Source organism: Streptomyces sp. iso_384, assembly GCF_056172905.1.
This window is the reverse complement of sequence record NZ_JBWBTT010000027.1, coordinates 57672-114530: the sequence shown is the minus strand read 5'-3', so window position 1 is coordinate 114530 and position 56859 is coordinate 57672. Positions and strand designations below refer to the sequence as shown.

Below are 56859 nucleotides of genomic sequence, written 5' to 3'. Positions count from 1 at the left end.
CAGTCCGATGCCCGGGTAGTACTTGCGCTGGTTGGACAGGATCATTTCTTTCGGTGATGCCAGACCGGCGAGTTCGCGGGCGCGGGCGGCGAAGGCGCGTGAGGTCATGGCCGGGGCTCCTTCTTCCTGGCACCAGGCACGGTAGGCGGCGTAGAGACCGGTCTGTTCGGCCCTCAGTTCAGGGCCGAGGGTGCAGCACTCCTCGAAGAAGCGGCCGGTGTGGTCCTCGGTCTCGGCGTATGCGGTGGTGGCGATGCGGACGCGTTCGGGGCCCGTGAGGTCTTTGTCGCCGGCGAGGTAGCGGCGGGCGCCGTCGATGAGCCAGCCGAGGATTCCGGGACCTTCTTCGGTGACGAGGATGTCGGCGAGGTTGTCGATCTTGCGGTCGTCGGAAACGACGCGGGTGAAGGGGATCAGGCGCATGCGGCGCCAGAACGCGAATCCGCCGGTGCCGACCTCGGGGCGGTGGTTGCCCAGGAGCCAAAGCTTGTGGGTGGGTTGGAAGCTGAAGAAGTCCTGACGCATGCGGCGGGCCTTGATGCGGTCTCCGCCAGTGAGGAGCTTGACTCGGGCCTCGTCGAACTTGTCCCCGTGCTTGACCTCGGAGCAGACGATGACGCGGCGTCCGTGGAGCTCGGCGAGGTCGGTGGGGTGACCTTCGTAGGGGCGTGCCATAAGGAAGCCGGGTGGGGCAGCGTCCGCGTAGTCGCCGAGGAGTTTCATAAGGACGTCGAGGAGGACGGACTTGCCGTTCTTTCCTGAGCCGAAGAGGAAGGGCAGGACTTGTCCTCCGACGTCGCCGGTGACGGAGTAGCCGAGGAGGAGTTGGAGGAACTCGATCATCTCGGTGCCTTCGGCGTCGTCGCCGAAGGTGTCGGTGAGGAAGCGGTTCCAGCGGGGGGTAGGGCTGGGGCGGGGCCCGACAGAGGTGGAGCGGGAGTGGAAGTCCTTGTTCGGGTCCGGGGTCTTCAGCAGGCCGGTGCGCAGGTCGACGATGCCGTCGGGGGTGCACAGGGCGTAAGCGTCGGCGTCCAGCCGAGCGGCGTTAAGGACCATGCCCGGGGCTGATTTGGCCTGGCTAAGCATGGCGTTCATGCCGCTGGTGGACAGGGCACGGCGGCGGTGCTGCTGGAGGGCCTGGGTGGTGTATAGGCCGCGGGGGTCACTGGAGGCGATGCTTTCGGCAAGGTCGCCTGCGGCCCAGACGACGGTGTCGTCCTCGTCCATCTGCCAGCGGGTGGTGTCCCACCTGTACCAGCCCATGCCGGGGACGTGCCGGTAATCGTTGGCGTAGAGCTTGACGAAGAGTTTGGCGTTGCCTCGGTCGGTGAGGGTGTCCGGCAATAGCCCGTGCTGGGTCGCCTGCCCGGGGCTGGGAGCTGTGGGCGGTGCGAGGGCTTGGCTTGGCAGCGGCAGGGGTGGTTGTTCGCGAATCTGTGCGGCGACGAGTTGCGGGTCGAAGTGGAAAAGCATTTTGTCGTTGCCGGGTGATGTCATCGCACGCTCCCGGGGTGCAGGGGGCGCTTGAGCCCGGCGGCCATGCCGCTGCGGATGATCTGCTCAGCTCGGCGCTCCTGGCCGGGGCGGGCAGCCGCAGCGGTCTGCAGGAGAAGGTCTTGGGCTTCCTGCTGGGGAAGTCGGCCTGCGGCGACGAGGCCGCCGAGAGTGTAGGCGGCACGGTTGAGGATGTCGGAGAACCCGGCCCCTTCGGAGACCTGGCCACAGGCTTCGACCGGGGCGAGCACGGAGGCGAGGATGTTGTGGGTGTGGTGGCGGCCGCCGCCGCCCGCAGCGATGACGGCCTGCTGCGCTCGCGGGGGCACAGCACGAGGGGCGGGGGCGTCCAAGGCAGGTAGGTGACCGGTGCGTTCAAGTTCCTGGGCCAGCCAGCCTGGGAGAACACTAGGACGCCGCACAGGGCCAAGCGGTGCGTAGGTCCCGGCGGTCGTGGTGGTGCCGGGCGCGACGATGTAGCCCCCGTTGGCCCTGACGTCCACCTGCCAGGCGAGAGCACGCCCTGGACTGGAGCCGCTGGAGCACTGCCAGCCGCGGTTGTCGCCCGCGCGGTACCAGACGTGTAGGCCTCCGGATGGTGTTCGCACGCGCAGGGTGCTGGCGTCGTCTGCCGGGCTTGGCATGTCGCGCAGGGCCGCAAGTACGGCGATGGTGTGGAAGCCGTTGGAGAGGCCGGCAAGGTTGACTTGGTCGCCGATGGGGATGCCCGGCAGAATCCTGTCGCGACTGGGAGGCTTCGTGGCGTGGGCGTCGATATCGATGACGACCAGCCCTGCGGGGCCGCAGGCAACGCCGGTGCCGAACTGCGGGTTGTTGCCCCACCAGCGGTCGATACGGCGCTGGTCCAGGGTCGCCGCGTGGAAACTGTGACACCAGCGTCCCTCGGACGGGCAGGCGCATCCTGCATGCGAGTGACCGGGCCGACGGCACGCTTCACAGTTTGCTGCGGGAGTCTTGCGGCCCGGGGCCAGGGGGTGCACAGGCCAGCCCTGACGGGCACACCACCTTGCCGTAGCGAGCGGCACATCAGCGACTGAAGGAAGGAAGCCTTCATCCCGTGAGTCGCTGGGGTAAATGCGCAGGTCAGCAGGCATCAACACCCCCTCAAAGCGACCGAAGCGACTGAACAACAAACACACCTTAGCGAACTGTCGCCCGGTACTGGTGCTGCTCGATCAGGAAGGGCGCGTCTCCCGTCTGCGGACTACCGACAATGGTGCTTTCGGAGCGACCGAAAAAACGCAGCGCAGCGACCGGCGGCTTCGGTCGCTGCAGACAAGGTTCCGGAAAGATGCAGTTCAGGGGCATGAAACCGCAGTAACAGCGACTGAAGCGACCGAAGCGCGCTATATATGACGCGCACGCGCACACAGGAGGTCCTGATATATGCGGGAGGTCGGTCGCTTCGGTCGCTGTTCGCCTGCGTCACCCCCTTCTGAACTGTGGTTTCTTCGCTTTCGACTGAGCGACCGAAGTAGGTGTCAGTCGCTCGGCTTCAGTCGCTGACCACCTCAGCGACTGAAGCGACTCAAGCCCGCGCACGCTGCGGATACTGTGCTAATCGCCGGTCGGCCCGGGCGCTTGCAGCGTTTCGCCACCCGGTGGAACGCCGGCTTCGGAAGATAGGCCCTCTACTACCGGGCCAAGGCCCACAAAGACCTCAGCCAGAACGACGCCGCCCGCACCGGGATGCAGCAGGTCGCCGACGCCGAGGGCCGACTCGCCGTCAAGGCCCGCCGGGCGCTGGCCAACCTGGCCCGCCTCGCCGGCGACTTCCCCACCGCCCTGGCCGCCGTCCCCACCCTGGGCTGGAAAGGCCGCCACCACCGCGTCCTGGGCGACATCCACTGGTCCCACGCCGGCACCGCGGCCGCCATCAACGCCTTCGAAGCCGGCCGCGACGAAGCAGAACAGCACGGTGCCACAGGCGAGCACGCCATGATGCAGGTCCGCCTCGCCCTCGCCCTCGCCTTCCACCACGCCGTCCGCGGCGAGGAGCAGAACCTGGCCGCCACCATCGGCCGGCTCCGGGCGCTCACCGCCACCGGTGACTTCGCCTACTTCACCGACATCGCCCACTTCATGGGCGGCCTGCCCCTCCCGGAGCCCTCGACCATCCGCTGGGCCAAGAGCGAGGACCACGTCCGCTCCGCCTGGCGCCGCCTGGTACAGGCCCGGCACGAACACCTACCCGCCGGAAACTGAACCCCGGGACGTACCACGGCCCCGACCGGATGGCATCCGGTCGGGGCCGTGGTACGTCCCGGGCACCGGGCCGGGGGAAATCAGCGGGCGTCGGGGTGCTGCCCCACGAGCTGAGTCTCGCCGGGATTCTCCGTCAGGCCCACTTCGCCGGGCGTCCGATGACGTGTCCGGTCGCCGGGTCGACGACCTGGTCGGGCAGCTGGGCGCCGGAGAACTTGGCACGGCCGATCGGGAAGGACGCTGGCATCAGCGTCTTCAGTTCGTTGGAGTACCTCTTGGGCGGGAACGCCGCCATGATGTGCGTCCCCGGCGCGAGACTTTTGGCCTTGCGGACAGCGGGGGCGAGGTTGCTGTCCGCACTGATGATGACGGCCGAGGTCGCCGACTTCGTCGCCACGTCCGCGACGAGGGAGACCGCGATGTTGACGTCGGTCTCCTTCTCCTCGTAGTGCGTCCAGCTGCTGCCGCACTGCCGGCACGTCTTCTGCTTCGCCTGATAGCGGCCCTTGATGATCTCCACCGTGTCGCCGCTGTGCGCAGGAAGAGCCTGAAGGTAGGCGTCCTGCCGACTCAAGGCTCCGGGGTCGTTCATGACGGACGCGGTGAAGTACTTGACCTTCACCAGCTGGTCACGAGGACGCAGCGTCCGGGCGAGTTTCTCCAGGTCAAGCCAGAGAAACCGGCGACCGTACCTGGAGTGGAGCCCGTGGTACAGATTGAAACCGTCGACGTAGACGATCAGCTCAGACACGCTGGGTGCCCCTCCCGAGAGCCAGAGGCAATGCCCCAGGGCCCTGGTACTGCCAGCCTCGAACAGCCGGGGTTCACTCGCCTGCGCGCACAACCTGCCTATGAATACAAAAACGGCCCCTTGCGGGGCCGTCGAACCGGGGCCTTGCAGACCCGGCGGGGTATGCGTAGACCATACAACCTGCAACGCCTTGCGTCAATGCAAGACAGCCACCGGCGGCACCGAAAAACAGGACTGCCGCACGGACCGAGGGCACCCGTTCCGCCCTTTGACCAGGTGCGATGCTCAAGGCGCTGTCGTTTCCGAGGGCGGCGTTCTGAGCACGTACCCGACGGCCGGACTCGCCAACCAGCCCTGTTCCAGGACGGCGGCGGCCTGATTCCCCGCCGGTGGCAGCGGCCCTCGAGGGTGCACCGCCACACGCCGAAGTCAGTCCCACCGCCGGGGTGCGGACGGCTGGACGGTCGTGCTGCCGTCAGTGCACTTCGCCCGCCGGCCTCGAACTGTCTGTCGGACGGACTACGCACTGGCGCGCCTATCTGTCCCGTACGGGCCACCTGAGAGCGAACCGGGCAAGCATGTGACTGAGTTTGATCGCTTCTGGGGGGTGTGAGGGATCGGCAACGCCGTTCGTCCAATTAACGGACGGTAGCGTTGGAGGGCCGGTTGAGTGAGCACGGCGCAGCGCGGCGATGGCCAGCACGGCGCACGCTGTGACTGAGCGCGATACCTGACCTGGATGGCCAACTCCGATGCTCAACATTGCGGCAGGTGCATAGCGGGAAACGGCCGGCGCGGCCCCGTGCTGAGTGGGCGTGAAGCTTCACACCACCCCTCGAACGGCCCCGCCGGGCAGGGGCAAGAGCTACGCGGCGTTCGACGCCTGGTGGCGGGAGTCCGGGAAGCAGCCGACACGGGCCTTGCACTCCCGAAGCTGCCTGGTAGGTATACGCCCACCAGGCGCTACTCGGACTGCACCGGATTCCTCTCGTCGTTAGTCACACGGCTGCCCCTCGGTAGTAGAGGTAGGGGCCCGGAGGTGCGACAGGGCGATACGACGGTGTGCGAGATCGACGTCGATGATCTTGACAGTGAGGGCGTCGCCGACCTCGACGACGTCTCTGGACGATGCATCCAGCTCGCTGGTGTGCACGAGCCCCTGGAAGCCGTCCTCTCGGTCCTCGATGCGGACGAAAACACCGAACGGCACGATCTTGGTGACCGGCCCGATGACGACCTCGCCGATCCTCTGCGCTACCTGCTGCCAGGGGTCTTCCTGCACTGCTCGGAGCGACAGCGGTACCCGTTCCCGAACCATGTCGACGCCGAGGACCTCGGCTGTGACCTCCTGGCCGACGTTGACGACGTCGGACGGGTGGTCGAAGGGGCGCCAGGACAACTCCGGGATGTTGATCATCGCGGTGAAGCCGCCGATGTCCACGAAGGTGACGCCGAAGCTGGCGATGGTCGTCACTGTGCCGGTGACGACCTGGCCGCGCCGTAGGGTCTTCAGGAACGCCCAGTCCCGGTCGCTGGGCGTCGGCTCGGTCTGCCAGCGAGCGCGCAGAACGCCGTCGCTGTCGGGCAGCACAGCGGTGAACAGCGGGAGATCCTCACCGGCATACATGGAAACGACGCCGGCAGCACGCGCGCCGGCGAGCTGGGAGGTCACTGCCTCGAACTGGGTCTCGTCCACGACCGTGCTCGTGATCTGCCCGTCCTCGTCCTCCCAGACGATCTCCACGAGGTCTTCGTCGGGCAGAGCGGCCACGGCTTTGTCGACGTCCGTGAGCAAGTCCGGCCAGACCGTCAACTGAGAGCGCGGGGCCAGTTGGGAGCGCACGGTCTCGATGTTGTCGCTGGTCAGGTGGTGCCAACGGGAGGCGTTGGCGGCGAAGACCTCCTCCAGGAACACCGCGCGGTGGGTAATGACGGTCCAGTGCAGGCGAGCCCAGAAGTCGGCGTCGGCCGGGCGCTGCACGTACGCGGCGTCGTTCGGGGCGAAGTCGTATGGCGAGGCGTCTATTTGTTCCGGGAACAGGCCGAGCGCGCGGGTGCAGGCCAGCGCGGTTTCGCAGGGCACGTTGCTGCCGATGTAGAGGTACTGGTCCCGGCCCACGTGCACCGTAAGCGCTCCCTCCGCCTCCAGGCGGCACCAGGCGCCGCTATCGCGGAGCATGGACCGGACGAGTTCGAGGCCGACAGCGATCGGCACCAGAGCGCCGTCATGAAACCCGGCTGGGCCAGCCGGGAACAGGTCGGCCAGGCCGTAGCCGTCCACCGGTGGCTCCAGGCCGAAGTGGACGAAGCCGCCGATCTGCGGCTCACGGATCTCCAGCTGGTCAGCGCCTGCCGCCTCCGCGAAGGCGGCGACTGCCGCCAGGTAGGCATCCTCGACCGGCCCGTGGTCACTGACCGTGTCCTCGGCACCGGTGTAGCGACCGTGCTCGTCGCGGTGGGCGAGGTCGTACTTGGTGATCCGGTAGACAAACGGCGGCACGCTGCTCCCTGGGCGGTCTGAAGGGGTCCCAGCGTAGGTTCCGCTGCCGAGTCTGCGGTCAAAATTCTAGGAGAACGTCCCAGGTGACCCCGGCTGGGCACCCTCTGCTCGCCAAGTGGAATGCGCCCCCGTGACAAGTCCAGTGCTCATCGGACACGTCTGATACTCAGTCACACGATGTGACGGAACAGCAGTGCCGCCCCCGTGGCAGTGGTGAGGGCCCCAGCGGCCAGGAAGCCGCCGCGTGCTTTCCAGGAGAGGACCGACCAGCGGGACTGGGCGGAGAGCAGGGACCCGGTGCTGAGCCAGGAGCCCGCGGAGAGGAGGCACTGGGCCGAGCCGACGGAACCGATCGACAGAACGGAGCCGACCGAGCCGACCGAGAGGACGGAGCCCACCGAGCCGATCGACAGGACCGATCCCAGGGAACCGACGGACAGCACGGAGTCCTGGGACCAACGGGAGAGGACGGAGCCTGTGGCGGAGACGCGGTTCCGGTGTGCCATGAGGGCGGCAGGCAGGGTCATGAGGGCATCCTGACAGGTGATGGCCGAAGCCGTGGGCGGGCCGAGGCCGAGTTGTCGTGGTTCCCCGTTCCGGCCCCCGAGGGGAAACGTCTTTTACGGAGCCGACCGGCGCGCTGCCGGAAGCACGGGAGTTGGCTAAGTAGCGTCAGCGGTGCGAGGGAACCCTGATGTGCGCTGCGGCCGCGTGCAGGCTGGTGTAGTCGGTCGTAGCCGACGTGGATGATTCGGAAGGTGAGGAACACATGTCCTTTCAGGCGTATCTGGACAACATCGAGGACAAGACGGGCCTGACGCCCCGCCAGTTCATTGAGCTGGCGAAGGAGCGCGGTTTCGAAGGCCCGGATCTGAAAGCGGGACCGGTTCTGGAATGGCTGAAGGCCGACTACGGACTCGGCCGTGGCCATGGGATGGCGCTGGTGCACGTCTTCAAGAACGGTGCCAAGATCTCTGCGAAGCACGTCGGTTCGGGTGGGACGCACCACGACGACTCCGACACCCTGTGGCTCGAAGGCAAGAACAACCGCCCCTGAGCAGGGCCATCCGCCGGCCGATGGTCCGGAGACCCGCGGACGGTCGCCCTCCTGGTGAGGGACGACCGTCCGTCGTGCCCGGGTCAGTCTCCGGTCCTGGCCAGGACACGTTCGGGCTGCGGAGACCGCGACAGCCCGGGGACGACCGGGGCTGCGGCTCCGGAGCGGGCCAGCGCAGCGGCTGGCAGGGACAGCAGTACGGCGCTCATGACCGCGGCGATGAACCACCCGGAGGCGTTGTTCGCGGCGGCGAAGGCGGCTGCCGCCGGCGCGATACCACCGAGGACGGCGCTGGTGACGGCGTTGGGGAGGCCAACGCCCAGGGCGCGGACCTCTGCGGGGAAAATCTCGGTGAGGAGCTTGGGCAGGACTGTGGTGGCGCAGACCAGGTACATGATGCCCGAGCCGTAGGTGAACACCAGGCTGGCGAACGTACCGCTCATGGTGAGGTAGGAGATCGAGCCCGTCACGGTGAAGACGAGGCTCGTGGCCGTGAGGAAACGGGTGGCGCCGAACCGGTCGGCGAGCAGGCCGAGCGGCACGTTGAGCACCATGAAGAAGGCCGTGACGGCGACGACCACCCAGAACATGGTCCCCGGTTCGGAGAGGCGGCTGCCCAGGGCGGGAACGACCGCGGTCCAGGTGCCGCCTACGGCGCCGGTGCCGGCCACGAAGAGGACGGCGACCAGGACGGTGCGCCGGTGTGCGACGAGGACCTGGCGCAGGGAGCCGCGGTCCTGGCGGACTCGGACTTCGCGCCTGAACACCTCTGTCTCGGCGAGCTGGGTACGCAGCACGAGCAGAATGAGCCCGAGCACGCCGCCGATGAGGAAGGGGATACGCCACCCCCACGCGGTCATGGCATCAGGGCCGAGGACCGCGGTGAGCCCGCCGCCCAGGAGGGATGCGGTGAAGGCTCCGGCACAGGTGGTGAGGGAGAACAAGCTGCCGTAGGTGGATTTGCGTCGCTCGGGGGCGACTTCCATCAGATAGGCGGCCGCGGTGGGCCATTCGCCGCCGTGGGAGATGCCTTGTGCCATGCGGGCGAGCAGGAGCAGGAGGGGGGCCAGGAGCCCGATGTGGTCGTAGGTGGGGGTGATGCCGATGAGGAGGGATCCGCCCGCCATGAGGGAGACGGCGAGCATGAGGGCGGGGCGGCGGCCGCAGCGGTCGGCGTAACGGCCGAGGAGCACGCCTCCGAGAGGCCGCATCAGGACGCCGACGCCCAGGACGGCGAAGGCGCCGAGCAGGGAGGTGAGGCCGTTGTCGGAGGGAAAGAACTGAGCTGCGAACAGGGGGGCGAACAGGCCGTAGCCGAGCCAGTCGAAGGATTCGATGAAGTTGCCGACGACGGTGGCGGTGACAGCGCGGCGATGCGCTCTCTTCGGGGCGTGAGCGGGCATGAGGAGCCGTACTCCTTCGGATGGCGGCGGGGAGGCCGTGAGCGGTGGTCCACCGGGCTCCGCGTCGTGGAGGTCTCCGGTGGGCGGGATGGCTGGCGGTGTCAGGGGCGCTGCACCCCGGGCGACCCGCGACGTGGGGCTACGGGGCGTCGGCCTCCCGTGCCGAAGGACGGAAGAGTTCGATGTCGCTGCGTTGCCGGACCCCGGTCGTCCTGAACCGGTGCCCTACGGCCGCTGTTCCCGCACCGACGCGAGCACCTGCCCGTATACGTGCGTATCGGGGCTTGCTTCCTGCCACGTCTCATTCTTGGACCAGTCTGTGCGCAGGCGCTTCTCCTCGTGTGCGGAGCTCGCCGAGCGGCGTTCGGCAAGCGGGGTCCGCACGCGGGGAGTTGGCGGGCCCGTGGCACCCTGCCGACGATGAAGTGCTCGTCGTCGGACTCACGATTGGATGTCGCAGTGCCTCACATCGAGATCACGAACGATCTTCCCGGCATCAGCGGACTGATGGTGCAGCGTCCGGACACTGCCTCCGTGCTGAACCAGGTCGCCGAGACGCTACTGCGCAGTGGCTCCTCGCCGCTGGACCGGGGTGAGCGCGAGCTGATCGCCGCGTACGTCTCCCATCTGAACCGCACCCCGTTCTGCGCCGGATCGCACAGTGCGTTCGCGGCCGCGCAGCTCGACGGCGGACAGCCGCTGGTCGCGTCCGTGCTCGCCGACCCCGGGACGGCCGAGATATCCCCGCTGCTGCGTGCGCTGCTGAGGGTAGCGGCGGAGGTGCAGGAGGCGGCCGCGCCCGTATCGGACAAGGCGGTCGCAGCGGCACGCGCCGAGGGCGCGACGGATGCGCACATCCACGACACGGTGCTCATCGCCGCCGCGTTCGCGATGTTCAACCGGTATGTGAGCGGCCTCGCCACCGAAGTTCCGTCCGACCCCGCCTACTACGCGGCAGGGGCCGACCGCATCGTCAACCACGGTTACGGTCCGGCGCACTGACACGCCGCCCGTTTCTTCCGCTCGCATCTCCAGGAGGGTGACATGGCCTGGTCCACCGCGCACATTCACGACCAGAGGGGCAGGACCGCTCTGATCACCGGCGCCTCCGCTGGCATCGGCCTGGAGACGGCCCGTGAGCTCGCGGCGCGCGGAGCACACGTCGTCCTCGCGTGCCGCGACAGGGCACGGGGGCGGGCCGCGGCCCACCGTGTGGGAGGCAGCAACGAGGTCCTGCGGCTGGACCTGGCATCGCTGGACTCCGTGCGGGAGGCAGCGGCCGAGGTGCACGGCCGGCACGGGCGTCTGGACCTGCTGATCAACAACGCGGGCGTGATGTTTCCTCCGTACGCGCGGACCGAGGACGGCTTCGAAGCGCACTTCGGGGTCAATCACCTCGGCCATTTCGCTCTGACGGGGCTGTTGCTCGACCTGATGACCCAGGCGCCGGGGTCCCGCGTCGTGACCGTTTCGAGCCTCGCGCACCGGGCGGGTCTCGGCCGGTTCGGCGAGCGTGAGGCCCGGGCGGCGGACGGGCGGCGGTCGCTGACGGCGTACGGGCGGTCCAAGCTGGCGAACCTGATGTTCGCGCGGGAGCTGCAGCACCGGCTCGCTTCGGCGCAGGTGCCCACCGTCTCGCTCTCCACGCATCCGGGGCTCTCTCCGACCGGACTCTGGCACGGGGATCCACCGGCGCTGCTGCGGCCGGTGGCGGCCGTGGCACTGAAGGGGCTTGCCCAGCCGGTGGACCGGGCGGCCCTGCCGTCGCTGCGGGCGGCGACGGATCACCGGGTTCCGGGGGGTGCCCATCTCGGCCCCGGCGAGCGGTTCGAGAGCCGGGGGGCTCCCAGGCCGGCCCGATCGAGCCGGGCGGCCGGGGACGTGGCGGCGCAGGCGGAGCTGTGGGACCTGTCCCAGGAGCTGACGGGAGTGTCGTACTCCATCAGGCCCGCGCACGCGGCGGTGGATCCTGCCGCTGCGGTGTGCCCGATGAGGGGGGTGGCGGGGTGAGCACCGCGCAGGAGGAAGGCATCGCCGCCCGTGTGGGTGCGGGCATCGGCGAGGGGCCGTTCCGGTGCGCTTCGGCCTGGGCGTGGATGTGGCGGAGTTTCGACCTGTCGCTGCCGGACGTCTCGGGAGCGGTGGCGCAGACGGATCCGGTCGCTTCGCAGGTGCGGGAGCCGCCGACGCCTTCGGCGCGGGAGCAACGCGCCGCCGTGTCCCGGGAGTATGGGCGCCATGCGGCCCACGGCCCCTGGTGAGGGGACATCCCGAAGTGGGGGCGTGGTGTTGTTCTCGTGTGCTCAATCCGCTTTCAGCACGTTGATGGGGCTTCGGCGGTCCTAGCGTGACACCGCTTCACTCCCCTCGTGAAAGGTGACATGCCATGGCGCAGACAGCGCGGCGTCCCGCTCCCGGTCCTCTTCGGCCTTCCGCGGTGACCGGCCGTCGGCTCGTCGCACCCTCGTTCTTCTTCAACGGCCATACGCCGCGCCGGCGTGCTCTGGTCGTCTCCGTCAGCGCCCTGATCGGGTTCGCCCTGACGGTCGTGTGGTCGGCGGAGTTCGTCGACCGGACCATCGGTGACACCGTGGCGAACGGGCTGCTGGGCCATGAGGCCAAGGGCGCGCCTATCGCCGGTGCACTGGCCGGCGTCGCCTTCGCCCTGGCCACTGGTATCGCCGGCACGTTCACAGCGTGCAACATCGCTGTCTTCAGCGCCCTGGCGCCGTTGACCGGTGGCGGGTCCGTCACGCGTTGGGGCCGGATGTCGGCGGCTGTGCGCCCGTTGGGACACCTCGCGGCCGGGGCGGTCGTGGTGTCCGCCCTGTACGGAGTGCTGGTGGCGCTGGCGGGTACGGGCATGCCGCAGTTCGACGACAGCCGGAGCGGCGGTCTTTCCGGGCGGTTGGTCCAGGCGATGGTGGTGTACGGGGTGATCGGCCTGACGATGACGTATCTCGGTCTGGCGGCGGCGGGGGTGGTGCGCGATCCTCTGGCGAAGGTGTCACGGCGGTATCCGCGGGCACCGATGCTGTTCATGGGGGTCCTGATCGGCGCGTTCCTGATCGGGCGCCCCTTCCCGCTCTTCCGTCAGCTGTTCCGCGACGCCGCCGAGAGCCACAACGTGCTGTACGGGGCAGCGGCCTTCAGCCTGCAGAGCATCGGCAACATCGTCGTCATGGCGGTGCTGTTCCTCGCGGTGACCGGGGTTCTCGGTGACCGGCTGCACCGGTGGATGACGAGGTGGCCGAGCCGCGCGTCGGCCCTGACGGCGGGGGCGTTCATCACGGCGGGGGTTTTCCTGGTCCTGTACTGGGACCTGCGGATCCTGGCCCGTCGTGACCTGATCTGGTATCCGTTGGCTCCTTGGGCGGCATGAGACGCGTGTACGCCCGGACAGGATGCGGCTCGCGTCGGCCGGGCGTACGAACGGGTCAGGCGCTCGCGGTGGAGGCGACGGCGCCGACGACCTCGCCCGCCGCGTCGACGATGTCGATCGCCGTGAGGTAGGGGTCGTCGAGCAGCGGTACGAGGTCGGCGAGGACCTGGGCGAAGCGGGCCCCGTTCTCGTGTGTCATCGTGAGGTTGCCCTCCCACAGCGCGTCCCGAACCCGGCGTGAGGTGAGCATGCCGTCTCCGGCTGCCGCGATGAGGAGCAGCTCGGCGACACGGCTCTCCAGCGCGCTCGGACGCCAGGCTCCGGTGCGGAAGTCGGCCATGAGTTCCTCGACGCCGCGACGGGCTCGCTCGGTGGCGACGGGTTCCGGGAAGAAGTCGGTCTCGGTCTGGGTGGTGATCGTGGACATGGGGATCCCTTCGATGAGGTGGAGGGGGTCACCGGAGGCCGGCGGCGGCGCGGAGTGCGTCCACGCGGTCCGTGCGCTCCCAGGTGAAGTCCGGCAGCTCACGGCCGAAGTGGCCGTACGCCGCGGTCTGGGCGTAGATCGGACGCAGCAGGTCGAGGTCACGGATGATCGCGGCCGGACGCAGGTCGAAGACCTCGCCGATCGCGTTCTCGATCTTCTCCGTGTCGACCGCTGCGGTGCCGAAGGTCTCCACGAAGAGACCGACGGGCTCAGCCTTGCCGATCGCGTACGCGACCTGGACCTCACAGCGCGCGGCGAGACCCGCGGCCACCACGTTCTTGGCGACCCAGCGCATCGCGTACGCCGCCGAGCGGTCGACCTTGGACGGGTCCTTGCCCGAGAACGCACCGCCACCGTGGCGGGCCATGCCACCGTACGTGTCGATGATGATCTTGCGGCCGGTCAGGCCCGCGTCGCCCATCGGGCCGCCGATCTCGAAACGGCCGGTCGGGTTCACCAGCAGGCGGTAGCCCTCGGTGTCCAGCTTGATGCCGTCCTCCACGAGCTGCGCGAGGACGTGCTCGACGACGAACTCACGGATGTCCGGCGCGAGCAGCGAGTCCAGGTCGATGTCGCTCGCGTGCTGCGAGGAGACCACCACCGTGTCCAGCCGCACCGCCTTGTCACCGTCGTACTCGATGGTGACCTGCGTCTTGCCGTCCGGGCGCAGGTAGGGGATGGTCCCGTTCTTGCGCACCTCGGACAGCCGGCGCGAGAGCCGGTGGGCGACGTGGATCGGGAGCGGCATCAGCTCCGGCGTCTCGTCGCAGGCGTAGCCGAACATCAGACCCTGGTCGCCCGCGCCCTGCTTGTCGAGCTCGTCCTCATCGCCCTCGACCCGCTTCTCGTACGCGGTGTCGACGCCCTGCGCGATGTCCGGCGACTGCGCGCCGATCGACACCGAGACGCCACAGGAAGCACCGTCGAAGCCCTTTTTGGAGGAGTCGTAACCGATCTCCAGAACCCTGTTGCGCACGAGGTTGGGGATGTCGGCGTAGGCCTTGGTGGTGACCTCGCCCGCGACATGCACCAGACCGGTGGTGATCAAGGTCTCGACGGCGACGCGCGAGGAGGGGTCCTCACGCAGGAGCGCGTCGAGAATCGTGTCGCTGATCTGGTCAGCGATCTTGTCGGGGTGACCCTCGGTGACAGATTCCGAGGTGAAGAGACGCTTCGTCATGGGCGCATGAGATCCGCAGCCGTTCCCCGCCCGCAAGGCGGAGTTGGCCGAGTTGCGCAAAAGCCCGCCGGCCGGCGGCGGCTCGGCCACGTCAGGCCGCCGGGACCGTGGCCCGCTCGGCCTCCCGGTCGGCGCGGACACCGACCAGCGACCGGTACAGCAGGATCGCGGCCAGGCCGGCCGTCCCGTACAGAAGGCTCATCCCGATGGCGGGGACGAATGCGCCGACGGTGACGCACAGGGCGGCGACGAGCAGGCCCACGCGGGCGTTGAGGGCGTAGGCAGCCATGTACTTGGTGCGGGCCTCCTGATCGATCAGATCGGCCAGCAGTGCCTGGCGCACCGGGACGCTGGCGATCTCTCCGATCGTGAGCACGACGGCCGCGGCGATGAGCACCCAGCCGATCTCGCTGACGGCCCAGACCATGTAGCCGAGGGTGAACAGGGCGATGCCTCCGAAGAGCCGGATCTTCTCGGGAACCCGGGTCAGCAGCGTCCGGGCGGCCAGCACGAGACCGACGACCAGTGCGGCGTTGACCGCGCGCAGGACGCCGAGGATCGCGACGCCGTCGACGTCCAGGCTCCAGTCGCCATAGGCCAGCAGGGTCTGCGAGGGGAACTCCCGGGCGAGGCGTACGGCGATGTAGTAGCCGATCTGCATGCCGAGCGACGCGATCAGGGCGGCTGCGACCAGCTGCCGCAGAAAGATCCGGTCGCGGCCGACGGCGAGGTAGCCGCGCAGCATCGCCCGGGGGCCGGTCGCTTGCTCCTTGCCGGTGTGGGGGGCGGTCTCGGTGATCCAGCGCCATATCACCGCCGTGGTCAGCAGGCACAGGAATGCCGCACCGGCCAGGAGCTGAAGGAAGTGCCCGTCGTAGAGGAACCCGCCGAGCAGCGCGCCCACGGTGAAGGCGAGGTTGATCGACCAGTAGTTGATCGTGTAGACGAGCGGGCGGTTCTCGGGGGTGGAGACGTCGATCATCATCGCGTCGGCCGCCGGGGTGGCCAGCTGCGAGCAGCAGGTGTTGAGCAGGAACAGGGCGAACGTGGCTGTCCCGGACGTCCACCACGGCGAGTTGGCCAGGGCGAGCAGGCCGAAGGTCACGGTGGCTCCGAGTTCACCGGCCACCATCACCGGGCGACGTCCGTGGACGTCGGCGAGATGGCCGCCGATGAAGTTCGCGGCGATACCGGCCACCGCGACACAGACCGTCAGGGCGCCTGCGACGGCCGGCCCGTAGAGCACCGCGAGGTGGATGACGAGCAGCGGCATGAGCATGATCGACAACAGTCGTTGGACGAAGCCGACGCCGATGCGCAGCCGAATGTTCGGGTGCAGGGAACGCAGGTTCATCGCCGGCCTCCTGGAAGGTGCGTCTCGTCGGCCAGATGTCCGCCTCTGCCCCAATGACCCGGGGCCACGTCCCGCACGATGACGGTGACGGCTTCGTGCGGGCAGCCGGAGACCCGGGAGACAACGTCGGTGATGCCGACCACCAGCTCCTTCCTCGCTTCTCGGTCGTTGCCCTGCCACCAGTTGACGGTGATCACCGGCATGTCTGCGGTCCTCTTCTCCAGAGACGTTTCACGCGCGGGCGGGTCGAGAATCTCCGCGCCGCCGACGGGGTGACAAGCCGGAGCGGGTGCGGCGGCGCGACTTGAACAAGTCGCGCCGCCGCACCGGAGCGCGTTGTCCACTTCGTGGGCACGAGTTGGTGAAGTCGCCGCGCCTTTCCAGGCTTTGTTGCCGTCGGTTTCTGGCCCGTGGTGTGATCGCGCCGTCCCGCCCGGCCCAGCCCCGCCCAGGCTCCCTTCGGCGCCTCTCCATGACGAATGACGTGCCGCGCCCGATTCCGGCGGGGTGGGGGCGCCATGGAGCAGCAGGGCCTCCCACCAGTCTCGGAAGGAATGCCGGTGTCCCTCTTCGACATACGCAGGATCGGCGGAAGGATCGGCGCCGAGGTGACGGGGGTCGACCTCTCCACCGAGTTGTCGCCGTCCGTATTCCGCCAGGTGCACGAGGCCTTCCTGACGTACAAGGTCCTGTTCTTCCGTGACCAGGACATCACCGACGAGCACCAGCTCGCCTTCGCCGCCCGGTTCGGCCCGCTGACCGGGAAGCACCCCATGATGCGGACCGTGGACGGCGCTCCGCAGGTCATTCCGGTGGACGGCGAGGACCAGCGCGCCGACCACTGGCACACCGATATCAGCTTCACCACCGCCCCGTCCCTGGGGACGACGCTGCGCAGCGTTGTGCTGCCTCCGTACGGCGGAGACACTCTCGTCGCGAACGCCGCCGCGGGCTACCGGGACCTTCCGGCCGAACTGCGGGAGGTGGCGGACAGGCTCTGGGCCGTGCACACCAATCACGCGGAGCAGCCCAGGCTGGGTACCGAGCGTGGTGACGAGGTCCGTGCCGCGTTCCTGGCCCGCCGGTTCGAGGCGGCCCACCCGGTGGTCCGGATGCACCCGGAATCCGGCGAGCCGAGCCTGTTCCTCGGCGGATTCGCGCAGTGGCTGGTCGGCATGGAGCCTCGTGAATCCCGGCCGATCATCGATGTGCTCCAGGGCTATGTGCGACGTCCTGAGAACACCGCGCGCTGGAGCTGGCGCCCCGGCGACGTGCTGATCTTCGACAATCGCAGCACCCAGCACTACGCGGTCAACGACTACGGGCAGCACCAACGTGTGCTGCACCGGGTGTCGATCACCGGCGATGTGCCTGTGGGCCTCGACGGCAAGAAGAGCTACGCGTTGAGGGAGGGCGAATGAGCGTGCAGTCCCCATCGCACCCCGACCCCGCGTCGTTCGCAGCCCGGCTGCGCGGCCGGGAACGCCTCGTCGGCTACTGGACAGCGCTCGACAACCCGGTCGGTACCGAGCGGATCGCCGGCCTCGGGTACGACTACATCGGGGTGGATGGCCAGCACGGCGTGCTGCATCAGCCGGGCTGGCAGGCCGCGATGCTGGCCGTGGACGCTCACGGGAGCGCTGCGGGAATCATCCGGGTGCCGTCCCCGGACCCGGTCGCGATCGGGATCGCGCTCGACACCGGGGCGCGTGCCGTCGTGGTGCCGATGGTGGAGAGCGCCGAGCAGGCGCTGACCGTCGTGCGGGCCTGCCGGCACCATCCGAAAGGGACGCGCAGCCTCGGTGGTCCGGTCCGCGCGGAGCTACGGCTGGGGTCCGTCCCGGCCGAGATCGACGAGCAGGTGGCCTGCATCGTGATGATCGAGACGGCTGCCGCGCTGGAGGATCTGGAAGCCATCTGCGCAACCGGCGGTCTGGACGCGGTGTATGTCGGGCCGGCCGATCTGTCGGCCGCGCTCGGGGCTCGGTGGTTCGGCGACCCCGCCACATCCGACGACCTGGAAGCCGCGCTGGCCCGGATCACGGATGCCGCCCGTCGGCACAGTATCGCCTGCGGCATCCACGTCCTGGACGGTGCGAGCGCGGCGAAGCGGCTCACCGAGGGCTTCACTTTCGCAACCGTATCGAGCGACATCACGCACCTTCAGCAGACCGCCGCCGCGCACCTGGCCTCGGCGCGGAACCTCGGCGCGCCCTGAGTGGACGCCGGACCAGGAGGGAAGCACCCGTGACGACAGATCTGATTCCCGGGCCGACCGGGGCAGCCGCGGCGCCTGTGGCCGGGGCGCTGGAGGAGTTGGTGGGGCGGACCCCACTGCTCGACGTGCCCCTGCCGGGGCTGGCCCGTTCGGTGCGGCTGCTGGCCAAGCTGGAGGCGGCCAACCCACTCGCCAGTGTGAAGGACCGCGCCGCCCTGTTCATGATGCGGGCCGCCGAGGAGTCGGGGCTGCTGCCCACGGCCGGGGGCACCGTCATCGAGTGTTCGTCGGGCAGCACGGGCATCTCGCTGGCCGCGCTGTGTGCCCGTCGTGGACACCGGTGCATCATCGTGATGCCCGACAACGCCACCGAGGAACGCCGCCTGATCCTGCGGGAGCTGGGGGCCGAGGTGCATCTCGTGCCGCACCAGGACGGGCTCCTGTCTGCCTGGGCGTACGCGGAGAACCTGCAGCGCACCCTGCCCGGCTCGTGGGTGCCGCACCAGGATCGCAACCCCGCCAACGTACGGGCCCACTACGAGACGACGGGCCCGGAGATCTGGGAGGCCACGAGGGGGCGCGTCGACGTCCTGGTGTGCGGGGTCGGCACGGGCGGCACCCTGACGGGCACCGCCCGCTATCTCAAGGAGCGCACGACGCTCCATGTGGTGGCCGTTGAACCGGCCCGCTCCGCCGTGCTCTCCGGGGGTGAGGCGGGACCACACGGCATCCCCGGCATCGGCGCCGGATACATCTCGGAGATCACCGACCTCTCGCTGGTGGACGAGGTCGTCGCCGTCGCGGACCCGGACGCCTCCGCCACGGCCCGCGAGATCACCCGCGCCACCGGCCTGCCGGTCGGCGTCTCCTCCGGGGCGGCGGCCTGGGCGAGTCGCGCCGTGACCGCCGGCCCCAGGTGGGCGGGCGCCACCGTCGTCACCGTCTTCCCCGACAGCGGGGAGCGCTATCTGTCGACGGCCCGCTGATCCGTCGTCGTCTCCTCACACAAAGGCAGGAAGACATGTGCCGGATCTTCGGCTACTTCAACGCGGCGGCGACGCCGCACGACATGCGGACCGTCGCGGCGCTGCAGCGGCACGGGGGTCCTGACGCGACGGGGATGTCGCTGACACCCGGCTGCGGGCTGGGCAGCAACCGGCTCGCCGTCGTAGACCTGGACGGCGGTGAGCAGCCGTACGGTCGGGGCGGCCCGGTGCAGGTGGTGTTCAACGGGGAGATCTACAACCACGAGGAGCTGCGCGGCCGCCTGGAGTCGCTCGGGCACTCGCTTCCCGACCGTTGCGACGGGTCGGTGCTGCCCGCCCTCTACCTGGAGTACGGCGAGGATTTCACCGAGCATCTCGACGGTATGTACGCGCTGGCGCTCCTGGACTCGCGCGGTGATGTCCCCCGGCTGCTGCTGGCGACCGACCACATCGGCATGAAGCCCTTGTACTACCGGTGGGACGCGGGTGCGCGGTCCCTGTGCTTCTCGTCAGAACTCCCGGCGCTGCTGGCGTTCGGCGGCGTCGGCGCCCGGGTGCGGGAGTCGGCGCTGGAGGCCTACCTGGCCACCCGTACGCCGTTCGGGACGCGCACGGTGTACGAGGACGTGGAGGTTCTGGAAGCGGGCACCACCTGGACGTGCGAGCTGGGCGGCCCCCCGCGGCTCCGGCGCAGGCCCGCGGACGCGTGCCCCGGCCCGGCCGAGGACGGGTTCAGCGCGGCGCGGCAGGTGCGGCGGACTCTGCGCTCCGAGGTGGGCCGGCTGCTTGTGGCGGATGTCCCGGTCGCGCTGATCGCCTCCGGGGGCCTCGATTCGAGCCTGGTCACGGCGCTGGCAGCGGAGTACGGCCCGGTGGACACGTTCAACCTCGCCTACCGGGGCACCTGGCCTTTCGACGAGCGGCACTTCGCCCGCGAGGTGGCCGAGCTGGCCGGGGCGACGCACCATCAGGTGGAGATCGATCCGGCCGACTTCCCGGCCTTGCTGGAGGAGACCGTCTGGCATCTGGGCCAACCCAACGCCGATCCCATCGCACTGAGTTCGTACGTGCTGTTCCGGGCGGTGCGGGACGCCGGGTTCACCGTGGCGCTCACCGGTGACGCGGCCGACGAAGTGTTCGGCGGGTATGCCCGGATGCGGCAGGCGGCCGAGAGCGCCGCCGCGGGCTCCGACTGGTCCGCGGCCTATCTGGACTCCCTGTCCGCCGCTCCGGCCTCGTTGCGGGAGGCGCTGTACACCGAGGCCTACCGGGCGTACGTCCGTGACAACCCGGCTCTGCCGGCGGATGCGCGGGAGGATCTGCTGCACGGCCCGGGCAGCGTGCTGGACCGGGTCACCCGGTTCGAACTGGAGAGCCGACTGCCGGCGTACCACCTGCGTCGGGTCGACCATCTGAGCATGGCTTCCTCGGTGGAGGCGCGAATACCGTTCGCCCAGCGTTCGGTGGTGGCACTCGGCCGGGGGCTGCGCGACCACCAGCGGATCCAGGGCGGGCAGGTGAAGCGGACCCTCTACGCCGCTGCTGCCGGGCTGCTGCCAAAGAGCGTGCTCTCCCGTCCCAAGCAGCCATTCACGCTGCCGGTCACCGCGATGCTGCGGCCCGGCACGTCCCTGTGGGAGTACGCCCGGGACATGCTGGCGCCCGCCCGGGTGGCCGCGGCGGGGCAGCTGGACGGCCGGGCGGTGGAGACCCTGCTCGCCGGCCAGGCGGAACGGCCCGACGACACAGCCGCCACAGCGCTGTGGGCTCTGCTCGTGCACGAGGTGTGGAACGAACAGTTCCGGCGCTCCGCACGGCGGTTCTCGGACGCCGGCGCGGCGCCGGGCGGTTCCAGACCGATGGCGGTGGCGGCGTGATCGGGCATCTCGCATACGCGGCGGGCGCGCCGTGCCCCACGTTCGTCCTGGACTCGGGCCGGCTGCCGCGGGAGGAACGGGCGTTGCTGGCCCACCTCACGGAAGCCCGGCGCTATCTGGTCTCCGCCGGGGGCGCCCATGTGCTGAAGATCGCTCTGGTGGAGCAGTCCGAGCATCCGATGTTCGATCTCGACTACCGGTTCGTACAGGCGCTCCCCGGCGCCCCGGACAGGTTCGATGTGCGCGGCTCGTGCGGTCATTCGGTCCTGGCGGCCGTGATCGCCGCGGCCCGTTCGGGGATGCTGCCCCGTCTGGTGCCCGGCGCCCGGGTCCGGGTCCACGTGCGCAACAACGGGGACAGCGTGGTGTGCGAGGTCGAGCAGGTCGAGCGGGACACAGCCGTCTTCACGGTGACGTTCGTCCAGCCCGCGCCGGTCCCGTTCGACACTCTGTTGCCCGGCGGCGGGACGCGGACCGTGCTCGACACCGGTGACGAGCGGGTCGAGGTCTCCCTGGTCACCAGCGCCAACACCTACGCCTTCGTGGACGCGCGGACTCTCGGTGTTCCCGACCAGGCCGCGCTGTTCGGCGCGGGCACGGAACTGCTGGCACGGCTGGAGAAGGTCCGCAGGGCCGGTGCCGACCGGCTCGGCTGGCCGCGCGACGGGGCCTTCCCCAAGGTCGCGGCGATACTGCCCGGCAGCGGCGGCGGACTCGCGGCGCGGGCCGTGACCGTACCGGGCTGGCATCCCTCGATCGCCCTGACCGGGGCGGTCTGCCTGGGCTCGGCCGTGCGGATCCCCGGCACGCTGCCCTGGCAGGCGGCGCGTGAGAACGGCGCGGACGCGGGCCTGATCGAGATCGCCACGCCCGGCGGCCGCACGGCGGTCTCCGCCGTCACCTCGGTGCCCACCGACGGCGACGGCACGCTCCTGTGGGCGGCCGTCGCCCGCAAGCACGTCACCTTCCGGGGCTCTTTCGTACTGGAGCCCCTGAGCCATCTGCAATTCGAGGAGGTCGCGCGGTGTCTGGCGTTGTCGGAGGCGGCATGAGGGTCATGGCGGCGCCCGAGCTGCGCGCCCGGCTGCACGAAGCCGCCGTGAGGAGCGGACCGGCCGGGGAGGCGGACCGGGAGGCGTCGGCGGTGCTGCGCGCGAGCGGCCTGCTCGGTACGGCGGTTCCGGTCCGCCACGGCGGTACGGGCGGTGACGCCGCCGAGATCAACCGGGTCGTCGAGGAGATCGCCTCGGTGAATCCCTCCGCAGCGATCATCGCCTTCCAGCACTTCGCCGTGAGTGCCCGGATCTGCGAATGGGGCAGTGCGGAACAGCGGGAGCGTCTGCTGCCGCTGCTGGCGGACGGCACCTGGCTGGCCGCCTCCGCGTGGAGCGAGACCGGCGCCGGAGCGGCGAAGCGGAATCTGGCGAGCACCGGAGAACGCCTGGGCGACGGGCGCTGGCTGCTGAACGGTTCGAAGACGTTCACCACCGGAGCGGGGCTCGCCGACGTCTATCTGGTGCTGGTGCAGACCTCCGAGCCGGGTCCCGGCACCCAGGAGTACGGATCCGACGGGCAGAGCTTCTTCCTGGTGCCGGCGGCCAACCCCGGTCTCGTCCCGGAACTCGGCCTGGGCCTCGCGGGCATGCGCGGCTCGGCCACCGGGCTGATCGCCCTGCGGGACTGCGTGGTGGCGGACTCGGACCGGCTCGGCCCCGAGGGCGGAGCCGCCTCGATCATCGCGGGGGTACGGGAGTCCGGCGCCAGTCTCGGGACGGTGTCCGCCGGCATCGCCCGGGCCGCCCTCGACCTGGGTGTCCGCCATGCGCGCGACCGCGGCCTGATGGACCTGCCGACGGTGCGTCACCGGCTGGTGGAGCTGGCGACGCGGGTGGAGGCGGTCCGGGCGGTCGTCGGGCGTGCCGGGGCGCGGGTCTCGGCGGATCCGGGCCTGAGCACGCTGCACAGCAAGCTGTACGCGAGCGTGGCGGCCGAGGAGATCTGTCTGGAGGTCGCGCGGATGCTGGGCTCGGCCGGATACCGGGACGGGGCCCCCATCGGCCGGCTGCTCGCCGACGCACGGGGCATCGCCTTCATGGGTCCGACGAACGACCTGTGCCGGGATCTGGTGGCGGCGTCGTGGACCCGGTGAACCCCGTGCCCGACCTGGTGGTGAGCGGCCGGAGGCTGGTGACGCCGCAAGGAGTACGCGCGGGCCATGTCCTCGTCCGCGGCGGGCGGATCACCGCGGTCACGGAGGCCGACACGGCCCCCGCGGCGGTGGAGCGTCTGGACGCGGGGGACCACTATGTGCTGCCGGGTCTCATCGACTCCCATGTCCACTTCCGTACGCCGGGTCTGACGCACAAGGAGGACTGGGAACACGGCGGAAGGGCCGCCGTCCGCGGGGGCGTCACCACGGTGATGGACATGCCGAACACGGTGCCGCCGACCCTCGATCCGGAGGCGGTGCTCTCCAAGGCCCGCATGGTTGCAGGCAGTTCGCTGGTTGATATGCGTTTCCACATCGGGCTCGATCCGGCCCGGCCCGAGCTGCTGGCCACCCTCGACCCGTCCGTGGCGACCAGCGCGAAGGTGTTCATGGCGGGCCATCACACGGCGCCCACCGTCGTACGCGATCCCGCGACGCTGGAGAAGGCGTTCGCCGCGGCCGCCGAGGGCGGGGTGCAGTTGGTCCTGCACGCCGAGGACGACGGTCTGTTCGCCCTGCTGGACGCCTGGTGGGGGGAGCCCGGCAGCTATCTGGACTACGAGCGGCACCGGCCGCGCACCGGCGGCATCGTCGCCGTCGCCAAGGTCGTCGAGCTGGTGCGCCGGTACGGCACCCGGGCGCACATCCTGCACCTGTCGAGCGCCGAGGAGGCGGACCTGGTGTGCGCGGCGCAGGCCGCCGGGCACCCGGTCACCTTCGAGGTGACCGGCCACCATCTGTCGTTCACCGACCGGGACACCCGGCGGATGGGGGCCCGGACCCGGCTGTCGCCGTCCATCCGGGGCCAGGCGGACCAGGACCGGCTGTGGTCGGCGCTCGTGAACGGCCAGCTCTCGACGCTCGGCAGCGACCACGCGCCGCACACCGTCGCGGAGAAGACCCAGGCCGTCGCCGCGTCGCCCCCCGGCCTCCCCGGGGTGCAGGAGCTGGCCGTCTCGGTGTGGACGGGGATGCGCCGGCGGTGGCCGCAGGAGGATCCGGACATCGCCGTGGCCCGCCTGGTGCGCCACCTCTCGGCGACGCCTGCGGAGTTGTTCCGGCTGCCGGGCAAGGGGCGGATCGCGGAGGGCGCTGACGCCGATCTGGTCGTCTTCGCGCCCGACACGCCTTGGATCCTTTCGGCGCGGGACGTGGAGAGCAAGTGCGCCTGGTCGGCCTATGAGGGCTGGACCTTCACCGGCCGCGTCGAGCGCACCCTGCGCGCGGGGCGGACCGTGTGGGACGCCGCATCGGGGTCGTTCGGTGCGTACGACGGCCGTCTGCTGACGGCCGCGGACCGGGTGGAGACAACGGACGGGGCGGCCTCGGCCGTCCGGGAGGGATGACACATGGCCAGAAGACTGTCCGTTGTGGTGGCCGGGGGCGGGATCGGAGGTCTCGCGGCGGCTGCCGGGCTGGCCTCGCGGGGGGTCGACGTCACCGTCGTGGAGCGGTCGGATCGCACCGGTGCGCGAGGCTCGGGCCTGGTCCTCCAGCCCAACGGGGTGCGGGCCGCCGACGCGCTGGACGAACGGATCGGCAGCCGGATCCGGGCCGTGGGGCACGTCTGCGGGCCCGACGAGGTGCGGGTGCTGATGGACTCGGCGGGCACGGTGCTGGCCGAGGAGTCGACCAACGCGGCCGCCGGGTCCTCCGGCGCACCGCAGATCCCCCTGCTGCGCTCGGACCTGCACCGGGTCCTGCTCGACGAGGCGCTCACCGCCGGCACCGCCGTCCGCCTGGCGACCGCCGTCGAGTCGTACACGACGCATCCGGGTCATGTCACCGTGCGCCTGTCGGACGGGGACTTCGTCGACTGCGACGCGCTGATCGGCGCCGACGGGATCAACTCCGCGGTACGGGCGCGGATGCTGGACGACGGGCCGCCGCGATACCGCGGCTACACCTCGGTGCGGGGCCTCACGCGCAGGTCCGCGCTCGGACAGCGCGGGCACGTGGTCAACGGCCGGGGGATCCAGCTGTTCGTCGCCCCGGTCGGTGAGGACGAGCTGTACTGGACCGCCAAGATCACCGCAGCACCCGGTGTGTGGCCGGCCATGGGCTCGGCGGCGGCCCGTCTGGCTCTGTTGGAGGCCATGGAGGGCTGGTACGCCCCTGTGGTGGATCTGGTACGCGAGGCGGACCCCCGGGGCCTCGTCGTCACCGACATCCACGACCGCGATCCCGTCCGGCAGTGGGTGGACGGACGGGTGGCGCTGCTCGGCGACGCTGCGCACCCGATGGTGCCGGCGCTCGGCCAGGGCGCCAACATGGCGTTGGAGGACGCGGCGGTCCTCACCGACACGCTCACCACGTGTTCCTCGGTCCCCGAGGCGCTCGCCGTCTACGCCCGGGAGCGGATGGACCGGACCGCGGCCGTGGTTCTCGCCTCACGCCGCCAGGGCTCGCTCGATCAGGGCGCCGACCGGGCCGGGGAGGAACGGCGCAACGCCCGTATCAGGGCCGAGGGCCGCAAGGACATGGAGACCGCCGACGTACTCGACTGGCAGCCGCGACGCGTTGCCCCGGCAAAACCGGCGCCGGTCGTCCGCGCGGGGCGCGGCGTCACGGCCGGCAGAGCGCCGCACATCGTCGTGATCAGCGGATCGCTGCGCCAGGGCTCCAGCTGCGACCGGGTGGCGGCGTGGTGCGCGGACCGGTGCGCGGAACTCGGCGCCTCCACCCGGGTGTTCACCGGGCAGGAGATCGACTTCCCCGCCTACCGCCCCGGTCTGGCCGACACGGACCCGGCCGTGGCCGGTTTTCTCGGCGCACTGCGCGCCGCGGACGGCGTGGTGCTGGTGTCGCCGACTTACCACGCGACGGTCTCGGGACTGCTGAAGAACGCCCTCGACTACGTCAACGACATCGACGGCCCGGTGCCGTACCTGGAAGGGCGTGCGGTCGGCACGGTCGCCGTGGGTACGGCCGCGCAGGGCGCCGTCTCGACGCTGGCGACGCTGCGCACGATCGCGCACGCGCTGCGGGGCTGGCCGACGCCGGTCGGCGCGGCGGTGACCCGGCCACCGGAGCAGCCTTTCGGCGACGGGGCCCCGGGGCCGGAGGAGGCGCGTCTGATCGAGATGGTGTCCCAGGTGGTGTGGCTGGGCGCGGCGCGGGGCGCCGCGGGCCCGCCGCCTTCTCTGGGAGCCGTCGCCTGACACCACGGCGACCTCGACCGCCCCGGTGCCTGTCGTCGAACTGCCTTCTGCCGCGCGGCGCCTGGCCCCCGGTGCCCTTCACCGTCCGACATCACAGCCGTGGCGCGCCGATCGCGTCCGGGAACGGAGAGCCGAACATGTCCGATTCACCCTCGCCCTACCAGGTCCTGCCCGCCCGGCTCGGGCCCGTCTGGCGGGACGCCAACATCAGGTCCGGTCCCTCCTTGGACAGCCCGGTGACCGAACTGCTCCTGCCGGACGCCGCCGTCTGCCATGAGGCCGAGGGATGGTCGCCGGGCGACGAGGTGGTCGAGGGCGACCACCCGGGCGGTGTGATCACGAGTTCTGTCTGGTTCAGGCTGGGAAGCGACGCCTGGACGAGCGCCGTGAACTTCGAGCCGGTGACCGTGGCGGCGCTTCTGCCGGAGGCCGTCACCGTCGACTCTTCTCGCACCGACGTGTCCTGACGCCCGACGGAAAGAGCCGCTGTGCGCCGGGCCCGGATCCGGATCCGGCCGGGATCCCGTCGGGGAGTGTGTGCAGAATTTCCTACGAAAAGATCCGGCCGTATCCGGCACTGGCGGACATGACACGGATGAACGCTGCATGCCATTCCCGCGGTTCCCCGGCTCCGGTCGGACAAGCGGAGATCGGGCGTGCCCGCCGCAGACGAAGGGGGATCCGGCGAGGTCCACCGGCGACGGGACAGCCAGCTTCGCCCCGGTCCGCAGGGGCGCCGCCTCCCTTCCCATCAGCCCTTGTACCTGCCATGACTGCCGACCCGGCTTTTTCGGACACCCTCCGTCCCACTGAGCATTCTGGGAGAACGAACCTCTCTGAACAGCCAGTAACATTCGTTACTACGCCGGATCGATACTCGTGCGGAAATTTTGATCACCGGGTCTGCCGTAAAAGAGATTAAGGTGAATTCGGGTGAATTCCCTTTCGTTTCCCTCCCGCCCCGAACTCTCCGGCCCGGCCTCCGGACCCGAATCCACCTGGAAAGGGGGCACGTACATGCCCCGGTACGGAGGGCTCGCCCTCAAGAAGCCGACCGAGGTCCCGCTGGACAGCCTCGTACGGCTGAGACGTTCCTACGAGGAGCGCGTCACGGGCGCAGCCAGCTGTACCAGGGACGACGTCCTCCTGGAGATCGGCCGGCCCGAGTACCAGGACGACAGCTGGTGCCTGGCCACCCCCGACGACGAAGTGCTGGCCTGGGCCGCGATGGCCCGCAACGGTGACACGCTGGACGCCGATCTGACCGCGCTGCCCTGCCGCCACGGCGCGAGCGCGGCTCGTACACTCCTGCGCCTCCTGCTGGACCGGGCCGACGAACTGGCCGCCGAGCACGGCCTGCCGTACGGCCTGACTGTCGGCGGCATCCTGCAGGGCGACCAGGTGACCCCTTCCTTTCTGGAGGAGGCCGGGTTCGTCCACGGCCCCACCTCACGGCAGTACGACGTCGGGCTGACGGCCGCTCCGTTGCCGCCCGTCCTTCCCGACGGCGGCGTCATCCGGCGGGCGGACACCGACGACTTCGAGGTCCTGCACGCCTTGCACCGGCGCAGTCTGACCGAGGGGCCCCGGACGGAGGACCCCGAGGCGTTCCGGGCCGGCCTGCGTCGGCTGTCGGAGTCCGGCGGGGTGACGCTGCTGCTCGCCGTGGACGGACACCCCGTCGGCTACGCCGCGGCCCGGGCCGCCGGCGGCGAGGGCCGGGTCCTGCAGCTCGCCGTGACTCCCGCCTCCCGCGGGCTGGGCGTCGGTCTCGCGCTGGTCCTGGCCGTCCTGGCCGAACTGCGCGATCTCGGCGTCGGCCGGGCGCTGGTCACGCTGGACACCGGGGATCCGACGGACCACGACGCATTCGGCAGTCTGCTCAGCGTGCAGGGCTCACGCGTCCTCATCCGCTTCCGCAGGACCGACGCATGAGGCAGGACGCTCCCGGCCTCGGTCGGCCATCGCACCCCGAGTCCCCTCGGCAGGTTCGGTACCGGAGCGGGATCCCGCTCCCGACCGGCTTCCTCCCCGCCGTCCCGGCAACGATACCGACGCCCCGCTCCCCCGGAAGCGCACGGCCCCCGCTCAGGACTTCTTCGTGAAGTCCCCTACCGGCGAAACCCGTTCGCCTCTCCGCCGTCCTCCCACCCGCGACGAGCCCCACGAGAACGGAGCACCCCGCCATGACACACACCGGTGCGCCCAAGCGGCTGCTGATGGTGATGCCCTACAGCCAGTTCGTCCGCAAGGCGGCCGCGGCAGGCTTCGAGGTCTGGGCAGTCTGGGACCCCTCGCTGCGTGAGGAGGCTTACCTCGACGAGGTCGCCGAGCACGCGCGGGAGCTGCTGCTGGCGGACTTCTCCGACGAGTCCGGGCTGCGCGCGCTGATCGCCGAGACCGTCCGTACGCACGGCATCGGCACCGTGCTGCACCTGGGCGCCGAGGCGTCCATGCCGCCGGCCGTCGCGGAGGCGGAGGCGCTCGGGGTCTCCCCCAACCCCGTGTCGGCCGTCATCCGGCTCAACGACAAGGCCGCCATGCGCGCGCTGCTGGCGGAGCACGAGCTGTCGGTGGTCCGCGCCATCCCGGCCCCCACCACCAAGGCGGTCAGAGCGGTCGTGGCCGGGATGGCCCTGCCCGTCGTGGTCAAACCGACCGGGGCGTCGGGGAGCCGAGGCGTCGCCCTGATCCGCGACGCGGAGGATCTGGAGGAGTGGAACGCCCGCGTCGCGGAAGCCGGCCTCGTCGGCCCGTACGTGGTCGAGGAGTATCTCCAGGGCCCCGAGTACAGCGTCGAGACCCTCACCGTCGACGGTGTGCACCACGTCGTCGGCATCACCGCCAAACAGACCACAGGCGCCCCGTTCTTCGTGGAGACGGCCCACGTCCACCCCGCTCCGCTCGCCCCCGAGGACCGGTCCACGATCCACGCCGTCGTCATCGGCCTGCTCGACCTGGCCGGATACCGCTTCGGCCCCGCGCACACCGAGGTCATCCTCACCCGGCGCGGCCCGCGTATCGTGGAGTCCCAGAGCAGGCTGGGCGGCGACCGCATCCCGCTGCTCATCGCCACCGCGTCGGACTTCGACATCGAGGCCGCGATCTTCCGGACGCTGGCCGGAGAGCCCCTGGAGGTCCCTGCCCCCCGGCACACCGCGTCCATCGGCTTCTTCACCCTGTCCGCCGGGCGGCTGGACGCCGTCGGTGGCCTCGACGCGATACGTGCTCTGCCCTACGTCCACGCGCTGCACTTCCCCTTCCGTCCGGGGGACGAACTGCCGCGCACCACCAGCTCGTCCACCCGCCACGGCTACGTCGTCGTCGACGCGGAATCGCCCGCCGAGGCGGCGGAACGCATCTCCCGCGTCCGCAGTCTGCTGCGCGCGGACGTCCGCGAAGCCGCTTCGGCAGCCTCGAAGGGAGCCTGACCGTGAGTTCCGGAAAGACCGTCCTGCTGATCGGCGGCATCGACGCCCACCTGGAGCGCTTCGCCGCGCTCGGCGTCAAGGTCGTCCTGTTCCAGCATCCCGACAAGATCACCGCCTATCAGGCGCGCACCGCCGATGTGCTCCTGGTCGTCGACTACACCGACTGGGACGTCGTGCTCCCCTTCGCCGAGACGGCCCGAAGGCTCTACGGCGCGGACGCCGTCGTCTCGCTCACGGAGCCCGGGCTGAACCCGGCGAGCAGGCTCGGCGACCTGTTCGGGCTGACCGACGGACGTCGCCACGAGGTGAGTCGCCGGATGCGCGACAAGCTGCTGATGCGCCGTCACCTCGCCGAGCACGGGCAACCGGTCCCGCACGTGGCCCCGGTCGAGGGCCGGGCATCGCTGGAGAGGTTCGGCGAGCGGGCCGGCTATCCGTTCATCGTCAAACCGGTCTCCACCACCGCCGGATTCGGGCTGCTGCGCGCCGAGAGCCCCCAGGATCTCGACCGGGTCTGGGCGCGGGTGCGGGAGCTGGACGGCGGCCGTACCGACCGCGGTTCGAGGATGTTCACCGTGGACGGCTTCCTGATGGAGTCCTTCGTCGACGGACCCGAGTTCAGCGTCGAGGCGCTGAGCTTCGCCGGACGCCATGTCGTCGTCGCCGTCACAGAGAAGCTGACCGCCGACGAGCACTTCGCCGAGCTCGGGCACGCGGTGCCCGCCCGTCTGGCCGGCGTTGAACAGGAGCTGTTGACGGGCGCCGTCGAGGAGTTCCTGACTGTCATGGGCGTCACCGACGGCCCCAGCCACACCGAGATACGCCTCTCCTCGCGAGGGCCGGTGGTCATCGAGTCCCACAACCGGCTCGCCGGGGGCAGCATCGTGGATCTCGTCGAGACCGCCTACGGCATCGACATGGTCGGCTACGGGGCCGCCTGGCCGCTCGGGCTGATCGAACCGCTCACCGCTCCGCCCGTCCCGAAGGCGGGCGCGGTGATGCGGGCCCTCGTGCGCGAGCCCGGTGTCGTCACCGCGGTCTCGGGGGTGGACGAGGTCCGCTCGCGGCCGGACGTGCTCGCCGCCCAGGTGTCGGTGCGCCCCGGCGACACCGTCCGGCCGCTGCGCGACAACTGGGACCGGCTCGGCAGCGTCGTCGTCACGGCCGCCGACACCGACGCCGCCGAGGCCCTGTGCGAACGCCTCGTGCGCAGCGAGATCCGTATCGACGTCGAACCGGCTGCCGCCCCCGCGGCGGTCCGGGCCGCCTGACCGCGGTGCCGCCGGAAGGAGCCGGACACATGCCGGAAGAGCCGGGGCTGTTGCGCACGCTGGACGAGGACATCCGTGTCGTCGTCGCCCGTGATCCGTCCCTCGCCAACCGCTGGGAGGCCATCGGCCACACCGGGCTGTCCGCCGTGTGGGCCCATCGCGTGGCGCACCGGCTGTACAGGCGGCGTATGCGTACGGCCGCGCGGGCCGTCGCCCGTGTCGCCCGCCGCCGCACGGGCGTCGAGATCCATCCCGGCGCGGTACTCGGTCGGCGCGTCTTCATCGATCACGGGGCGTCGGTGGTGATCGGCCAGACGGCCGTCGTCGGCGACGACGTGACGATCTACCAGCAGGTGACCCTCGGGGCGGTGGGGTGGTGGACCGACAACCGGCGCCCGCCCGGGGCCCGCCGGCACCCCGTCGTCGGCGACGGGGTGATCCTCGGGGCGAACGCGACCGTGCTGGGGCCGGTGACCATCGGCGCCCGGGCGTTGATCGGCGCCATGGCCACCGTCACCGAGGACCTGCCCCCCGGGGCCCGCGTGTACGCGGCGCCGTCGGTCGTCCGGCTCGCGCCGCCCGGCCCGCGGGCGGTCCCGGGCGTCGACGGGGGCCCCGGAGCGGTCGCCGACCCCGTGCAGGCGCTGGCCTCGGCGGGCTCCTGGTGACTCCGCCGTACCCCTCCCTCCGCCCCTCCCGCCTGTCCTTCCCGTCCCTCTCTTCCTTCTCCTCTTTTCCGAGCACTGGAGCCCTCTGGTGACCATCGACCTCCTCACCGCACCTCCCCGGCGGCGGATCGCCTCCGGGGTCGAAGAACTCATCGGCAACACCCCCCTGGTCCGCCTCGCCGTCGCCGACGCGCAGCCCCGCGCCGAGGTCCTCGCCAAGATCGAATCCGCCAACCCGTTCGCCAGCAGCAAGGACCGTGCCGCCCTGGCGATGCTGCGCGGCGCCGAGCGGCGCGGCGACATCGCCCCCGGCGGCACCGTGGTGGAGTCCACCTCCGGCAACACCGGGATCGCCCTGGCAGCGCTGAGCGCCCTGCACGGCTACCGCTGCGTGGTGGTCCTGCCCGACAGCGCCACGTCCGAGCGGATCGGTCTGCTGACCGCCCTGGGGGCCGAGGTCGTGAAGACGCCCAGCGCCGAGCGGTTCGCCGGGGCGATCGCCAAGGCCGAGGAGATCCAGGCCGCCCTGCCCGGCTCGTGGTACGTGCGCCAGCACGAGAACCCCGACAACGTCCGGGCCCACTACGAGAGCACCGGCCCGGAGATCTGGGCGGACACCGGTGGCCGGGTGGACGTCCTGGTGGCCGGGGTCGGCACGGGCGGCACCCTCACCGGTGCGGGGCGTTTCCTGCGGGAGCACAACCCGGAGCTGGAGATCGTCGCGGTGGAGCCGGAAGGCTCACCCGTACTCTCCCGCGGGCACGCCGGAAACCATCGCATCCCCGGGCTCAACGGCGGCTTCGTCTCCCCCACCACGGACGTCTCGCTCATCGACCGCGTCCTGACCTGCTCCGACGAGGACGCCTCCCGGACCGCCCGCGAACTCACCCGGAACCAGGGCATCTTCGCCGGTCTCTCCTCCGGCGCCGCCGTCCACGGCGCGGCCCTGCTGGCCCGGGAGCCCGCCTATGCGGGCCGGACCATCGTCACGATCCTCCCCGACACCGGGGAGCGCTACGTCAGCATCTGGAACGAGGGAGCCCCGTCATGACCACGCTCGTCCTGCACCGCGGCTCGCTGCGCGCCAACCCCTACGAGCGGTGGCTCGGGGACCACGGGGAGAAGATCGTCCTGCTGGCATCGGCCGAGCAGCTCGCCCTGTTCGGCGAGGAACTGCCCGCCGTGGCGCCCTACGCGCACGCCGAGGCGGTGGCGGACTACGACACCGGCGCCCGGGTGGCCGAGCGGGCCGCCGAACTCATCGAGGAGTTCGCGGTCACCGACATCGTCGCCTGCCACGAGTTCGACATCGAACGGTCGGCCGCCCTGCGCGAGCGGTACGGCCTGCCGGGGCAGCACCTGGACACCGCCCGGGTGTACCGCGACAAGTGGGAGATGAAGCTCGCCGCGCGGAGCGCCGGGATACCGGTGGCCGAGCACACGCTGCTGCGCTCCGCCGACGACCTCGGGAGCTTCGCCGACCGGCACGGGATGCCGGTCGTGGTCAAGCCTCGCCGGGGTGCGCTCTCGGTCGGCGTATCCGTGCTGCGTACCCGCGAGGAGCTCGCCGCCTGGTCGGCGGCCACCGCTCTCCTCGGCCCGGACGGCGAGCCGCAGTGGCTCGCCGAGGCCTTCGTCCAAGGGGCCATGTGCCACATCGACGGCACCGTCCTGGACGGCCGGATCACCAGCATGTGGCCCTCGCAGTACCAGTACGCGCTCGCCGACTACCGGGACCGCAAGGGCCGCGTCGACATCGCGCTCGACACCGCCGACCCGCTGGCCCGCCGGCTCATCGCCTTCGGCGAGCGGGTGCTGGCCTCGTTCGGCGGCCCGGAGGACCACGCCTTCCATATCGAGGTGTTCCATACCCTCGACGGCGAACTCGTCCTGTGCGAGGCCGCGTCGAGAGCAGGCGGCGCGGGGGTGCGGGATGTGCACAAGGTCCTGTTCGGCTTCGACCCGATGGAGTATCCGGTACGCCGGCAGCTCGGGCTGCCGGTCGGGGCGGGGGAACGCCAGGACCCCGCGCAGCTCGCCGGTCAGCTGCTCTTCACCAAGCGTCCCGGTGTGCTGCGGGCACTGCCCGACCCGGCGACGCTTCCCGAGGGCGTCGTGAAGTACACGGTCTACGCGGAGGTGGGGCAGACCGTCCAGGACGCGTCCCACTCCGGGGACTTCCTCGCCGCGTTCGTCATCACCGGCGCGGACCGGGCCTCGACGGAGGCGCGGATCCGGGACGCGGAGGCCTGGTTCAGGGCCGGCCTCGGCATCGGCTGACGGCCGGTCCCGGACCACGGCGCCCGCGCTACCCCTTCGCGCCGTTCCGGGCGAGTGCGGCCAGCCGGGCGGCGAGGAGGACGGCGAGAGCGGCGACGGCCACCCCGGCGGCCATAGCGGATGTGTAGCGCAGCCCGAGGGCGGATGAGGCCGGGTAGAGGACGATCCCGACGACGGCGATGCCCAGGGCCGCCGCGAGCTGCTGCGTGGTCGCGAGGACACCGGCTCCGGCGCCCGCGTCCTTGGGGGGCACCCGGCTCATCACCGTGCTCGTCAGCAGAGGGACGATCATGCCGTTGCCCACTCCGTAGACGGCCATGCCCACCAGCAGCAGGATCAGGGAAGTGCCGTCGTCCGCCAGCAGGGAAGCGGCCGGAGCCGCGGCGAGACCGGCCGCGACCAGGGCGGCGGAGGCGACGAGCACCGGCGGGCCGAATCGCGCCAGCAGCGGGGCGGCGATCCGCGAGCCGACGGCAACGGCGACGGCCGCGGGGGTGAAGGCCAGTCCCGCCTCGGCGGAGCTCAGACCGGCCTCGTCCTGCAGGTAGAGGGCCAGGACCACGGCGAAGGGAACGCTGGCCATGTAAAGGAGGAAGTTGAGCAGGACGCCGTGGACGAAGACGGGCACGGCGAACAGGTCCACCGGAAGTATCGCCGGCCTGCCGCCGCGGATCCGGGTCCGCTGGTTCCGGACGAACACGGCGGCGAACACACACCCGGCCAGGCATACCAGCAGCCCGCCGGGGAGGAACGGCCATTCCCGGACCCCGGCCAGCGGCACCAGCACGCATCCCATCGAGACGGCGGCGAGCATGGCGCCCGTGACGTCGGTCCCCCGGCCGGCGAGAGCCGGCCGATCGGCTTCCAGTACGGCGGGCAGGGCCAGGAACACCACCAGGCACAGCGGCACGGCCAGCAGGAAGACGGGGCGCCACCCCCACCCGAACAGGTCCCACGCCGGCAGGGCCCCGCCGAGGATCTGGCCGCCGACCATGCCCAGGCTCATCGACACGGCGAACCAGGACAGCGCCTTCTGCTGCTCGGCGGGCGGGAACTGGGTCCGGATCAGCGCCAGAACCTGCGGTTGCAGGAGCGCCGCGGCCGCGCCCTGGGCCAGCCTCGCCGCGATCAGCGAGCCCGGGGACCAGGCGAGCGCGCAGGCCAGCGAGGTCATCGCGAAGACGGCAATACCCGCCCGGTACATACGCCGCCGCCCGAACAGGTCGCCGAGCCGGCCGCCGGTGATCAGGCCGAGGCCGTAGACCAGGCCGTACCCCCCGACCACCGCCTGGAATTCGAAGGGGGTGAGCCGGAACGATTCGTTGATCGACGGTGCGGCGAGATTGACGCAGAACTGGTCGAACAGCGAGAGGAACGGGCCGACCAGCAGCAGAGCCAGCGCCCGGGAGCGCCGCGGATTCGGCGGCGGAGGCGGCGGGCCGCCCTCCTGTCCTGCGCCGGCCCGGTGCTCCCGGAGCTCTGCTCCCGCCCGCTTGTGGAGGAGTCCGTCCGCCATGTGTCGCCATCCCCTCGTGTGTCGCCTGGGGTCATCCCAGGAGCAGCGGGACCGCGCGGCAAGCGGACTTGGCCGAGTCGTCCGCAAGTCGGTGAAGCCGCGGAGGCTTACCCAACTCGGAATGGACGCCCATCGGTCGGGCCGCGCATTCTGCCGACGCAACCAGACGCAGAAAGGCTGTGCGATGGAAAGCGGTCCTTCAACGACGCGCCTCTCCTTTGCAGGCGGACGCGACCATGACGACGCCCGCACTCTCGTGCTGCGGTTCCTCGAAGGCGGTGCCCGCACCGACCCCTACCCCCTGCTCAACCGCATCCGCCGCTCCGGACCGGTGTGGCTCCGTCAGGGTGTGGTCGTCCTGTCCTCCCGCGCCCACTGCGAGGCCGCGCTGCGCGCCACGGACACCTCGTCGGTGCCCGTCGGCGTCTGCCCGCTCTCCGCCGGCCGTCTGCGGCGTGCGGTGGAGAGCGCCTTCTCCGCGAGGACCGCGGCGGCCCTCGTTCCCGTACTCCGCAGTGTCATCGACGACCGTCTGGACTCGGTGGCCGCCCGCGGACGCCTGGAAGCGGTCACCGACCTCGCGCACCCGGTACCGATGGCCGTCCTCTCCCACCTGCTGGGACTGCCTCCCGCCGACGCGCAGTGGCTGCACCGGCGGACGATGGCGCTCTCACCCGCCCTGGACCCCGGCCCCGCTCTCGCCGGGGCCGACACCTCGGCGGCCGTGGCGGAGCACGGGCGGGCGGCGGCCGATCTGGACGACTACTTCGCCCGGGTGGTGGAACGGCGGCGGCGTACCGACGGCGACGACCTGCTCTCCCGTCTGATGCGGGGCGAACCCGGCGGTGAGCGGCTCGACGAAGCCGAGGCCGCCTCGTTCGGCCGGTCCCTGCTGGGCTCCGGGTACGAGGCCACCGCTGCCCTCGTCTCTGGCTCCGCTCTGGCGTTGCTGCGGGCCCCGCACGAGATCGACGCCGTGCGGCACGACCCAGGTCACACGGAGCACGTGGTGGAGGAGACCCTGCGTCTGGACCCGCCGGTGCAGCTGGTGCGGCGCCGCGCCGCAACGGATCTCGACCTGTGCGGCACACCGGTGCCCCGGGGGACGGTGATGGTGCTGCTCCTCGCGGCGGCCCATCGCGATCCGGCGCTCGCGGCCAGCCCCGACGTGTTCGCCGCGGACGGCAGTTCACCGCATCTGGCGTTCGGCGCGGACCCGCACCACTGTCCCGGCGCGCCGCTGGCACGGCTGATCGCGAGCAGTGTTCTCGTGCGGCTCGTCCAGCGGGTCCACGGGCCCCGCCTGGCTCTGGGCACCCCTTCCCACCGTGCCGCCTCCGCTCTGCGGGGGCTGCGGGCGCTGTGGGTGGACGCGGACGGCTTCGCCGCCCGGGAGCTGCCCTGGCCGGCGTCGCCCGTCGACCGGCCCTCCGCTCACCCGCGTACAGCCGCATTCGACGCGGCGGGAAGGACATCGTGACAGTCATCCACCCCGGCGCTCCGGCCTTGGCGGCGCCCGCCCTGGACTGCCTCTTCATGAAACCCGGCGACGAGGAGAAGGGCCGCACCGCCGGGCGCCATGTGCTCGGCAGGGTGACCTACGGCCACAGCGGCCGGCCGCCCGGGCTGCACGACGGCGCCCCGCTGGTGCGGATCGCCATGGCGGACCGGAGTGCCGAGCGCGTCACCGAGGTGTGGACGAGCGACCGGCCGGTGCGCTCGGGCCGCGAAGGCGATCTGGTGCACGCCGAGGACGGCGAGCATCTGTTCTGCGCGGTCCGCATCGACGGGCGCGAGGTCTACCGCGACGCGGTGAACGCCGTGTACGAGCAGGTCTTCGCCCTCATGTGGCGGCTGGGGTACACCGAGCTGCTGCGGATGTGGAACCTCGTCGGGGACATCACCGGACCCAACGCCGAGGGCATGGAGAACTACCGGGACTTCTGCATGGGCCGTGCCCGGGCGTTCGAGTCCTGGTCCGGCCGGATCGACGGCATGCCGGCGGCGACCGGCATCGGCTCCCTGCGTCCCGGCATCGACCTCTACTTCCTCGCCTGCCGCACGGGGCGCGCACGCCACCTGGAGAACCCGCGGCAGACCCCGGCGCACCAGTACCCCTCGCGGTACGGTCCCAGGCCGCCCAGTTTCGCCCGTGCCACGGTCCTGGAGCCGGCCTGGGCGCAGCGGCCGACGCTGTACGTGTCCGGGACGGCGAGCATCATCGGTGACGACACGGTCCACCACGACGACGTGGAGGGGCAGTGCGATGTCACCCTCTCCAACATCGAGGCGCTCATCGCCCCGGAGAACCTGCACCGCCACGGCCTGGTCGGCGGATTCCGCCTGGCGGACCTCGACTGCGTCAAGGTCTACGTCCGTGACGCCGCCGACCTGCCGACCGTCCGCGCGCGGTGCGCCGATGTGTTCCGCCCCGGGGCGGACATCGCGTACTTCAACGTGGACGTCTGCCGCCCCGACCTGCTGGTGGAGATCGAAGGAGTCTGCCGGTGACCAACTTCGTCGAGCAGCTGGCCGACACCGCCCTGTCCAGGGGGTGGATGGGGCGCCCCGCGTATTTCGTGGACGACAGCGTCCACCGCTTCGAGGACGTGTTCGCGGGCGCCGCTCGCGCCTCTGCCGCCTTCACCGCGCGGGGGCTGGGCCAGGGGTCACGCGTGCTGATAGCTCTGCCCGACGGCATCGAGTTCATCTGGGCCTTCCTCGGATCCCTGCGCATCGGGGCCGTCGCGGTGCCGGTCAACAGCATGTTCCACCCGGACGAGATGATCCGGGCCTCGTCGGTCGCCGCACCCGCGGCGGTGGTCGCGGACCCGGAGTTCGCCGACCGGTTCTCGGCGCCCGTCATCACACCGGACGCACTGGACTGCGACGCACCGGTGCCGCCGTACGCCGTCGTCCACGACGACACCCCCGCGTTCGCGGCCTTCACCTCCGGGACGACCGGCGGTCCCAAGCTCTGCTTCCACACACACGGCGACCCGGAGATCCTGACCGGTGCGGCCGGCGGGGCCGTCGGTGTCACGGCTGACGACGTGAGCTACTCGGTGCCGCGCATGAACTTCGCGTACGGCCTGGGCAACTCCCTCTTCTTCCCCCTTCTGACCGGCGGCGCCGCGGTGCTCACCCCCCGTCGGCTGACGCCGGGCGATTCGCTGGCCGTCCTGGAGAAGTACAGCGTGAGCGTCTTCTACAGCCAGCCGACATTCTTCGCCCACATGCTCGGCCACCCCGACGCACGGCGGGTGCTGGACCGATTGCGGGTGGCGGTGGTGGCCGGAGAGGTGCTGCCCGAGTCGCTGGAGCGTGATTTGCGCGGGATTCTCGGACCGCGGCTGCTCAACGTGTACGGCACGACGGAGATCGGACACGCCCTGCTGGCGAACGGCCCCGCCGAGATGCGTGAATTCACCCTGGGCCGGGTGCTCCCCCCTTATCGCCTGCGAGTCGTCGACGACCACGGCCTGCCCGTCGCGGCGGGTGCCGAAGGGCGCTTGGAGGTGGCGGGGCCGACCATCGGTCCCGGCGTCCCGAGCGGGGGCGACGCTCCGATCCGCCTGCGGCCCGACGAGTGGTACGCCACCAGCGACGCCGCGGTCCTGGACGCCGACGGGTTCGTCCGGGTCCACGGCCGGCTCGACGACGTGGAGATCGTCGCGGGTATCAACGTCCATCCCACCGAGATCGAGGACCGGCTCGTCTCTCACCCAGCCGTCGAGGAGGCGGCGGTGTGCGCGATACGACGCGACTCCGGCATCTCCGTACTGCGCGCCTATGCCGTCCTTCGGCATCCTGGGGAAGCGACGGACGCCCAGACTCTGCGAAATGAGCTCCTGGCCTCCTGCCGCGCGTCTCTGACCTGGTACAAGGTGCCGGAAGACGTCACTTTCGTCGCCGGGCTGCCCCGCAATCCGACGGGCAAGCTGCTACGCCGCGTCCTGCGCGAACTTGCCGCCGAGGACGCACTGCGCTGACCCCTGGCACGCGTCCTGTCTCCCGCACGGCTTCCCTCACCGCATCTATTTCCGGAGTGAAAACGTTGACCTCAGTCGAGACCGCCGCCGCTTCCGTGTCCTTCGACGGCCAGACCCTCACCATCGAAGCCGTCGGGCGCGTCGCCGAGGAGGGTGCCCAGGCGGACGTCGCCCCGGACTCGGTCGAGAAGACGCTGCGCAGCCGGGCCATGCTGGAGGAGCTGGCGGAGCAGAACGTTCCCATCTACGGCGTCACCACCGGGTACGGCGAGATGATCTACATGCAGATCGACAAGTCCCAGGAAGTCGAGCTGCAGACCAACCTGGTGCGCAGCCACTGCTCCGGCGTGGGGCCGATATTCGCCGAGGACGAGGCGCGGGCCATCATGGCGGCCCGTCTCAACACCCTCGCCAAGGGGCACTCCGCGGTCCGCCCGGAGATCCTGGACCGTCTCGCCCTCTACCTGAACCGGGGCATCGTTCCGGCCATCCCGGAGATCGGCTCGCTGGGCGCCAGCGGCGACCTCGTTCCCCTCTCCCACATCGCGAGCACGTTGATCGGCGAGGGGTACGTGCTGCGGGACGGGCGGCGGGTGGAGACGGCCTCGGTCCTGCGCGAGCAGGGCATCGAGCCACTCCAGCTGCGCTTCAAGGAGGGCCTCGCGCTGATCAACGGGACATCGGCGATGACCGGTCTCGGTTCGCTGGTGGTCCAGCGCGCGCTGGACCAGACACGGCAGGCCGAGCTGGTCTCGGCTCTGCTCAACGACGTTCTGCGCGGATCGGCGAGCCCGTTCCTGGCGGAGGGCCACGACGTGGCCCGGCCCCACCGGGGGCAGATCGACTCGGCCGCCAACATGCGGGCCCTGCTGGCCGGCAGCCGGCTGATCGCCGACCACGCGGAACTGCGCCAACAGGTGCAGGACGGGAAGGAGGACGGCAAGAAGGTCCAGCGGACCGAGACGTACCTGCAGAAGGCATACACCCTGCGGGCCGTCCCGCAGATCCTCGGCGCCGTCCGCGACACCCTGTACCACGCGCAGGACAAGTTGGAGATCGAGCTCAACTCGGCCAACGACAACCCGCTCTTCTTCGAGGGTCAGGAGATCTTCCACGGCGCGAACTTCCACGGCCAGCCGATAGCCTTCGTCCTGGACTTCGTCACCATCGCCCTCACCCAGCTCGGCGTCCTGGCCGAGCGGCAGCTCAACCGGTTGCTGAACCGTCACCTCAGCTACGGGTTGCCCGAGTTCCTGGTGGCCGCGAACCCCGGCCTCAACTGCGGGTTCGCCGGAGCCCAGTATCCGGCGACCGCCCTGGTGGCGGAGAACCGCACCATCGGCCCGGCGTCCACCCAGTCCGTCCCGTCCAACGGCGACAACCAGGACATCGTCAGCATGGGCCTGATCGCCGGCCGCAACGCTCGCCGGGTGCTCGGCAACAACAACCGCATCCTCGCCGTGGAGTTCCTCGCCGCCGCCCAAGCCGTCGACGTCTCGGGCCGCTTCGACGACCTGAGCCCCGCGTCCAAGGCCACGTACGAGGCGGTACGTTCCCTGGTGCCGGCGCTCGGGGTGGACCGCTACATGGCCGATGACATCGAGCTCGTCGCCGCCGCGCTGTCGCGGGGCGAATTCCTCACCGCGCTCGCCAGGTACACGGACGTCGAGCTGCGCTGACCTCGCGCCGGGGCGGGATCCGCACACGGAAGAACGCCCGGCCGGGGCTTCCCCGGCCGGGCGTTCTCGCGTACGGGCGGCGCCGCGCGCCGGTCAGACGGCGAGGGTCTTCTCCTCGGCGGGGGCCGCCTCCGACGTATCCTCCTCCGAGGCGGCCTCCTTCGGCGGAGCCTCCTCCTGGCCGACCGGCGGGATGTGCCGCATCAGGGCGACGAAGAAGACTCCGGCCACCGCGATCAGGATCGCGCTGACGGTGGCGACGATGTGGATGCCTCCGGTGAAGGCCACGCGGACCGGCTCCATCAGCGCGTCGGCGAGTTGCTGGGGCAGCCCCTGGGCGGCGGACGCGGCTCCGGAGACGCTGTCGCGGGCGGCCTCCGCCGCACCGTCCGGAACGTCCGCCGGGACGGCGGTGTCGATCCGGTCGCGGTAGACGGCGAGTCCCAGGGTGCCCAGGGTCGCGACGCCGAGGGCGGCGCCGAACTCGTTGCTGATCTGGGAGAGCGCTCCGGCCGAACCGGCCTCCTCCGGCGGGACGGTGCCGACGACCATGTTGGTGCCGAGCGCGACCAGGGGCGCACCGCAGAAGGAGAAGACGGCAAAGCCCACGACGAGGGTCGTGGTTCCCGACGCTGCGTCGAGCTGCGAGAAGGCGAGCAGGACGGCAACCACACCGGCGATGCCCGCGCCGATGACGTACGCGGGACGGATCTTGCGGGCGATGATGGGGCAGACCATGAAGGAGACGGTCGCGGCCGCCATGCCCGGGAGCAGGCCGAGACCGGCCTCCAGGGGCGTCATGCGCTGGGCCGCCTGGAAATACTGGGTCATGAACAGCATGACCGTACCGCCGATGAGGCTGTACGCGAGCAGACCGAGCAGCGAGGCGCTGAAGCGGGCGTGGCGGAAGAGCGTCACGTCGAGCAGCGGGGAGGCCAGAGCGCGCTGACGGCGAACGAAGAGCACACCGAGGACGATGCCCACGACCACGGCGGCGACAGACAGGGCGCTCCAGCCGTTGCGCGCGAGCTCCTTGATGCCGTAGATGACCGGGAGGGTGGTCCCCAGATTGAGGGCGACGCTCGGCATGTCGATCCCTCCCGCCTCGGGATTGGCGGACTCGGGCAGCACCTTGGGGCCCACGACCAGGAGCAGGACCATCACGGGAACACCGAGGAGGAAGAGCGAGCCCCACCAGAAGTGCTCCAGCATGACACCGCCGAGCAGCGGGCCGATGATGGCGCCGAGGGTGAAGCAGCTGGCCCACATGCCGATCGCCGCGGCTCGCTGCTTGGCGTCCTGGAACATCGTGGAGATCAGCGCCAGCGTGGACGGGCTGATGGCCGCGCCGGCGATGCCGAGCAGGACTCGGGCGGCGATCAGCATGCCCGCACCGGTGGCGAACGCGGCGAGCAGCGAGGCGGCGCCGAACGCCGCGCCGCCGATCAGAAGCAGCTTGCGGCGTCCGATCCGGTCTCCGAGCGTGCCCATGGGTACGAGGAACCCGGCGACCATGAAGCCGTAGATGTCCATGATCCACAGCTGCTGGTTGCTGTCCGCGCCCAGGTCCGCACTCAGATGCGGCAGCGCGAGAAGCAGTACGAAAACGTCAAGGGCTACGAGGAGGGTGGGAAGGGCGAGAATTCCCAGCCCGATCCACTCCTTCCGCCCCGCCTTGGGAGCACTGCCTGCAGTCATGTGCCTGTTCTTCCCGTCGTCGTGTGTGGACAGGGCTCCTGTACCTCGTCTCCCGGTCAAGGGCCCACCCGGCAGCGTCCCGCGACGGGCGGCGCCGACGCATCTCGCAGAGTGCCGTCCTGATGGCCCGTCCTAGTGAGTTTCATGAAGCAACTTGAGAGATGACGGTGCGGATCTTCGATCGCTAACTTTTTGAGCGGACAGAGGGGAGCGGCACGAAGACGCCGCATCCCGCCGAGTCCGCCATTTCCCCTCACAACTCACATGGAGTCACAACATGTCTGCCAAGAACAAGCTCGCTCTCGCCGCCCGGCTCGGTGCCACCGCCGCCCTCGCCGTCGGCCTCGCGGTGTCCTTCCAGCCCTCCGCGAGCGCCGCCGCCGCACCGGCCGTCAGCGTGTCGCCGGCGTCGGGGCTCTCCGACGGTCAGCAGGTGACCGTCACCGCCACCGGCCTGACCCCGAACACCGTGTTCCACCTGGGGCACTGCGCGTTCGTGGAGCCGGGCAAGTACGGCTGCGACAAGACCACGGCGAAGGACGTCGTCTCGGACGCCCAGGGCAAGGTGAACACCACGATCGTGGTGCACAGTTCCTTCGAGGCGGTCGTGACCGCCGACGGAGTGGTGTGGGGCAAGGTGGACGCCAAGGCCACGCCGACCCAGGTCGGCCTGGGCAGCGCCTCGGGCGAGGGAGGCGGCCAGGCGGTCACGTTCAAGTAGCCCCGGGCAACGGCCGAGCGCCAAGCGCGCGGCGCGGACTCCGTGGGAGTCCGCGCCGGGCGGTCCAATACGTCAGGAGGTGGGTCTTCAGCCCGCCGGGCACCCCGGTTTCCGGTCCACGGCGGGCGCGAAGTCGCCAGCGAACCGCCCTCCCGGGTCGATCCGCTGCCGCACCCGGTCCACTGCCGCCGCGGCGGCGGGGTCCAGATGGCGCTGCGGGCTCGTGGCCCCCTCCACCAGGGAGGGCACGGTGGTGCCGGTGCTCCAGGGGCCCAGCGCGGCCCGCACCAAGGCACAGTGGCGTTCGAGGTCCGCCACCGCGACCGGTCCGAACGGCGGCCCCGATCCCATGTACGCGTACGCCGCGTCCACCAGACTCAGCGCGCCACCCCGCGGGTCCGCCTCGGCGAACGCCCCGCCGAGCTGCCGCAGCGTGGCCACCACCAGAGGAGAACCGGACCCTTCGCCCACCGCGCCCAGGAACGCGTCCACCGCGTCGTCGCCGAGTTCCGAGAGGAGGAAGTGGTCGCCGACGAACGGAACGGGCTCGGCCGGATCCATATGGGCGTCGAGCACCCCGGCCGCGTCCGTGAGCGACCAGGTGTCCAGCAGCGGCGCGGCCAGGTCGCGCAGCGGACCGAGCAGCGCCTCCGCCTGCCGCCGTGCCTCGGGCACCTCGTCCGGCGACGCGGCGAGCACCGCGCCGTCCACGCACACCACCGGCCCGGCGGCGAGGGCCGGTGGAACACCCGGGACCGGCGGCAGGTTCATCACCCGGAACGATGTCGTCGCATGGGTCGGGGCGTTCCCGGACCAGTCGCGCCAGGCTCGGAGGAGGGGCCGTGCGTGGGCCGCGGACCAGTAGGCCGCACCGGTGACGACCCCGGCAACCGGAAAGAGGTCGATCTCGACCGCGGTGACGACGCCGAAGCCGCCGCCGCCGCCCCGCAGAGCCCACAGCAGTTCTGCGTCGCTCTCCTCGTCCGCGCGGACGAGGGTGCCGTCCGCGCGGACGAGTTCGACCGCGCGGACACTGTTGGCGGCGAGTCCGGTGTGCCGGCCGTAGAAGCTGACGCCACCGCCGAGCAGATACCCCACGACACCGACGTGGTCGGCGGATCCGTGCGGGGCGGCAAGTCCGTGCGGCGCGGCGGCGGCCACGACCTCGCCCCATGTCGTGCCCGCCGGGACGCGCGCGGTGCGGCGCCGCACATCGACCTCGACGCCGCCCTCCAGCCGGGTGCGGATGAGTGCTCCGCCCGCGACCCGGGGGCGGGAGCCGGAAGCGTGTCCGGTGGTGTGCATCCGTACCGGCAGGCCCCGTTCGTCCGCCGCACGCACGGCGGCGCGGACCTCGGCGACCGAGCGGGCGGTCACGGCCACGTCGGGGCGGACCGGGGCGGCGAGGTTGAAGACCTCGGTCGCCTCCTCGTACTCCGGGGCTCCGGGAGCCGCGAAGAGGTCCGGCAGGACATCGTGGTGATTCATGTCGGCAGCTCTCCCCTCGTCCTTCTCAGTGCTCACGCACGGCCGTCAGGAACACGAACGTCCCCGGACCGCTCTCTTCGCGAACTCTCAGACCGGCGGCGGCCAGCCAGCGGCGGAGGTCGTCGATGTCGAAGAGCTGAAGGCCGCCCTGGTGCTGCGGGAAGCGGTGGGCGGACTGGAAGTGGCGGTAGACCGGGTCCTCCGAGCGCCGGAAGGTCATCAGGGTGAACGTGCCGCCCGGCCGCAGGACCCTGCCCACTTCGGCGATGGCCGCGCCGGCGTCGGCGTAGAAGGCCTGGAGGGCGTTCCAGCACACCACGGCGCCCAGCGAGGCGTCCTCGAAGGGCAGTTCCGCGGCCGATGCCAGGACGGAGGGAACCTCCGGCAGCCGTCCTCGCAGCACATTGAGCATCGGCAGGGCGCTGTCGAGGGCGATGAGCCGCCCGGCGCCGACCGTCGCGGCGATCGTCGCGGTCCACCGGCCGGCTCCCGCACCCAGGTCGAGGACGGGGCCTTCCACGGGCCGCACGTTCTCGGCGATGTAGCGGTCCTCGTCCTCGGGGGAGATGGCGCCGCCCCAGTCCGAGCCGGAGACGCGCAGGAAGGCCGGGCGCGCCACGGCCTCGTAGAAGAGGCCCATGCTGGGAACCCTGGAGAGCTTCTCCAGGAAGTCGGCGTCGCCCTCGCCCTCGTCCGCGGCGGCGGTCAGGTCGAGGATGCCCCCGGCGACCGGGTAGCGCGCCCGGCAGCCGCCGCAGTGCGCGAATCCGTCGCGGGGTTCCAGGGAGCCCGCGCAGGACGGGCAGCGCAGCGCATCGGTGTGGGGGGCGAACAGAGTGGCGTCGGCGACCGGAGCGGTGACCTCCCGGCGCTCGGGCACGGGCGCGGCGGGCAGGTTCCGCGGATCGCCGTTGCCCACCGCCCAGTAGGCCCGGGCGCCGATGCAGCCCAGGACGGTACGGGTGTCGTTCTCCCAGCTCGCCACGAGTTGCTCGGGCGTCAGCTCCGCGATCCACCCCTGGTCGAAGGCCTGCTCGTCCTCGTTCAGGGTCCATGCCGATGGCGCGGGCCACACCCGTCCCAGGGCGGGGCTGTGCGGGTCCAGGGTGCGCAGCGCCCGGTCCAGCCGGGAGAGGTCCTCCGCCTCCAGGTCCAGTTCGGCGGCCTCGGCGAGAATCCGGTCGCGGTCACCGGGGAAGTGCGCCAGGAGATACAGGAGCGCGAGCGTGAGCGGCTTTCCGATGCCGGGTGTCCGCAGCAGTTCCAGGTAGAGGCTGAGGTGGCCTCGTACAGCGAGGGTCAGCGGGCCGTCGGTGGCCGGATACTCCGACTCGGCCAGCAGGCCGAGCAGTACGGCCACATGCCCCTTGCGGTCGGCGGCGGCCTCCGCGAGCGCGGCCACGAGCGCGGGCACGGACTCGGCGGCGTCCGCGTGCGCCGCGCCGTCGGACCACAGGGCATCCACCAGCGTGCGGAACTCCGCAGCCACGTCGTCGGGCGCGGCCCGGACGACGGCGTCGAGGAGGCCGTCGGCCGCGGGAGCGGTGGAAACGTTCATCTACGTGTCCTTCCTTGATCGGTGCGGCAGGCGGCGGTGCCGCGCGCGCCGGTCACGCTGCCAGCCGCGGACGCGGCACCGCATCTTCCGGGCTGCCCTCCTGTGCGCCGTCCCCCGCTGGACGCCCCGGGCGGTCGAGCAATCCTCAAGATGCGGGGGGCTCGAAGGGCGGCGGACGATACGGGCTGGGCGCTCTGGGGTCCGGGACCGGTCCCTCCTGTGCGCGTCCGCCACGACCGACGACCCGACGCGACCCGACGACGGGTCAGCCTTCCCCGGAGCGCTCATGCATCCCTTTCACATCGCCATTCCGCAGGCCCAGCTCGACGACCTGCGCCGCCGCCTCGACGCGACGCGTTGGCCCGACGAGCTGCCCGGTGTCGGCTGGGATCGGGGGGTTCCTCTGGGGTATCTCAAAGAGCTCACCGAGTACTGGCGCACCTCGTTCGACTGGCGTGCCGCGGAGGCTCAGCTGAACGCCCACCCCCAGTTCGTCGAGGAGATCGACGGGGCACAGGTGCACTTCCTGCACGTCACCTCCCCCGAGCCGGAGGCGACCCCGCTGCTCCTGACCCACGGCTGGCCGGGTTCGGTCGCCGAGTTCCTGGACGTGATCGGGCCGCTGACCGACCCCCGCGCGCACGGCGGCGACCCGGCGGACGCCTTCCACCTGGTCATCCCGTCGATCCCGGGCTACGGCTTCTCCACGCTCTCCGAGACCGGCTGGGACACCCCGCGGATCGCCCGCGCGTGGGCGGAGCTCATGGCGCGTCTGGGCTATGACCGCTACGTCGCCCAGGGCGGCGACGCCGGAGCGGTGATCTCCCTGGAGCTGGGCCGCATCGACCCCGAGCACGTCATCGGCGTGCACGTGAACATGCTGATGACCTTCCCCTCCGGCGACCCGTCGGAACTCGCCGCACTGGACGAGCGCGACCAGGCACGTCTGGCCAAGCTCGGCCGTTTCGACGCGGAGCTCTCCGGCTACATGAAGCTCCAGCAGACCCGTCCGCAGACCCTCGCCTACGGGCTCACCGACTCGCCGGTGGGCCAGCTCGCCTGGATCGTCGAGAAGTTCCTCGACTGGACCGGCGCGACGGCCGTGCCGGAGGACGCCGTCGACCGCGACCGCCTGCTGACGAACGTGACGATCTACTGGCTGACGGCCACCGCGGGTTCGTCCGCCCAGTTCTACTACGAGGGCGCGGCCGGCGTACGCGCGGCAGCCGCCGGTGCCGTCCCCACGCCGCTGACCGTGCCGGTGGGCGTCGCTGTGTTCCCCGACGACATCTTCGTACCCGTCCGCAGCTTCGCGGACCGGGACATCCCGACCATCGTCCACTGGACGGAGTTCGACAAGGGCGGCCATTTCGCCGCGCTCGAACAGCCCGAAGCGCTCACCGGCGACGTCCGCGCCTTCGCCCGCTCACTCGGCCGCGTGGCTGCCGCGGCCTGAACCGTTCGCCCCCTCCGCCACCCGCGGATCGCATTCCGACTGTTCGAAGAGAGATGAGGCACGGCATGACCGACAGGACCCCGATCGACGTCTGGGTGGCCGACCTGACGTTTCCCGGCTACATGGACCGGCTCCATGCCCTGGGGGCGGAGTTCGAGAAGGCGCACCCCGAGTACGAGATCAACATCGAGGGCCGCGATTTCCGGTTGCTGTCGCAGCAGATAGCCGAGGCGGCCGAGCAGGGCAGGCCCCCGGCCGTCGCGGAGTACTACTTCGCGGTCACGCAGGCGGCCCGGGACTCGCGCACGCCCGAGGGTGGCCCGTTGTTCACCTCGGTCCAGAAGGCGATCGCGGGGCGCACCGAGATCCTCGGCGAGCCGGTCGTCCTCGACGACATCCTTCCGGCGGTGCGCGAACACTACTCCCTCGACGGGGACCTCACCTCGATGCCGGCCGTCGTCACCGCGATGCTCGTCTACGGCAACAAGACGGTGCTCGACCGGGCGGGTGTCGGTCTCCCGAGCACCTGGGGCGAGATCGAGACGGTGTGCCAGGCGGTCGCCGCCCTGGAGGACGGCCCGTCGCACGGGGTGACCTGGGCGAACCACGGCCTCTTCTTCCAGCAGGCGCTCGCGGCCCAGGGCGGCGAGCTCGCAGACAACGGCAACGGCCGCACCGGACGGGCCACCCGGCTGGACCTGGCGTCGAAGGAGATGCTCACCTGGGTCGAGTGGTGGCAGCGGCTGCACCGCGAGGGGCACTGCCTCTACACCGGGAAGATCCCGGACTGGGAGGGCAACATCAAGGCCTTCGCAGACCAGGACGTGGCGCTGCGGATCACCTCGTCCAACGACCTGAACTACATGGAGATGGCGGCCGGGAACGCCGGCTTCGAGCTGACCGTGGGCCCCTTCCCGCAGCCCGACGGCGACGCGGCAGGCGGCAACATCATCGCGGGCACCTCGCTCTGGCTCGCCGACGGCCTCGACCAGGTCACCCAGGACGGTGCACTCGCCTTCATGCAGTTCCTCAACAACCCGCGCAACGCAGCCGACCGGCACATCGCGAGCAGCTTCGTCCCAGTCACCCGGTCCTCCTACCGCCTGCTGGAGGAGGAGGGCTGGTTCGACGCCCACCCCTTCCACCGGCTGGCGAGCCGGCAGCTGGGCTCGTACCCGCAGGGCGGGAAGGAGGGCGTGCCGCCGTGCCGCGGCGCTCTCTTCGGCGACTTCGCCGGTGCCCAGGACGTCATGACCCGGGCCATGGACGACGTCCTGTCCCGCTCGGCCGTGCCTGCCGAGCGGTTCGCCGAGGCCACCGCCGAGGCGCAGTCACTGCTCGACGCGTACGAGAAGGACCGCCTGGACAACGGTGTGCGCAATGCCGAGAGCCTGCGGGTGGAGTACTTCCGGGACGCCGAGGCGTACACCGGCGCCCAGCTGGAGGACGCGGTGAAGGGCACGCCGAAGAAGTGACAGCGGCATGGGGTGAGGGGGCGGACCGGCCGGTCCGCCCCCTCACCCCATGCCGTGCGCTCCGCGCCTCAGGCTGCTTCGCCCTCACCGGGCGGCCGGTAGTAGTCCTCCAGGTTCACCGCCTGCCCGTCGAGTGCGACGCGCAGCTCGGCGAGGGCACCGCGCAGGGCGGCGTGCACCGCGGGAACCCGGCAGCTCTCCGCGAGGCCCAGGAGGGCGTGATAGCTCTCCAGGAGGCGGCGCTCATCCTCAGGCGTGAGCCAGGTGCCGTTCGTCATGAAGCCGTGCCGCCTTCCATCTGGTGCGGGGCAGACTGCCCGCCGGGGAGAGTTCCACCTGGGGGCGGATGCCGATCTGACGCTTGAAGTCCTCGGCGATCCGGGCCCGCAGCGCCTGTGCCGCCTCGCCGTCGACCACTCCGGCCTCGGCCTGGACGTGGATGGTGTCGAGTCCTCGGACCGTACGTATGGACGAGCGGAACTCGCCGACCTCGGGAAAGCCGCGCAGCACGTCCTCGATCATCACCGGGGTGACGGAGACTCCGCGGACCTTGCGCATGTCGTCGACCCGCCGCAGGATGCCTCCGTCGAGGAAGTCCCAGGTGCGGCCGCAGCCGCATTCGGTGTGGGGCCGCTTGACGACGATATCCTCCGTCCAGTGGCGGAAGAGCTGCATACCCTCCCTGTACAGGCCGGTGGTGACGCGTACCCCCTCCTCGCCGTAGCCGACCGGCAGGCCGGTTCCGGGATGCAGGACCTCCTCGATCACGGTCGGCTCGTTGATGTGGCAGGCACCCCGGCGCGAAGGGCATTCGAACATGAAGACCCCGCCGAACTCGGTGGTTCCCGCGGCGTTGAAGACGCGGGCTCCGAACGCCTCCTCGATGGTGCGCGTCGTGAAGTCGGAGCGCGGTTCCGCACCGGCCAGCATGACCTGGACGTTGGCGTCCCGGGCCAGGTCCACGCCCATCTCGCCCGCGGTCTCGATCAGCCGCATCGCGTAGCTGGGGGTGAGGCCGAGCACTTCGATCTGCAGGTCGACGAGGAGCCGGACCACGGTGGTGGAGTCGAGGCCGCCGGCCGGGACGACGGTGCACCCCATGCGTTCCAGGGCGTAGTGCATGCCCCAGAAGCCGGCGAACAGCCCGTAGCCGAAGGCGACCAGACCCTTGTGGTGGGAGCGGACACCGTTGCTGTAGAGGGCGGTACAGAACGTGTCGGTGATCCACTTCCAGTCGCGTTCTGTGTCGAACGTCCTGACCGGGGGGTTGCCGCTGGTTCCGCTGGTCTGATGATGGCGCACGCCCCGTGCCGGGTCGGTCGAGGGCCAGGTGCCGTACGGCGGGGACGCCTGCTGGGAGGCAAGCAGATCCGCCTTGTGCAGCAGCGGCATGCGCTCCGTGTAGGCGGCCATCGAGGTGATGCCGTCGGGGATCCGCCCCGCCCAGAAGGGGGACGACCGTCGGGCGTGGTCCAACGCCCGGCTGAGCCGGCTCCACTGCCACCGCTCCAGTTCGTCGCGGGGCATGGTCTCCGCCCGGCTGTTCCAGTACTCCACTGTGCCTCCGTGATACGCGACGCCGATGTGGACGAGCCCATCACGCGGGTCCTGCCCCGTGCATCTCGGCATGTGCGGACCTCACGGCCGGCTCAGGCGGCCCGGTCGTCCGGCTCCGCCACACGGAACTTCCGTACGTCGTCGAGGAAGTTGGCGACCAACCGCATCCCGTGGTCGGTGCGGAAGCTCTCCGGGTGGAACTGCACCGACTCGATCGGCAGGGTGCGATGGCGCAGCCCCATCACATACCCGTCGTCGGCGGACCGGGCGGTCACCTCCAGGCAGGAGGGGACGGTCAGTTCGGGCACGATCAGCGAGTGGTAGCGGGTCGCGGCGAAGCGGTCCGGCAGCCCGGCGAACAGCCCTCGTCCGTCGTGCTCCACGGGGCTGGCCTTACCGTGCATCAGCCGCCGTGCCGGCACCACGCTCGCCCCGAAGGCCCGGCCGATCGCCTGATGGCCGAGGCAGACGCCGAACAGCGGCAGCCGCCCCGCGAAGGCCCGCACGATCTCGACGTGGCCGGATACGTCGGGGTGCCCGGGGCCGGGCCCGAGCAGGATCGCGTCGGGGAGGCCGGATTCCAGCTGCGCCGGGGCGAACTCCCCCGAGCGCACCATGACCGGGTCGGCCCCGGAGGACATCAGGTACTGGCGCAGAATGTCGACGAAACTGTCGAAGGCGTCGACCACCAGGACGCGCGGCCGCGGGCCGGCGGGCGGGATCGTCACAGCAGTTCCTTTCCGGTGACCGCCCAGTGGGCGGCACTCATCTTGGCGAGCGTCTCGCGCCATTCGCCCGCCGGTACGGAGTCGGCGACGATGCCGGCCGACGCGCGCGTGCGATAGACGCAGTCGCGGTGGAACAGGGTGCGGATGCACAGGGCGAGGTTGGTGTATCCACCGACGTCGATCAGGCCGAGCGCACCGGCGTACAGACCGCGGCGGCTGTCCTCGACGGTCTCGATGACCTCCATGGCCCGGATCTTGGGCGTGCCGGTCATGGTCCCTGCCGGGAACAGGGCCGCGACGGCGTCGAAGGCGTCCTTGTCCGGCTCCGCCTCACCGACGACCGTCGACACCAGGTGCAGAACGTGGGAGTACCTCTCCACGACGAACTCGTCCGGCACGGCGAGGGTGTCCGACCTCGCGATCCGGCCGATGTCGTTGCGGCACAGGTCCACCAGCATGGTGTGCTCGGCGATCTCCTTGGGATCGGAGCGCAGCCGTTCGGCGCTCTGTGTGTCGTCCCCCCCGTTGTGCGGGAGCGTCCCGGCGATCGGCCGCATGGTGACGGTGCCCTGCTCGATCCGTACGAACAGTTCGGGGCTCGCGCCGATGACGCACTGGCCTCCGACACTGGCGAGGTACATGTACGGCGAGGCGTTGCGCCGACGCAGCCGCTGGTAGACGTCGACCGGGTCGGCCGTGGACCGCATGGTGAGTTCATGGCCGATCTGCACCTGGTAGACGTCGCCGACCGCGATGTGCCGCAAACACCGCTCCACATCGGCGTGGAACGCCGCGGGGTCGGTGCTGTCGCTGACCAGCGCCTCGGGAACGGTGTCCGCCGCGGGTTCGGGGTGGGTGTCCGGGGCGGCGGCCAGCAGCGCGGCGATGTCCTCGGCGCGCAGGGCGGGCCAGGCGTCGGACTCGTGGAGGAGCAGTTCGGTCCCCTCTGCGGCGAGGTCGCGGACCACACAGCCCTGGTGGAGCACGAGCTGAACGTCGGGCAGGTCGGGCCGCTCCTCGATGAGGTGGGGGAGGTCCTCGACGTAACGCACGGTGTCGTAGCCGAAGTAGCCGAGGAAGCCGAAGCGGAACCGGGTAGAGGAGCCGTCGGCGGCGAACATGTCCTGCGTGGCGCGCAGCAGCGGCCACAGACCGGTGGGGGTCCGCAGCCGGAGCGACCCGTCGGTATCCTCGTCGAGCAGCGGGCGGATCCGCTCCAGCAGGGCGCCGCGCAGGGTGGGCAGCCCCTCGACGCGGACGGCTCCCTCGGTGACGGCCACCGACAGCAGGGCGCCGAAGCCCACGAACTGGTAGCGGCGGTCCCGGATCGGTCCGGCGGCCGATTCGAGCAGGTAGACCTCGTCGGGTCCGAAGCGCTGGGCGAGTGCCCGGTAGGCGGGCAGCATCGGCACCTGCGGCAGCGGGTGCGTCCGGGTGGCCACCCCGATCGCGGCGGGCGCCAGGCGCAAGTCGTTCATCGCGGGGTCCTTTGGTCAGGTGGTGATCGCGTAGCGGTGCGCGACCTGCCGGGCGGTCTCGGCCGCGCGGTCGGGGCCCGACCTACGGTCGAGCACACGGGCCGCCTTCCAGCTCACGAAGGATCCGGTGTGCGTCACCGGATCGAGTTCCGCGTCGACGACGACGCGGATGCGGGCGTCGGTGAGCCGGCGCAGGCGCCGTGCCACGGCCGCACCGGTCCTGTCGGGATCGGCGGCCTCGGGCAGCAGATCCATCCGTACGGTGATCTCGTCGCCGCCGTCGGGGGCGCGGTCGACGACGACCTGGTAGCCCAGGCAGCCGCGCGTGCCCTCCAGGATCGCGGCCTCCAGCTCTCCCGGGTACAGCAGCGCCGTCCCCAGCGGGATCCGGTCGGCCACCCGGCCGACGACCTCGACGACCGGTCCGGGCAGCGACGCACCCGGCGGTGCGGGGGTGATGCGGACGAGGTCGCCGGTTCGGTAGCGGATCAGCGGCTTGATGCCGTCGACCAGCATGGTCAGCGTCAGTTCGCCCTCTCCGGTGTCGCCGAGCGCGGCACCACTGTCCGGATCGACGAGCTCGGCGAGGTAGTTGGGTACCGACAGGTGCAGTCGACCGCTGTCGGCACCGGTGGCTATGCACAGTGCCTCCTGGGATCCGTACAGGGCGGGTCGCACCACGGCGTGCGGCCACACGCTCGAGACGTTGGCGGCGAACTGAGGGGTGCAGATCTCACCGAGCACGAGGAACAGCTTCACCGGCAGCCGGGCGAGGTCGTAGCCGTAGTGGAGCGCGGCCTTGGCCAGGCTCAGGCAGAGGGCGGGAGCGCAGACGACGACCTCCACGCCGAGCTCCTCGATCAGGCGCAGCGCCTTGCGGAACCCCACCCGCGGCGACTCCGGCCAGATCTTGACGTGGCAGGCGCCCAGGGTGCCCGCGACGGCGGTGAAGACGTCGCCGAAGGCGTACAGCTCGGACGGGCCCATGAGGCCCACCACGGGCATCCGATCCCCGAAGTGGGTGCGGAAGAGGCGGCGCCAGGATTCCTCCACGGCCGCGTTCGACGTGGCGATGTCCTTGGGCCCGCGCGGGCAGGGGGTGGCGGAGCCGGTGGTCCCGTTGGTCTCGTAGTAGATGCTCGCCTCGGACAGCGGCCCCGACAGGACGTCGAACATCTCGCGGCGCAGGTCCTCCTTGGTCGTGAAGGGCAGCGCGGAGAGGTCCTGGGGAGTGACGGCTTCGATGTCCGTGCCCGCCAGATGGCAGCGGTAGAACGGGGAGCGCTCGGTGACGTGCCGCAGCACGCTCGTCAGCCGCTCGCGGCGCCAGCGCTCCAGTTCGGCGTCGGTCAGGCCCGAGGCGTGGAACGCGCGGCTGACTTGGCCGTACGCGTCGAGGAAGGCCTCCGTGCTCAGGCCGTCGCGGGCGGTGGCCGTGGGCGCCGCGCTCACGCCGACGCCCCGGTCTCGTTCAGAGCGAGACCGACGCGTTCGTTGACCTCGCCGGAGGGCAGGACGTTGTCCTCACCGGTCAGGCGGCGGTGGTCGTCGAGCAGCTGCATCATGTCGGCCATCCGGTGGACGAGGCGGGTGACGTTCTTCAGGCCCTCGTCGTCCTTGAGCGCGTCCCCCCGGTGCAGGGCGTGCACGGTTGCGGGGAACCCGCTGCCCACCACGATCATCCGGTTGAGCAGGGCGTTGACGGTGAGCTGGGCCCATACCTCGCCGGCGCTGTAGCGGCGGGCGACGGATATGACGCCGGCGACCTTGTTGCTCAGCGGGCGGTCGAACCGCAGATAGCCGACGCCCGCCCGCTCGATGAAGGTCTGCATGAGGCTCGATGTGCCGAAGCCGTGCACCGGGGCGGCGAAGATGATGCCGTCCGCATCGACCATCTTGCGCACCACGCCGGGAACCCCGTCGGCCAGTTCGCAGGCGACCGGGCGGTCGTTGCAGTCACCACAGGGCCCGCAGCGCTCCATCCAGGTGTTGCGCAGGTCGACGGTCTCGAAGTCGACACCGCGTTGCTCGGCTGCCTCAGCCGCGTGCCGGAGGACGTCGGCGGTGTTGCCGTCCCGTTCCGATCCGTTGATGGCGAGGATCTTCAGACGTGCTGTCACGAGGTGTCTCCTTCGAGGATTCGGCCCGCGTCGGCCGGTGCCGTACCTGTGCGGTGCGTGTCGCGCACGGTCTGCCGACTCCCCGAAATCGTCGTGTCTCGGGACTGATCAGTGCATCTTCGTAAATGCTGGATGGATCACCCGTCGCCGCTCTGGTAAAGGGGCTGGCGTACTACGCGCCAAGGGCGACGGGGAAGGTGTCCAGCCCCCGCACCACCCAGCGGTCCCGGTACACGGGCGGGCTGCTCGCCGCGAGGCCGGGGAAGCGGGCGAACAGCCGGGGCAGCGCGATCGCGGCCTCCAGGCGGGCCAGCGGGGCGCCCAGGCAGAAGTGTCCACCCGCCCCGAAGCTCAGGGGCTTGTTGTCCCGGCGGTCCGGATCGAAGCGCCTGGGTTCGGCGAAGCGCCGCGGGTCGCGATTGGCGGCGGCCAGGATCAGGGTCAACCGGGTGCCTGCCGGGACCGGGGTGCCCAGCAGCTCGATACCGTCGACCGCCCGGCGGCTCGTGACGTGGACGGGCGGCTCGTAGCGCAGGATCTCCTCGACGTAGCGCCGGGCGAAGTCCTCCTCGCCGCGGAGGCGTTCGGCGAGGGCCGGTCGGTCCAGGGCGAGCATCGCACCGTGGCCGATGAGGAAGCTCGTCGTCTCGAACCCCGCGGTCAGCAGCACCATCAAGGTGCCCATGAGCTCGTCGTGGGCGAGCCGCTTGTTGTCGTGACTGGCCGTCAGCAAGGTGATCAGGTCGTCCCGGGGCGCTTTGCGGCGGTGGGCGACCAGCTCGGCGAAGTAGGAGCTCATCTCGTCCATCGCCGTGTCGGCCTGCTCCAGGGCCGCCGTGTCCCCCAGCCCGTCGGTGGAGACGGCGACGGCCGACGCCATTTCCCGGAACCACACCTGGTCGGCCTCGGGAAAGCCGATCATGGTGCTGATGACTGCGACCGGAAGGCGGGAGGCGAACTCGCCGATGAGGTCCACCGGCGAATCGACGGCGTCGAGCGCGGCCATCCGGTCCAGCAGCCGGTCGGTCATCTCCTCGATCACCGAGTGGAGCCTGTGAACCTTCGGCGGGGTGAACGCGAAGTTGACCACGGTCCGCAGCCGGGTGTGGTCCGGCGGATTGCTGTAGAGCATGGAGCTGGTGAAGGCCCGCAGGGAGGAGTGCTCCCGCCAGCCGGGCGACGTCGCATCGTAGCTCCTGGCGTCCTGGACGTGCAGGCGGTTGTCCCGCAGCGCCTTGGCGCAGTCCTCGTATCCGACGACGACGAGCCGGCCGGGCTTCAGCCACACTGCGGATCCGTGGGCCCGGATCTCCTCGTACAGGGGATAGGGGTCCTGGCGTCCGCGAGGCGTGCCCAGCGCGGCAAACGCGTGCCGCACCGATGGCGGTCCGGTCGTGAGGTGCTTGCTCATCGGCCGGCGGTCAGCTCGATGATCGCCGATGGGCCGGCCGAGTGGAC

At 70.9% G+C, this 56859-nt stretch carries 50 protein-coding genes (2 of these 50 running past the window's edge); 28 read left to right on the top strand and 22 right to left on the bottom strand.

Going from position 1 to position 56859, the window contains the following annotated elements; translation table 11 throughout:
- Together AC0VY3_RS37815 and AC0VY3_RS37810 are read right to left on the bottom strand one after the other, a co-directional pair.
- Nucleotides 1-1497, bottom strand: the 5' portion of a protein-coding gene (locus tag AC0VY3_RS37815) for a DNA primase family protein (protein ID WP_103513090.1). The gene continues 33 nt to the left of window position 1, outside the view; the window shows 1497 of its 1530 coding nt (coding positions 1-1497); the start codon lies at nt 1495-1497; the stop codon falls past the left edge of the window.
- Nucleotides 1494-2495, bottom strand: coding sequence for a bifunctional DNA primase/polymerase (locus AC0VY3_RS37810; protein ID WP_475551996.1), 1002 nt, complete (start codon nt 2493-2495; stop codon nt 1494-1496). Before AC0VY3_RS37810 ends, AC0VY3_RS37815 begins: the two co-directional genes overlap by 4 nt.
- Nucleotides 2496-3204: 709 nt before the next feature.
- Between AC0VY3_RS37810 and AC0VY3_RS37805 the strand changes: the two genes are divergently transcribed.
- On the top strand, nt 3205-3720 hold the full coding sequence (locus AC0VY3_RS37805; RefSeq protein WP_475551989.1) for a hypothetical protein: 516 nt from the start codon (nt 3205-3207) through the stop codon (nt 3718-3720).
- Nucleotides 3721-3853: 133 nt separating this feature from the next.
- On the opposite strand, the gene AC0VY3_RS37800 is transcribed toward AC0VY3_RS37805, so the two are convergent.
- The 3 genes from AC0VY3_RS37800 to AC0VY3_RS37790 all read right to left on the bottom strand — a co-directional run bounded on the left by AC0VY3_RS37800 (nt 3854) and on the right by AC0VY3_RS37790 (nt 7498).
- Nucleotides 3854-4471: an NYN domain-containing protein gene (locus tag AC0VY3_RS37800; protein ID WP_475551988.1), complete on the bottom strand. Its 618-nt coding sequence runs from the start codon at nt 4469-4471 to the stop codon at nt 3854-3856.
- Between the two features lie 994 nt (nt 4472-5465).
- Complete coding sequence (locus AC0VY3_RS37795; RefSeq protein ID WP_475551987.1) at nt 5466-6971, bottom strand: S1 RNA-binding domain-containing protein; 1506 nt, start codon at nt 6969-6971, stop codon at nt 5466-5468.
- Nucleotides 6972-7141: 170 nt separating this feature from the next.
- Nucleotides 7142-7498 (bottom strand): hypothetical protein, encoded by a 357-nt coding sequence (locus AC0VY3_RS37790; RefSeq protein WP_475551986.1) that lies wholly within the window; start codon nt 7496-7498, stop codon nt 7142-7144.
- A 242-nt stretch (nt 7499-7740) separates the two neighbouring features.
- On the opposite strand from AC0VY3_RS37790, the gene AC0VY3_RS37785 reads away from it, so the two are divergent.
- On the top strand, nt 7741-8028 hold the full coding sequence (locus AC0VY3_RS37785; protein ID WP_103508891.1) for a DUF4287 domain-containing protein: 288 nt from the start codon (nt 7741-7743) through the stop codon (nt 8026-8028).
- 83 nt (nt 8029-8111) lie between these two features.
- On the opposite strand, the gene AC0VY3_RS37780 is transcribed toward AC0VY3_RS37785, so the two are convergent.
- Nucleotides 8112-9431 (bottom strand): MFS transporter, encoded by a 1320-nt coding sequence (locus AC0VY3_RS37780; RefSeq protein WP_475551985.1) that lies wholly within the window; start codon nt 9429-9431, stop codon nt 8112-8114.
- 459 nt (nt 9432-9890) lie between these two features.
- Between AC0VY3_RS37780 and AC0VY3_RS37775 the strand changes: the two genes are divergently transcribed.
- From AC0VY3_RS37775 to AC0VY3_RS37760, 4 genes are all read left to right on the top strand, one after another.
- Entirely contained in the window at nt 9891-10433 is a 543-nt protein-coding gene (locus AC0VY3_RS37775) for a carboxymuconolactone decarboxylase family protein (protein WP_103508889.1), read from the top strand.
- Between the two features lie 42 nt (nt 10434-10475).
- On the top strand, nt 10476-11441 hold the full coding sequence (locus AC0VY3_RS37770; protein ID WP_103508888.1) for an oxidoreductase: 966 nt from the start codon (nt 10476-10478) through the stop codon (nt 11439-11441).
- On the top strand, nt 11438-11692 hold the full coding sequence (locus AC0VY3_RS37765) for a hypothetical protein (RefSeq protein ID WP_475551984.1): 255 nt from the start codon (nt 11438-11440) through the stop codon (nt 11690-11692). The genes AC0VY3_RS37770 and AC0VY3_RS37765 overlap by 4 nt, the downstream gene beginning before the upstream one ends.
- A gap of 125 nt (nt 11693-11817) precedes the next feature.
- Complete coding sequence (locus tag AC0VY3_RS37760; RefSeq protein ID WP_475551983.1) at nt 11818-12813, top strand: hypothetical protein; 996 nt, start codon at nt 11818-11820, stop codon at nt 12811-12813.
- A 55-nt stretch (nt 12814-12868) separates the two neighbouring features.
- Here AC0VY3_RS37760 and AC0VY3_RS37755 read toward each other — a convergent pair whose 3' ends face one another.
- From AC0VY3_RS37755 to AC0VY3_RS37740, 4 genes are all read right to left on the bottom strand, one after another.
- A complete protein-coding gene (locus AC0VY3_RS37755) occupies nt 12869-13240 on the bottom strand; it encodes a hypothetical protein (protein ID WP_103508885.1) in 372 nt (123 codons plus the stop codon).
- A gap of 28 nt (nt 13241-13268) precedes the next feature.
- On the bottom strand, nt 13269-14480 hold the full coding sequence (gene metK / locus AC0VY3_RS37750) for a methionine adenosyltransferase (RefSeq protein WP_475551982.1): 1212 nt from the start codon (nt 14478-14480) through the stop codon (nt 13269-13271).
- Nucleotides 14481-14571: 91 nt separating this feature from the next.
- Complete coding sequence (locus AC0VY3_RS37745; RefSeq protein WP_103513015.1) at nt 14572-15834, bottom strand: MFS transporter; 1263 nt, start codon at nt 15832-15834, stop codon at nt 14572-14574.
- Nucleotides 15831-16037 (bottom strand): tautomerase family protein, encoded by a 207-nt coding sequence (locus AC0VY3_RS37740; RefSeq protein WP_103513016.1) that lies wholly within the window; start codon nt 16035-16037, stop codon nt 15831-15833. Before AC0VY3_RS37740 ends, AC0VY3_RS37745 begins: the two co-directional genes overlap by 4 nt.
- 357 nt (nt 16038-16394) lie before the next feature.
- Here AC0VY3_RS37740 and AC0VY3_RS37735 point away from each other — a divergent pair, with 357 nt between their 5' ends.
- From AC0VY3_RS37735 to AC0VY3_RS37665, 15 genes are all read left to right on the top strand, one after another.
- A complete protein-coding gene (locus tag AC0VY3_RS37735) occupies nt 16395-17255 on the top strand; it encodes a TauD/TfdA dioxygenase family protein (protein ID WP_103513017.1) in 861 nt (286 codons plus the stop codon).
- Nucleotides 17252-18052 (top strand): HpcH/HpaI aldolase family protein, encoded by an 801-nt coding sequence (locus AC0VY3_RS37730; RefSeq protein WP_103513018.1) that lies wholly within the window; start codon nt 17252-17254, stop codon nt 18050-18052. Before AC0VY3_RS37735 ends, AC0VY3_RS37730 begins: the two co-directional genes overlap by 4 nt.
- A gap of 29 nt (nt 18053-18081) precedes the next feature.
- The gene (locus tag AC0VY3_RS37725; protein WP_475551981.1) at nt 18082-19038 is read left to right on the top strand and encodes a PLP-dependent cysteine synthase family protein; all 957 of its coding nucleotides are present in this window, start codon (nt 18082-18084) and stop codon (nt 19036-19038) included.
- A 35-nt stretch (nt 19039-19073) separates the two neighbouring features.
- Nucleotides 19074-20915, top strand: a complete 1842-nt coding sequence (gene asnB, locus AC0VY3_RS37720) for an asparagine synthase (glutamine-hydrolyzing) (RefSeq protein ID WP_475551980.1) — start codon at nt 19074-19076, stop codon at nt 20913-20915.
- Complete coding sequence (locus AC0VY3_RS37715; RefSeq protein ID WP_103513020.1) at nt 20912-21967, top strand: PrpF domain-containing protein; 1056 nt, start codon at nt 20912-20914, stop codon at nt 21965-21967. The genes asnB and AC0VY3_RS37715 overlap by 4 nt, the downstream gene beginning before the upstream one ends.
- Nucleotides 21964-23064 carry an acyl-CoA dehydrogenase family protein gene (locus AC0VY3_RS37710; protein WP_103513021.1) on the top strand — a complete coding sequence of 367 codons (1101 nt, stop codon included), beginning with the start codon at nt 21964-21966 and terminating at the stop codon, nt 23062-23064. Before AC0VY3_RS37715 ends, AC0VY3_RS37710 begins: the two co-directional genes overlap by 4 nt.
- Complete coding sequence (locus AC0VY3_RS37705) at nt 23052-24470, top strand: dihydroorotase (protein WP_103513022.1); 1419 nt, start codon at nt 23052-23054, stop codon at nt 24468-24470. Before AC0VY3_RS37710 ends, AC0VY3_RS37705 begins: the two co-directional genes overlap by 13 nt.
- Before the next feature lie 3 nt (nt 24471-24473).
- A complete protein-coding gene (locus AC0VY3_RS37700) occupies nt 24474-26285 on the top strand; it encodes an NAD(P)H-dependent oxidoreductase (RefSeq protein ID WP_475551979.1) in 1812 nt (603 codons plus the stop codon).
- Between the two features lie 137 nt (nt 26286-26422).
- On the top strand, nt 26423-26752 hold the full coding sequence (locus tag AC0VY3_RS37695; RefSeq protein ID WP_103513024.1) for a hypothetical protein: 330 nt from the start codon (nt 26423-26425) through the stop codon (nt 26750-26752).
- Between the two features lie 550 nt (nt 26753-27302).
- Nucleotides 27303-28220 carry a GNAT family N-acetyltransferase gene (locus AC0VY3_RS37690; protein ID WP_475551978.1) on the top strand — a complete coding sequence of 306 codons (918 nt, stop codon included), beginning with the start codon at nt 27303-27305 and terminating at the stop codon, nt 28218-28220.
- A gap of 251 nt (nt 28221-28471) precedes the next feature.
- A complete protein-coding gene (locus tag AC0VY3_RS37685) occupies nt 28472-29716 on the top strand; it encodes an ATP-grasp domain-containing protein (RefSeq protein ID WP_475551977.1) in 1245 nt (414 codons plus the stop codon).
- A gap of 2 nt (nt 29717-29718) precedes the next feature.
- On the top strand, nt 29719-30987 hold the full coding sequence (locus tag AC0VY3_RS37680; RefSeq protein ID WP_475551976.1) for an ATP-grasp domain-containing protein: 1269 nt from the start codon (nt 29719-29721) through the stop codon (nt 30985-30987).
- Nucleotides 30988-31016: 29 nt separating this feature from the next.
- Complete coding sequence (epsC, locus tag AC0VY3_RS37675; RefSeq protein ID WP_103513028.1) at nt 31017-31655, top strand: serine O-acetyltransferase EpsC; 639 nt, start codon at nt 31017-31019, stop codon at nt 31653-31655.
- 88 nt (nt 31656-31743) lie between these two features.
- The gene (locus tag AC0VY3_RS37670) at nt 31744-32706 is read left to right on the top strand and encodes a PLP-dependent cysteine synthase family protein (RefSeq protein ID WP_103513029.1); all 963 of its coding nucleotides are present in this window, start codon (nt 31744-31746) and stop codon (nt 32704-32706) included.
- Nucleotides 32703-33935 carry an ATP-binding protein gene (locus AC0VY3_RS37665; RefSeq protein ID WP_103513030.1) on the top strand — a complete coding sequence of 411 codons (1233 nt, stop codon included), beginning with the start codon at nt 32703-32705 and terminating at the stop codon, nt 33933-33935. Before AC0VY3_RS37670 ends, AC0VY3_RS37665 begins: the two co-directional genes overlap by 4 nt.
- A gap of 28 nt (nt 33936-33963) precedes the next feature.
- On the opposite strand, the gene AC0VY3_RS37660 is transcribed toward AC0VY3_RS37665, so the two are convergent.
- Nucleotides 33964-35451 carry an MFS transporter gene (locus AC0VY3_RS37660; protein ID WP_475551975.1) on the bottom strand — a complete coding sequence of 496 codons (1488 nt, stop codon included), beginning with the start codon at nt 35449-35451 and terminating at the stop codon, nt 33964-33966.
- 184 nt (nt 35452-35635) lie between these two features.
- Here AC0VY3_RS37660 and AC0VY3_RS37655 point away from each other — a divergent pair, with 184 nt between their 5' ends.
- From AC0VY3_RS37655 to cmdF, 4 genes are all read left to right on the top strand, one after another.
- On the top strand, nt 35636-36931 hold the full coding sequence (locus AC0VY3_RS37655) for a cytochrome P450 (RefSeq protein WP_103513032.1): 1296 nt from the start codon (nt 35636-35638) through the stop codon (nt 36929-36931).
- Nucleotides 36928-37962: an FkbO/Hyg5 family chorismatase gene (locus tag AC0VY3_RS37650; protein ID WP_475551974.1), complete on the top strand. Its 1035-nt coding sequence runs from the start codon at nt 36928-36930 to the stop codon at nt 37960-37962. The genes AC0VY3_RS37655 and AC0VY3_RS37650 overlap by 4 nt, the downstream gene beginning before the upstream one ends.
- Nucleotides 37959-39443, top strand: coding sequence for an AMP-binding protein (locus tag AC0VY3_RS37645; RefSeq protein WP_475551973.1), 1485 nt, complete (start codon nt 37959-37961; stop codon nt 39441-39443). The genes AC0VY3_RS37650 and AC0VY3_RS37645 overlap by 4 nt, the downstream gene beginning before the upstream one ends.
- Before the next feature lie 65 nt (nt 39444-39508).
- Nucleotides 39509-41122, top strand: coding sequence for a tyrosine 2,3-aminomutase (cmdF, locus tag AC0VY3_RS37640; RefSeq protein ID WP_103513034.1), 1614 nt, complete (start codon nt 39509-39511; stop codon nt 41120-41122).
- Between the two features lie 93 nt (nt 41123-41215).
- On the opposite strand, the gene AC0VY3_RS37635 is transcribed toward cmdF, so the two are convergent.
- Complete coding sequence (locus AC0VY3_RS37635; protein ID WP_103513035.1) at nt 41216-42820, bottom strand: MFS transporter; 1605 nt, start codon at nt 42818-42820, stop codon at nt 41216-41218.
- A gap of 277 nt (nt 42821-43097) precedes the next feature.
- Between AC0VY3_RS37635 and AC0VY3_RS37630 the strand changes: the two genes are divergently transcribed.
- Nucleotides 43098-43541 (top strand): enediyne antibiotic chromoprotein, encoded by a 444-nt coding sequence (locus AC0VY3_RS37630; protein WP_103513036.1) that lies wholly within the window; start codon nt 43098-43100, stop codon nt 43539-43541.
- An 87-nt stretch (nt 43542-43628) separates the two neighbouring features.
- On the opposite strand, the gene AC0VY3_RS37625 is transcribed toward AC0VY3_RS37630, so the two are convergent.
- Together AC0VY3_RS37625 and AC0VY3_RS37620 are read right to left on the bottom strand one after the other, a co-directional pair.
- Nucleotides 43629-45029 carry an FAD-binding protein gene (locus tag AC0VY3_RS37625; RefSeq protein WP_475551972.1) on the bottom strand — a complete coding sequence of 467 codons (1401 nt, stop codon included), beginning with the start codon at nt 45027-45029 and terminating at the stop codon, nt 43629-43631.
- Between the two features lie 25 nt (nt 45030-45054).
- Nucleotides 45055-46587, bottom strand: coding sequence for a class I SAM-dependent methyltransferase (locus AC0VY3_RS37620; protein ID WP_103513038.1), 1533 nt, complete (start codon nt 46585-46587; stop codon nt 45055-45057).
- A 286-nt stretch (nt 46588-46873) separates the two neighbouring features.
- On the opposite strand from AC0VY3_RS37620, the gene AC0VY3_RS37615 reads away from it, so the two are divergent.
- Together AC0VY3_RS37615 and AC0VY3_RS37610 are read left to right on the top strand one after the other, a co-directional pair.
- Complete coding sequence (locus tag AC0VY3_RS37615; RefSeq protein WP_103513039.1) at nt 46874-48043, top strand: epoxide hydrolase family protein; 1170 nt, start codon at nt 46874-46876, stop codon at nt 48041-48043.
- A gap of 65 nt (nt 48044-48108) precedes the next feature.
- On the top strand, nt 48109-49518 hold the full coding sequence (locus tag AC0VY3_RS37610; protein WP_103513040.1) for an extracellular solute-binding protein: 1410 nt from the start codon (nt 48109-48111) through the stop codon (nt 49516-49518).
- 68 nt (nt 49519-49586) lie between these two features.
- Here the strand turns inward: AC0VY3_RS37610 and AC0VY3_RS37605 are convergent, their stop codons facing one another.
- From AC0VY3_RS37605 to AC0VY3_RS37570, 8 genes are all read right to left on the bottom strand, one after another.
- Nucleotides 49587-49796 carry a DUF6052 family protein gene (locus AC0VY3_RS37605; RefSeq protein ID WP_103513041.1) on the bottom strand — a complete coding sequence of 70 codons (210 nt, stop codon included), beginning with the start codon at nt 49794-49796 and terminating at the stop codon, nt 49587-49589.
- Complete coding sequence (locus tag AC0VY3_RS37600; RefSeq protein WP_103513042.1) at nt 49768-51075, bottom strand: AMP-binding protein; 1308 nt, start codon at nt 51073-51075, stop codon at nt 49768-49770. Before AC0VY3_RS37600 ends, AC0VY3_RS37605 begins: the two co-directional genes overlap by 29 nt.
- 92 nt (nt 51076-51167) lie before the next feature.
- Nucleotides 51168-51803 (bottom strand): anthranilate synthase component II, encoded by a 636-nt coding sequence (locus AC0VY3_RS37595; RefSeq protein WP_258047485.1) that lies wholly within the window; start codon nt 51801-51803, stop codon nt 51168-51170.
- Nucleotides 51800-53281, bottom strand: coding sequence for an anthranilate synthase component I family protein (locus AC0VY3_RS37590; protein ID WP_103513044.1), 1482 nt, complete (start codon nt 53279-53281; stop codon nt 51800-51802). The genes AC0VY3_RS37595 and AC0VY3_RS37590 overlap by 4 nt, the downstream gene beginning before the upstream one ends.
- A gap of 15 nt (nt 53282-53296) precedes the next feature.
- Complete coding sequence (locus tag AC0VY3_RS37585; protein WP_475551971.1) at nt 53297-54733, bottom strand: phenylacetate--CoA ligase family protein; 1437 nt, start codon at nt 54731-54733, stop codon at nt 53297-53299.
- The gene (locus tag AC0VY3_RS37580; RefSeq protein ID WP_103513046.1) at nt 54730-55401 is read right to left on the bottom strand and encodes a flavodoxin family protein; all 672 of its coding nucleotides are present in this window, start codon (nt 55399-55401) and stop codon (nt 54730-54732) included. The genes AC0VY3_RS37585 and AC0VY3_RS37580 overlap by 4 nt, the downstream gene beginning before the upstream one ends.
- A gap of 172 nt (nt 55402-55573) precedes the next feature.
- Nucleotides 55574-56812, bottom strand: coding sequence for a cytochrome P450 (locus AC0VY3_RS37575; RefSeq protein WP_475551970.1), 1239 nt, complete (start codon nt 56810-56812; stop codon nt 55574-55576).
- Nucleotides 56809-56859, bottom strand: the 3' portion of a protein-coding gene (locus AC0VY3_RS37570) for a methyltransferase (protein ID WP_475551995.1). The gene runs 915 nt beyond the window's last position; the window shows 51 of its 966 coding nt (coding positions 916-966); its start codon lies beyond the right edge, outside the window; it ends in the stop codon at nt 56809-56811. Before AC0VY3_RS37570 ends, AC0VY3_RS37575 begins: the two co-directional genes overlap by 4 nt.

What these genes read in the sequence shown, in the direction of transcription:
- AC0VY3_RS37805 (WP_475551989.1), top strand. Translation starts at nt 3,205, where the DNA reads ATGCAGCAGGTCGCCGACGCCGAGGGCCGACTCGCCGTCAAGGCCCGC.
- AC0VY3_RS37790 (WP_475551986.1), bottom strand. Translation starts at nt 7,498, where the DNA reads ATGACCCTGCCTGCCGCCCTCATGGCACACCGGAACCGCGTCTCCGCC.
- AC0VY3_RS37785 (WP_103508891.1), top strand. Translation starts at nt 7,741, where the DNA reads ATGTCCTTTCAGGCGTATCTGGACAACATCGAGGACAAGACGGGCCTG.
- AC0VY3_RS37780 (WP_475551985.1), bottom strand. Translation starts at nt 9,431, where the DNA reads ATGCCCGCTCACGCCCCGAAGAGAGCGCATCGCCGCGCTGTCACCGCC.
- AC0VY3_RS37770 (WP_103508888.1), top strand. Translation starts at nt 10,476, where the DNA reads ATGGCCTGGTCCACCGCGCACATTCACGACCAGAGGGGCAGGACCGCT.
- AC0VY3_RS37760 (WP_475551983.1), top strand. Translation starts at nt 11,818, where the DNA reads ATGGCGCAGACAGCGCGGCGTCCCGCTCCCGGTCCTCTTCGGCCTTCC.
- AC0VY3_RS37755 (WP_103508885.1), bottom strand. Translation starts at nt 13,240, where the DNA reads ATGTCCACGATCACCACCCAGACCGAGACCGACTTCTTCCCGGAACCC.
- metK (WP_475551982.1), bottom strand. Translation starts at nt 14,480, where the DNA reads ATGACGAAGCGTCTCTTCACCTCGGAATCTGTCACCGAGGGTCACCCC.
- AC0VY3_RS37745 (WP_103513015.1), bottom strand. Translation starts at nt 15,834, where the DNA reads ATGAACCTGCGTTCCCTGCACCCGAACATTCGGCTGCGCATCGGCGTC.
- AC0VY3_RS37740 (WP_103513016.1), bottom strand. Translation starts at nt 16,037, where the DNA reads ATGCCGGTGATCACCGTCAACTGGTGGCAGGGCAACGACCGAGAAGCG.
- AC0VY3_RS37730 (WP_103513018.1), top strand. Translation starts at nt 17,252, where the DNA reads ATGAGCGTGCAGTCCCCATCGCACCCCGACCCCGCGTCGTTCGCAGCC.
- asnB (WP_475551980.1), top strand. Translation starts at nt 19,074, where the DNA reads ATGTGCCGGATCTTCGGCTACTTCAACGCGGCGGCGACGCCGCACGAC.
- AC0VY3_RS37710 (WP_103513021.1), top strand. Translation starts at nt 21,964, where the DNA reads ATGAGGGTCATGGCGGCGCCCGAGCTGCGCGCCCGGCTGCACGAAGCC.
- AC0VY3_RS37700 (WP_475551979.1), top strand. Translation starts at nt 24,474, where the DNA reads ATGGCCAGAAGACTGTCCGTTGTGGTGGCCGGGGGCGGGATCGGAGGT.
- AC0VY3_RS37695 (WP_103513024.1), top strand. Translation starts at nt 26,423, where the DNA reads ATGTCCGATTCACCCTCGCCCTACCAGGTCCTGCCCGCCCGGCTCGGG.
- AC0VY3_RS37690 (WP_475551978.1), top strand. Translation starts at nt 27,303, where the DNA reads ATGCCCCGGTACGGAGGGCTCGCCCTCAAGAAGCCGACCGAGGTCCCG.
- AC0VY3_RS37685 (WP_475551977.1), top strand. Translation starts at nt 28,472, where the DNA reads ATGACACACACCGGTGCGCCCAAGCGGCTGCTGATGGTGATGCCCTAC.
- epsC (WP_103513028.1), top strand. Translation starts at nt 31,017, where the DNA reads ATGCCGGAAGAGCCGGGGCTGTTGCGCACGCTGGACGAGGACATCCGT.
- AC0VY3_RS37665 (WP_103513030.1), top strand. Translation starts at nt 32,703, where the DNA reads ATGACCACGCTCGTCCTGCACCGCGGCTCGCTGCGCGCCAACCCCTAC.
- AC0VY3_RS37660 (WP_475551975.1), bottom strand. Translation starts at nt 35,451, where the DNA reads ATGGCGGACGGACTCCTCCACAAGCGGGCGGGAGCAGAGCTCCGGGAG.
- AC0VY3_RS37655 (WP_103513032.1), top strand. Translation starts at nt 35,636, where the DNA reads ATGGAAAGCGGTCCTTCAACGACGCGCCTCTCCTTTGCAGGCGGACGC.
- AC0VY3_RS37635 (WP_103513035.1), bottom strand. Translation starts at nt 42,820, where the DNA reads ATGACTGCAGGCAGTGCTCCCAAGGCGGGGCGGAAGGAGTGGATCGGG.
- AC0VY3_RS37630 (WP_103513036.1), top strand. Translation starts at nt 43,098, where the DNA reads ATGTCTGCCAAGAACAAGCTCGCTCTCGCCGCCCGGCTCGGTGCCACC.
- AC0VY3_RS37625 (WP_475551972.1), bottom strand. Translation starts at nt 45,029, where the DNA reads ATGAATCACCACGATGTCCTGCCGGACCTCTTCGCGGCTCCCGGAGCC.
- AC0VY3_RS37620 (WP_103513038.1), bottom strand. Translation starts at nt 46,587, where the DNA reads ATGAACGTTTCCACCGCTCCCGCGGCCGACGGCCTCCTCGACGCCGTC.
- AC0VY3_RS37615 (WP_103513039.1), top strand. Translation starts at nt 46,874, where the DNA reads ATGCATCCCTTTCACATCGCCATTCCGCAGGCCCAGCTCGACGACCTG.
- AC0VY3_RS37610 (WP_103513040.1), top strand. Translation starts at nt 48,109, where the DNA reads ATGACCGACAGGACCCCGATCGACGTCTGGGTGGCCGACCTGACGTTT.
- AC0VY3_RS37605 (WP_103513041.1), bottom strand. Translation starts at nt 49,796, where the DNA reads ATGACGAACGGCACCTGGCTCACGCCTGAGGATGAGCGCCGCCTCCTG.
- AC0VY3_RS37590 (WP_103513044.1), bottom strand. Translation starts at nt 53,281, where the DNA reads ATGAACGACTTGCGCCTGGCGCCCGCCGCGATCGGGGTGGCCACCCGG.
- AC0VY3_RS37575 (WP_475551970.1), bottom strand. Translation starts at nt 56,812, where the DNA reads ATGAGCAAGCACCTCACGACCGGACCGCCATCGGTGCGGCACGCGTTT.